General features: G+C 30.7%; 37 protein-coding genes, 8 tRNA genes, 5 rRNA genes, 1 other RNA gene and 4 pseudogenes (1 of these 55 running past the window's edge). 36 read left to right on the forward strand and 19 right to left on the reverse strand.

Annotated elements, in window-relative coordinates:
- The 15 genes from dnaA to addA all read left to right on the forward strand — a co-directional run bounded on the left by dnaA (position 1) and on the right by addA (position 19,718).
- Positions 1-1,359 carry a chromosomal replication initiator protein DnaA gene (gene dnaA / locus RATSFB_RS00005; protein ID WP_014094027.1) on the forward strand — a complete coding sequence of 453 codons (1,359 nt, stop codon included), beginning with the start codon at positions 1-3 and terminating at the stop codon, positions 1,357-1,359.
- 229 nt (positions 1,360-1,588) lie between these two features.
- Positions 1,589-2,695, forward strand: coding sequence for a DNA polymerase III subunit beta (gene dnaN, locus RATSFB_RS00010; RefSeq protein ID WP_014094028.1), 1,107 nt, complete (start codon positions 1,589-1,591; stop codon positions 2,693-2,695).
- Between the two features lie 64 nt (positions 2,696-2,759).
- Positions 2,760-3,860 carry a DNA replication/repair protein RecF gene (gene recF, locus RATSFB_RS00015; RefSeq protein ID WP_014094029.1) on the forward strand — a complete coding sequence of 367 codons (1,101 nt, stop codon included), beginning with the start codon at positions 2,760-2,762 and terminating at the stop codon, positions 3,858-3,860.
- 1 nt (position 3,861) lies between these two features.
- On the forward strand, positions 3,862-4,119 hold the full coding sequence (gene remB, locus RATSFB_RS00020) for an extracellular matrix regulator RemB (protein WP_014094030.1): 258 nt from the start codon (positions 3,862-3,864) through the stop codon (positions 4,117-4,119).
- Positions 4,120-4,151: 32 nt separating this feature from the next.
- The gene (gyrB, locus tag RATSFB_RS00025; RefSeq protein ID WP_014094031.1) at positions 4,152-6,071 is read left to right on the forward strand and encodes a DNA topoisomerase (ATP-hydrolyzing) subunit B; all 1,920 of its coding nucleotides are present in this window, start codon (positions 4,152-4,154) and stop codon (positions 6,069-6,071) included.
- A gap of 19 nt (positions 6,072-6,090) precedes the next feature.
- On the forward strand, positions 6,091-8,517 hold the full coding sequence (gene gyrA, locus RATSFB_RS00030) for a DNA gyrase subunit A (protein WP_014094032.1): 2,427 nt from the start codon (positions 6,091-6,093) through the stop codon (positions 8,515-8,517).
- Positions 8,518-8,596: 79 nt separating this feature from the next.
- Positions 8,597-8,673: transfer RNA gene (locus tag RATSFB_RS00035), tRNA-Ile, on the forward strand.
- A 1-nt stretch (position 8,674) separates the two neighbouring features.
- Positions 8,675-8,750: transfer RNA gene (locus RATSFB_RS00040), tRNA-Ala, on the forward strand.
- Between the two features lie 80 nt (positions 8,751-8,830).
- Positions 8,831-9,337: an HD domain-containing protein gene (locus RATSFB_RS00045; RefSeq protein WP_014094033.1), complete on the forward strand. Its 507-nt coding sequence runs from the start codon at positions 8,831-8,833 to the stop codon at positions 9,335-9,337.
- A gap of 65 nt (positions 9,338-9,402) precedes the next feature.
- Positions 9,403-10,689 carry a serine--tRNA ligase gene (gene serS / locus RATSFB_RS00050; protein WP_014094034.1) on the forward strand — a complete coding sequence of 429 codons (1,287 nt, stop codon included), beginning with the start codon at positions 9,403-9,405 and terminating at the stop codon, positions 10,687-10,689.
- A gap of 29 nt (positions 10,690-10,718) precedes the next feature.
- Positions 10,719-12,320: a hypothetical protein gene (locus tag RATSFB_RS00055; protein WP_014094035.1), complete on the forward strand. Its 1,602-nt coding sequence runs from the start codon at positions 10,719-10,721 to the stop codon at positions 12,318-12,320.
- Positions 12,321-12,393: 73 nt separating this feature from the next.
- Positions 12,394-12,484: transfer RNA gene (locus RATSFB_RS00060), tRNA-Ser, on the forward strand.
- 11 nt (positions 12,485-12,495) lie between these two features.
- Positions 12,496-12,586 (forward strand) — tRNA-Ser (locus tag RATSFB_RS00065).
- Between the two features lie 167 nt (positions 12,587-12,753).
- Entirely contained in the window at positions 12,754-16,134 is a 3,381-nt protein-coding gene (locus tag RATSFB_RS00070) for a PD-(D/E)XK nuclease family protein (protein WP_014094036.1), read from the forward strand.
- The gene (gene addA, locus RATSFB_RS00075; RefSeq protein ID WP_014094037.1) at positions 16,134-19,718 is read left to right on the forward strand and encodes a helicase-exonuclease AddAB subunit AddA; all 3,585 of its coding nucleotides are present in this window, start codon (positions 16,134-16,136) and stop codon (positions 19,716-19,718) included. Before RATSFB_RS00070 ends, addA begins: the two co-directional genes overlap by 1 nt.
- Here addA and RATSFB_RS00080 read toward each other — a convergent pair.
- The gene (locus tag RATSFB_RS00080; protein ID WP_014094038.1) at positions 19,708-20,880 is read right to left on the reverse strand and encodes a CCA tRNA nucleotidyltransferase; all 1,173 of its coding nucleotides are present in this window, start codon (positions 20,878-20,880) and stop codon (positions 19,708-19,710) included. The two genes, addA and RATSFB_RS00080, sit on opposite strands and share 11 nt — an antisense overlap.
- An 82-nt stretch (positions 20,881-20,962) precedes the next feature.
- On the opposite strand from RATSFB_RS00080, the gene RATSFB_RS00085 reads away from it, so the two are divergent.
- The 4 genes from RATSFB_RS00085 (at position 20,963) to RATSFB_RS00100 (ending at position 23,477) form a co-directional block, all read left to right on the forward strand.
- Positions 20,963-21,931, forward strand: a complete 969-nt coding sequence (locus tag RATSFB_RS00085) for a 3'-5' exoribonuclease YhaM family protein (RefSeq protein WP_014094039.1) — start codon at positions 20,963-20,965, stop codon at positions 21,929-21,931.
- 3 nt (positions 21,932-21,934) lie between these two features.
- Positions 21,935-22,774 carry a DUF1189 family protein gene (locus tag RATSFB_RS00090; RefSeq protein ID WP_014094040.1) on the forward strand — a complete coding sequence of 280 codons (840 nt, stop codon included), beginning with the start codon at positions 21,935-21,937 and terminating at the stop codon, positions 22,772-22,774.
- A 55-nt stretch (positions 22,775-22,829) separates the two neighbouring features.
- Positions 22,830-22,906: transfer RNA gene (locus RATSFB_RS00095), tRNA-Arg, on the forward strand.
- A gap of 145 nt (positions 22,907-23,051) precedes the next feature.
- Entirely contained in the window at positions 23,052-23,477 is a 426-nt protein-coding gene (locus tag RATSFB_RS00100) for a VOC family protein (protein ID WP_014094041.1), read from the forward strand.
- Positions 23,478-25,006: 1,529 nt separating this feature from the next.
- Here the strand turns inward: RATSFB_RS00100 and RATSFB_RS00115 are convergent.
- The 3 genes and pseudogenes from RATSFB_RS00115 to RATSFB_RS07420 form a co-directional block, all read right to left on the reverse strand.
- Positions 25,007-26,140 (reverse strand): pectin acetylesterase-family hydrolase, encoded by a 1,134-nt coding sequence (locus tag RATSFB_RS00115; RefSeq protein WP_014094042.1) that lies wholly within the window; start codon positions 26,138-26,140, stop codon positions 25,007-25,009.
- 11 nt (positions 26,141-26,151) lie between these two features.
- Positions 26,152-26,844: pseudogene (locus tag RATSFB_RS00120) on the reverse strand (prolyl oligopeptidase family serine peptidase); the annotation flags it as partial.
- A gap of 18 nt (positions 26,845-26,862) precedes the next feature.
- Positions 26,863-27,138 carry a hypothetical protein gene (locus RATSFB_RS07420; protein WP_014094044.1) on the reverse strand — a complete coding sequence of 92 codons (276 nt, stop codon included), beginning with the start codon at positions 27,136-27,138 and terminating at the stop codon, positions 26,863-26,865.
- Between the two features lie 261 nt (positions 27,139-27,399).
- Between RATSFB_RS07420 and RATSFB_RS00125 the strand changes: the two genes are divergently transcribed.
- A complete protein-coding gene (locus tag RATSFB_RS00125) occupies positions 27,400-27,933 on the forward strand; it encodes a TetR/AcrR family transcriptional regulator (protein WP_014094045.1) in 534 nt (177 codons plus the stop codon).
- 1,268 nt (positions 27,934-29,201) lie between these two features.
- On the opposite strand, the pseudogene RATSFB_RS07540 reads toward RATSFB_RS00125, so the two are convergent.
- The 4 genes and pseudogenes from RATSFB_RS07540 to RATSFB_RS00140 all read right to left on the reverse strand — a co-directional run.
- Positions 29,202-29,363: pseudogene (locus RATSFB_RS07540) on the reverse strand (DUF2800 domain-containing protein); the annotation flags it as partial.
- A gap of 341 nt (positions 29,364-29,704) precedes the next feature.
- Positions 29,705-30,019, reverse strand: coding sequence for a methylated-DNA--[protein]-cysteine S-methyltransferase (locus RATSFB_RS07545; RefSeq protein WP_014094046.1), 315 nt, complete (start codon positions 30,017-30,019; stop codon positions 29,705-29,707).
- Between the two features lie 12 nt (positions 30,020-30,031).
- Positions 30,032-30,208, reverse strand: a pseudogene (locus tag RATSFB_RS07550) (methylated-DNA--[protein]-cysteine S-methyltransferase); the annotation flags it as partial.
- A gap of 593 nt (positions 30,209-30,801) precedes the next feature.
- Positions 30,802-31,506: a DNA-3-methyladenine glycosylase family protein gene (locus RATSFB_RS00140; RefSeq protein WP_435867656.1), complete on the reverse strand. Its 705-nt coding sequence runs from the start codon at positions 31,504-31,506 to the stop codon at positions 30,802-30,804.
- A 782-nt stretch (positions 31,507-32,288) separates the two neighbouring features.
- Here RATSFB_RS00140 and RATSFB_RS00145 point away from each other — a divergent pair.
- A pseudogene (locus RATSFB_RS00145) lies at positions 32,289-33,449 on the forward strand (type I restriction enzyme endonuclease domain-containing protein); the annotation flags it as partial.
- A 32-nt stretch (positions 33,450-33,481) separates the two neighbouring features.
- On the opposite strand, the gene RATSFB_RS00150 reads toward RATSFB_RS00145, so the two are convergent.
- From RATSFB_RS00150 to proS, 7 genes are read right to left on the reverse strand one after another with little or no spacing between them, the layout of a single operon-like run.
- Positions 33,482-34,018, reverse strand: a complete 537-nt coding sequence (locus RATSFB_RS00150; protein ID WP_014094049.1) for a chromate transporter — start codon at positions 34,016-34,018, stop codon at positions 33,482-33,484.
- The gene (locus RATSFB_RS00155; RefSeq protein WP_014094050.1) at positions 34,019-34,564 is read right to left on the reverse strand and encodes a chromate transporter; all 546 of its coding nucleotides are present in this window, start codon (positions 34,562-34,564) and stop codon (positions 34,019-34,021) included.
- Positions 34,565-34,576: 12 nt separating this feature from the next.
- Positions 34,577-35,701: a DHHW family protein gene (locus RATSFB_RS00160; RefSeq protein ID WP_014094051.1), complete on the reverse strand. Its 1,125-nt coding sequence runs from the start codon at positions 35,699-35,701 to the stop codon at positions 34,577-34,579.
- Positions 35,702-35,706: 5 nt separating this feature from the next.
- Positions 35,707-37,077: an MBOAT family O-acyltransferase gene (locus RATSFB_RS00165; protein ID WP_014094052.1), complete on the reverse strand. Its 1,371-nt coding sequence runs from the start codon at positions 37,075-37,077 to the stop codon at positions 35,707-35,709.
- A gap of 18 nt (positions 37,078-37,095) precedes the next feature.
- A complete protein-coding gene (locus RATSFB_RS00170) occupies positions 37,096-38,154 on the reverse strand; it encodes a DUF4358 domain-containing protein (RefSeq protein WP_014094053.1) in 1,059 nt (352 codons plus the stop codon).
- 50 nt (positions 38,155-38,204) lie between these two features.
- The gene (locus RATSFB_RS00175) at positions 38,205-38,690 is read right to left on the reverse strand and encodes a DUF4358 domain-containing protein (RefSeq protein ID WP_014094054.1); all 486 of its coding nucleotides are present in this window, start codon (positions 38,688-38,690) and stop codon (positions 38,205-38,207) included.
- 13 nt (positions 38,691-38,703) lie between these two features.
- Positions 38,704-40,143 (reverse strand): proline--tRNA ligase, encoded by a 1,440-nt coding sequence (proS, locus tag RATSFB_RS00180; RefSeq protein WP_014094055.1) that lies wholly within the window; start codon positions 40,141-40,143, stop codon positions 38,704-38,706.
- A 108-nt stretch (positions 40,144-40,251) separates the two neighbouring features.
- Here proS and RATSFB_RS00185 point away from each other — a divergent pair, with 108 nt between their 5' ends.
- The 3 genes from RATSFB_RS00185 (at position 40,252) to RATSFB_RS00195 (ending at position 42,368) form a co-directional block, all read left to right on the forward strand.
- The gene (locus RATSFB_RS00185) at positions 40,252-40,851 is read left to right on the forward strand and encodes an ATP/GTP-binding protein (RefSeq protein WP_014094056.1); all 600 of its coding nucleotides are present in this window, start codon (positions 40,252-40,254) and stop codon (positions 40,849-40,851) included.
- A gap of 66 nt (positions 40,852-40,917) precedes the next feature.
- Positions 40,918-40,992 (forward strand) — tRNA-Arg (locus RATSFB_RS00190).
- A 119-nt stretch (positions 40,993-41,111) separates the two neighbouring features.
- Positions 41,112-42,368 carry a hemolysin family protein gene (locus tag RATSFB_RS00195; RefSeq protein ID WP_014094057.1) on the forward strand — a complete coding sequence of 419 codons (1,257 nt, stop codon included), beginning with the start codon at positions 41,112-41,114 and terminating at the stop codon, positions 42,366-42,368.
- A 14-nt stretch (positions 42,369-42,382) separates the two neighbouring features.
- Here RATSFB_RS00195 and RATSFB_RS00200 read toward each other — a convergent pair whose 3' ends face one another.
- Positions 42,383-42,820 (reverse strand): nucleoside deaminase, encoded by a 438-nt coding sequence (locus RATSFB_RS00200; protein WP_014094058.1) that lies wholly within the window; start codon positions 42,818-42,820, stop codon positions 42,383-42,385.
- A gap of 100 nt (positions 42,821-42,920) precedes the next feature.
- On the opposite strand from RATSFB_RS00200, the gene RATSFB_RS00205 reads away from it, so the two are divergent.
- The 9 genes from RATSFB_RS00205 to RATSFB_RS00240 all read left to right on the forward strand — a co-directional run bounded on the left by RATSFB_RS00205 (position 42,921) and on the right by RATSFB_RS00240 (position 50,882).
- Positions 42,921-43,010: transfer RNA gene (locus RATSFB_RS00205), tRNA-Ser, on the forward strand.
- A 4-nt stretch (positions 43,011-43,014) separates the two neighbouring features.
- An RNA gene (gene ffs / locus RATSFB_RS07185) (signal recognition particle sRNA large type) lies at positions 43,015-43,279 on the forward strand.
- Positions 43,280-43,362: 83 nt separating this feature from the next.
- Entirely contained in the window at positions 43,363-44,844 is a 1,482-nt protein-coding gene (gene dnaX, locus RATSFB_RS00210) for a DNA polymerase III subunit gamma/tau (protein WP_014094059.1), read from the forward strand.
- Between the two features lie 46 nt (positions 44,845-44,890).
- Positions 44,891-45,226 carry a YbaB/EbfC family nucleoid-associated protein gene (locus tag RATSFB_RS00215; protein WP_014094060.1) on the forward strand — a complete coding sequence of 112 codons (336 nt, stop codon included), beginning with the start codon at positions 44,891-44,893 and terminating at the stop codon, positions 45,224-45,226.
- A gap of 59 nt (positions 45,227-45,285) precedes the next feature.
- Positions 45,286-45,885, forward strand: a complete 600-nt coding sequence (gene recR / locus RATSFB_RS00220) for a recombination mediator RecR (RefSeq protein ID WP_014094061.1) — start codon at positions 45,286-45,288, stop codon at positions 45,883-45,885.
- Between the two features lie 150 nt (positions 45,886-46,035).
- Positions 46,036-47,554: ribosomal RNA gene (locus RATSFB_RS00225) — 16S ribosomal RNA — on the forward strand.
- A 184-nt stretch (positions 47,555-47,738) separates the two neighbouring features.
- Positions 47,739-50,632, forward strand: a 23S ribosomal RNA gene (locus RATSFB_RS00230).
- A 57-nt stretch (positions 50,633-50,689) separates the two neighbouring features.
- Positions 50,690-50,806 (forward strand): 5S ribosomal RNA (rrf, locus tag RATSFB_RS00235).
- Together the 16S, 23S and 5S rRNA genes with 1 tRNA gene alongside form the textbook arrangement of a ribosomal RNA operon.
- Positions 50,807-50,882 (forward strand) — tRNA-Lys (locus tag RATSFB_RS00240).
- Positions 50,883-50,920: 38 nt separating this feature from the next.
- Here the strand turns inward: RATSFB_RS00240 and RATSFB_RS00245 are convergent.
- From RATSFB_RS00245 to RATSFB_RS00255, 3 genes are read right to left on the reverse strand one after another with little or no spacing between them, the layout of a single operon-like run.
- On the reverse strand, positions 50,921-51,262 hold the full coding sequence (locus tag RATSFB_RS00245; protein ID WP_014094062.1) for a hypothetical protein: 342 nt from the start codon (positions 51,260-51,262) through the stop codon (positions 50,921-50,923).
- Positions 51,263-52,513 carry a DUF1576 domain-containing protein gene (locus RATSFB_RS00250; protein ID WP_014094063.1) on the reverse strand — a complete coding sequence of 417 codons (1,251 nt, stop codon included), beginning with the start codon at positions 52,511-52,513 and terminating at the stop codon, positions 51,263-51,265.
- Positions 52,514-52,515: 2 nt separating this feature from the next.
- A complete protein-coding gene (locus RATSFB_RS00255; RefSeq protein WP_014094064.1) occupies positions 52,516-53,220 on the reverse strand; it encodes a 5'-methylthioadenosine/adenosylhomocysteine nucleosidase in 705 nt (234 codons plus the stop codon).
- A 121-nt stretch (positions 53,221-53,341) separates the two neighbouring features.
- Here RATSFB_RS00255 and RATSFB_RS00260 point away from each other — a divergent pair, with 121 nt between their 5' ends.
- From RATSFB_RS00260 to RATSFB_RS00270, 3 genes are all read left to right on the forward strand, one after another.
- Positions 53,342-54,106, forward strand: a complete 765-nt coding sequence (locus RATSFB_RS00260) for a tRNA threonylcarbamoyladenosine dehydratase (protein WP_014094065.1) — start codon at positions 53,342-53,344, stop codon at positions 54,104-54,106.
- A 150-nt stretch (positions 54,107-54,256) separates the two neighbouring features.
- Positions 54,257-55,775 (forward strand): 16S ribosomal RNA (locus RATSFB_RS00265).
- A 184-nt stretch (positions 55,776-55,959) separates the two neighbouring features.
- Positions 55,960-57,671: ribosomal RNA gene (locus RATSFB_RS00270) — 23S ribosomal RNA — on the forward strand; it runs 1,182 nt beyond the window's last position.

Consider the following 57,671-nt stretch of genomic DNA (forward strand, 5'->3'; position numbering starts at 1 on the left):
TTGGAATTTAGTTATACAGAGTTATGGGATGACATTTTGTTAGAATTGAAAAAAAATTTATCGGATATCAGCTTCAATACATGGTTCTCAGATATAGAAATTTTAAATATTTACAACTCTACCATAATTCTTGGATGTAATAACTCTTTAATTTTAGAAACTATTAATCTCAGATATATCGATTCATTAACTTCAATAATATTCAATATAACAAAGCATTCATATAAAGTTAAATGCATATTGAAAGAATCATTTAAAAATGAATATTCCAAAAATCTGACTAAAACTATTGTATTGAAAAATAATAATGATATTTTAAATACTTCTTTAAATTCTAATTTAAATTCTAAATATACATTTGAAACTTTTGTTGTTGGAAATAGTAATAGATTTGCTCATGCTGCATCTTTAGCTGTTGCAGAATCCCCATCTAAAGCATATAACCCATTATTTATTTATGGCGGTGTAGGTTTGGGAAAAACGCATTTAATGCATGCTATAGGTCATTTAATCAATGAAAATAATTCTAAATTAAAAGTTGTTTATCTTACTTCAGAAAAATTTATTAATGAGTTAATTAGCTCAATAAAGGACGATAAAAACATAGAATTTAGGGATAAATATAGAACTGTTGACGTTTTACTTATTGATGATGTTCAATTTATTGCTGGAAAAGAACGTACACAAGAAGAATTTTTCCATACATTCAATGCTCTACATGAATCTAATAAGCAAATTATACTATCAAGCGATAGACCTCCAAAAGAAATAAAGACACTTGAAGAAAGACTACGTTCAAGATTTGAATGGGGACTAATTGCAGATATACAACCCCCTGATTATGAAACGAGAATAGCTATATTAAGGAAAAAATCTGATGTTGATAATTTGAATGTTCCAAATGAAGTACTTATCTATATAGCAACAAAAATTAAATCAAATATTCGTGAATTAGAAGGGGCCCTTTTAAGAGTAGTAGCCTACACTAATTTAACAAATACTCCTATTTCCCTTGAGTTAGCTAAAGAAGCCTTAAAAGACCTAATAAGTGTTAATAATTCAAAAATAATTACAATTGAATACATACAAGAAACAATATCTAACTACTTTGATTTAACTATCGATATAATTAAATCTCAAAGAAGAACCCAAAATATAGCTTTTCCCAGACAAATTGCTATGTATTTATGTAGAAAACTTACAGATTCATCTTTACCTAAAATAGGCGAAAAATTTGGTGGTAGAGACCATACTACAGTCATACATGCTTATGAAAAAATATTAAATAAAATAGAGTCTGATCCAGAGTTTAATAATTTAATTAATGAATTATCAAATAAAATTACTAATAATAAATAATAGTTTTCAACTAATGTTTATAACTTATTTTTTATTAATTCAACTAACAAAACTTTTACTATTATACATTAGGTTTTTCATATTCTTTACACTAATTATTAACAAGACTATTTTTTCTACGTGTAACTATTTTTATATAAAAAATTTGGTTTCAACAAAATTAACAACCCTTATTACTATTACTACTATAATTTTTTAATTTTATTTAATTATTAAGGATGGTTTAATTATGAAATTTTTTTGCAATAAATCAGAATTGGTTGAAAAAATAAATATTGTTCAAAAAGCTATAACAAATAAAATCAATTCCTCTGTTTTAGGTAGTATATTTATGCATATAGATGATAATAATTTAACAATGATTGGCGTAGATACAGATTTATCAATTGAAACAAAGGTTAATGCTAAGGTAGTCGAACAAGGTAAATTATTTTTAGATTCAAAATTGTTTGGTGAAATAATAAAAAGACTTCCTTCGGATAAAATTGAAATCAAAAACAATGAGTTAAATAAAAAAAATATAATTATTTCATCAGGTAATACTGAATTTAATTTATTGAATTTAGATTCAAAAGAATATCCTCAAATACCCCAAGTTGATTTTCAAAATAAAATATTATTAAAACAATCTATATTTAAGAATATGATAAAAAGCACAACTTTTTCTGCCTCGTTTGATGAATCTAAAGGTATAATTACAGGAGTTCTTATAAATATAAAGAATAATATTTTAACTTTTGTAGCCTTAGACGGATTTAGGCTTGCATTAAAAAGTGAAATTATAGATAATAATGAGGATATAAATATAATAATTCCAGCTAGGACGTTAAATGAATTAAATAAAATACTTAAAGAAACAGATGATTTAATTGAAATATATCTTACAAATAATTTCATAATGATAAATGTGAATAATGATAAAATAGTATTAAAATTACTCCAAGGAGACTTTATAAAATATGATTCAATAATACCTAGAGAATATAAATTATCTGTTATTGTTTCTAAATATGAATTAATTAATGGATTAGAAAGATCAACATTATTAACTAAAGATAAAAACAACAATTTAGTTAAAATGGAAATAAGAGAAGATAAATTAGTATTAAAGTCCCATTCTTCTTTTGGTCAACTAAAGGAGGAAATAGTAATAAAAAAAGATGGGATAGATTTAGATATAGCTTTTAATTCTAGATATCTTGTTGATGCGGTTAAATCAATCGAAGAGGATGAGATTGAAATTAAATTTAATAATAATATAACTCCTTGTATAATTAAGGGTAATAAAAGCGATAGTTCAAAGTATATGGTTTTACCTGTTAGATTTATTGTTTAATATAATTTGGATTTTAAGATCATTTAATTTATAAATGATCTTAAAATTTTATTTGGAGATAATAATGCGGTTTTGTGATATTAAATTGGAAAACTTTAGGAATTATAAGAATATAAGTATTAATTTACATGCAAATTTAAATATTTTAGTAGGTAATAATGGAGGGGGAAAAACAAATATATTAGAATCAATTTATTTTTTTTCATTGTTAAAATCCCATAGAACAACAAAATTAAATAATTTAATTAATTTTAAAGAACAGTATACGCAAATATTTGCTAATATTATAAAAGATGATGAAAAAAAATTAGTAGGACGTGTTAAATTTGATAAGTTAAAAGGGAAAAATATAAATATAAATAATTTAAATATTAGTAGATTAATAGATTTTATAGGGTATATAAAAGTTATTATGATAGCTCCGGAAGATATGAAAATAATTAAAGATTCACCTGCTATTAGAAGAAAATTTTTAGATATTAATATATCTCAAATTGATAGAACTTATTTAGAATGTATTATTAACTATAATAAAGTTTTAAAATTAAAAAATAATTTACTGAAAGAAAAAAATGTTAACGATAAGCTACTGGATGTATATGATGAACAAATAGCCTCATACAGTGAAATTATAATTAATAAAAGATTAGAATATATAGATAAGATAGACAAAATTTCCAAAAATATACATACTAATATATCTCTTAATAAAGAAAATATAATAATTACCTATAATTCTTTTATAGATTTGGAAATTTGTAGAAATAATAAAAATATAAAAGATATAATTATAAATATATTAAAAAAAGATAGGTCTATGGATAAAATTAGACAAAGTTCTAGTAAGGGTATACATAGAGATGATTTTATAGTTTTTATAAATGATAAAGAAGCTTCGAATTATTCATCGCAAGGTCAACAAAAAAGTGCAATTATATCTATAAAATTAGCTATTGTAAAAATAATAAAGGAAATTACAAAAGAATATCCTGTATTACTTTTAGATGATGTATTATCAGAACTTGATAGTGAAAGGAGGAATTTTTTAATAAATTTCCTTCCAAATGTTCAAACATTTATAACTTGTACTGAAATATATGAGGAAATTTTAAGACCCTGTAAGGTTTTTAATATACACAAAGGTGAAATTTTAGAGAGGTGTTAAATTGTATATTCAATTAGGAAATGAAGTAAGTGTTATAGATAAAGATATAGTTGGTATATTTAATATAGATACAACTTTTAAATCTAAAGATAGTAATGATTTCTTAAGAATATCTGATGAAGAGGGATTTGTACAAAAAACGTATGATTATTATATTAAATCTGTTGTAGTAACAGAGATAAATAATAAAAGTAAGATTTTTTTATCTTCAATTTCATCTCATACATTAATAAAAAGAATTAGTGGAGATAAAATTTAAATTTTTAATATAAACCGTTTGGAGGAATTTGATTGCAACAGAATAATTACAATCAATATGATGAAAATCAAATAGAGGTTTTAGAAGGGCTTGAAGCTGTTCGTAAAAGACCAGGTATGTACATAGGAAGCACTTCTAAAAAAGGACTTCATCATTTAGTATACGAAATAGTAGATAATAGTATTGATGAGGCTTTGGCTGGATTTTGTGATCAAATAAGTATAACGATAAATAAGGATAATTCAATACTCATAAGTGATAATGGGAGAGGTATACCTGTTGGAGAACATCCTAAATTAAAAAAATCAACATTAGAAGTTATTATGACAGTACTACATGCTGGTGGAAAGTTTAATGGAAATGGTTATAAAATTTCTGGAGGATTGCATGGTGTAGGAGCATCGGTTGTTAATGCTTTATCTGAAAAATGTTACGTGAAAGTTAAAAGAGGCGGTGATATATATTTTCAAGAGTATAGTAGAGGCAAACCTATAGATGATGTTAAAAAAGTTGGTAGAACAACAGAAAACGGGACTGAAACATTTTTTATTCCTGATAAAGAAATTTTTACAGAAACTGTAGAATATGATTTTGATGTTTTAAGTCAAAGGTTAAGAGAATTAGCTTTTTTAAATGCAGGAATAAGAATAAGTTTAATTGATTTAAGATTTGATAAATCTGAAAATTTTTTCTATATAGGCGGCGTAAAGGAATTTGTAAAACATATAAACAAAGGCAAGGAGTGTCTTTTTGATGATGTTATATATTTTGAACATTCAAAGAATGATTTGAACTTACAAATAGCTATGCAATATACTGATAGTTATAATGAAAATGTATTAACATATGTAAACAATATATTTACTCAGGAAGGAGGAACTCATCTTATAGGATTTAAAACTTCTTTAACAAGGTGTGTAAATGATTATGCTAAAAAGTTTAATTACATAAAAGAACATAATAAGGATGAAATAAAGAGTTTAATAGGTGAGGATATTAGAGAAGGACTTGTGTGTGTGTTGTCAGTAAAAATTCCTAATCCTCAATTTGAAGGACAAACAAAAACTAAACTTGGTAATAGTGAAGTTAGAAGTATTGTAGATAGTATATTTTTTAATTGTTTTTCAGAATTTTTAAATGAAAATCCAAATATCGGGAAAATTGTATGTGAGAAAGCTATTATCGCTGCTAAAGCAAGAGAAGCGGCTAAAAAGGCACGGGAAACTACTCGTAAATCTGTTTTAGATAGAACATCATTACCAGGAAAGCTTGCAGATTGTTCATCTAAAAATCCTGAAGAGTGTGAAATTTATATTGTTGAGGGTGATTCTGCGGGTGGATCAGCAAAACAAGGAAGAGATAGAAAATTTCAGGCTATACTTCCGCTGGCAGGTAAAATTATGAATGTTGAAAAGCAGAGAATTTTTAAGATATTATCATCTGAAACTATAAGATGTATGATAACTGCATTTGGATGTGGTATAGGTCAAGAGTTTGATGTAAACAAGATAAGATATAATCGTATAATTCTTATGACTGATGCTGATGTTGATGGATCACATATTAGAACTCTTTTATTAACATTTTTGTATAGATATATGCCTGAAGTTATAGAAAAGGGTTTTGTATACATAGCTAGACCTCCTTTATATAAGGTTACAGAAAGTAAAAAGGAATTTTATTGTTACACTGAAGAAGAATTGAATTTGAAATTAAAAGAAATAAATAAGAGCAATTTAATAATTCAAAGGTATAAAGGTTTAGGAGAAATGAATCCTTCTCAATTGTGGGAAACTACTATGAATCCGGAAACTAGAACGCTTTTAAGAGTGACGATTGAGCATGCTAGTTATGCAGATGAGATATTTTCTATATTAATGGGAGATAAAGTGGAACCTAGAAGAGAATTCATAAGAAATAATGCAAGAGATGTCAAGAATTTAGATATCTAGTTATGGGGAGGATCTATATATGTCAAATAATGAAGGAAGAATATTAAATATAGATATAAGTTCAGAAATGAAAAAATGTTATATGGAATATTCTATGAGTGTAATAATAGGAAGAGCACTCCCTGATATTAGAGATGGTTTAAAACCAGTACATAGAAGAATTTTATATTCAATGTATAGCTTATCATTATACCCAGACAAACCTTATAGGAAGAGCGCGAAGATTGTTGGAGATGTTTTGGCAAATTTCCACCCTCATGGTGATTCATCTGTTTATGATGCTTTAGTTAGAATGGCACAAGATTTTTCGATGAGGAATCCTTTGGTAAATGGACATGGTAATTTTGGATCAATTGATGGTGATTCTGCAGCGGCTATGCGTTACACAGAAGCTAAAATGAGTAAAATTACATTAGAAATGGTAAGGGATATAAATAAAGAAACGGTAGATTTTTTAGATAATTATGATGGATCTGAAAAAGAGCCAGCTACACTTCCAAGCAGAATACCTAATTTACTTATTAATGGATCATCTGGAATTGCTGTTGGTATGGCAACTAATATACCTCCTCATAATTTAGGGGAAGTTATAGATGCCATAATATGTTTAATTGATGATGGAGAAGATGTAAGCATAGATGAGTTAATGAAATATATAAAGGGTCCTGATTTTCCATTAGGTGGTATTATATTAGGGGTTAATGGTATAAGAGATGCGTATCAAACAGGAAAAGGTAAGATAACAATAAGATCAAAATCTGTAATTAAGGAAATAAACAATAGAAACTGTATAATAATTACAGAAATCCCATATCAGGTTAATAAATCAAGACTAATTGAATATATAGCTGAACTTATAAGAGATAAGAAAATTACAGGAATACATGATTTAAGAGATGAATCAGATAGGGAAGGTATAAGAATTGTAATTGAATTAAAAAGAGATGTTAATGCAAATATAATATTAAATCAATTATATAAATTAACAAAACTTCAAGATACATTTGGTGTTATTATGCTTGCTTTAGTTGATAACGAGCCTAAAATCTTAAATATTAAAGAAATTTTAGTTCATTATCTTAACTATCAAAAACAAGTTGTAACTAGAAGAACTCAATTTGATTATAAGAAAGCAGAGCATAGTAAACATATATTAGAAGGGTATAAAATCGCTCTAGATAATATCGATCAAATTATTAAATTAATAAGGGAATCCAGCAATAATGAAATAGCTAAGGAAGGTTTAATAAAGCAATTTGGATTTACAGAAATTCAAGCGGTATCTATATTAGAAATGAGGCTTAGAAGGTTAACAGCTCTAGAGAGAGATAAGATAGAGTTAGAGTTATCTGAGAAGATACAACTAATAAAAGAGTTGAAAGAAATACTTGATAATGAAAGATCTTTACTCAAACTCATAAAAAATGAACTCTTAGATATAAAGAAAATACACAATACTGACAGAAGAACCTATATAGATGAAATGTTTTATGAGGATGACATAGATAGGGATAATTTAATACATAAAGAGAATATAGTTGTTACATTAACTCACGATGGATATATTAAGAGGATGGCATCTAATACGTACTCCAGTCAAAAAAGAGGAGGCAGAGGTATGCAGGCTATGACAGTAAAAGAAAATGATTTTATAGAAAATATTTTCCATACAACGACACACCATAATTTGTTATTTTTTACAAATTTAGGTAGAGTATATAATATAAAAGCTTATGAAATACCTGATTCATCAAGGATAGCTAAAGGTATAAACATAGTAAATTTAATAAATTTAAATAGCAATGAAAAAGTTCAAGTTGTTTTATGTTTAGATAAATTAGATGATAATGGATATGTATTAATGGCTACTAAACTTGGGCTTATTAAGAAAACTAAGATTTCAGAATTTTCAAAAATAAGAAAAAATGGATTAATTGCAATAGGTATAAAAGATAATGATGAGTTATTAAATGTAAAGCAAACAAAAGGTGATGCTGATATAGTAATGGTTACTAGTTGTGGATATGCAATAGTATTTAATGAAAAAAATATACGTGCTATGGGAAGAGGTGCATCTGGGGTTAAAGCTATTACACTAAGAGAAGGAGATAGCCTTATTTCTATAGATATTGCAACAGAAGGAGAAGATTTGTTAATTACAAGTGAAAATGGATATGGTAAGAGAACAGCATTAAAAAATTACCCTGTACAAAATAGAGGGGGAAAAGGCATAAAAACTTATAAGATAACTGAAAAGACAGGTAAAGTATCTTGTGCATGTGTTGTAAATAAGAATAATGATGTTATGCTTATTAATTCAAATGGAGTTGGAATACGAATAAAGGTAAGTGATATTTCACAAATAGGCAGGAGTTCATTAGGTGTTAAACTTATGAGAACAACAAATAATGAAAAGATAACTACAATAGGCAAGATAAAAGAGTAAAAAATGAAAAAATAATTTAAAAAGTATTGACAACTTATATAAATAAACATATAATAAGAATGTAAGTTGTTCTTACTAAGGATCTTTAGCTCAGTTGGTTAGAGCAACCGGCTCATAACCGGTCGGTCCGGGGTTCGAGTCCCTGAAGATCCACCATGGGGGTATAGCTCAGTTGGGAGAGCACCTGCCTTGCACGCAGGGGGTCAAGGGTTCGAGTCCCTTTATCTCCACCATTTATAAACAGAAAAGAGTACGTATTGGATGCGTACTCTTTTCTGTTTATTTCTCAAATATCAAATATTAAGGGAAAACGATGGATAGAATAAAACAATTTTTATTTTATATATTTAGTTTGTTTTATAAAATAGATGAAGAATTTTTAAAAAATTATCTAGATAAAGAAGAGTTATATTATTTCAACAAACTCTTAAAAAGTGAAAAACAGCATTGTATAAAAGTTGCTAAAAAATGTTTAAAAGTGTATGATAAATTCGGTATATGTGATTATGAAGTTAGCTTAGTGATAAAGATGTGTTTACTTCATGATATCGGGAAAATATATTCAAGATTAAATTTGTTTTTAAAGCCTGTTATTGTTATTATTACAAATAATAGAAGAATAAGGAAACTGATATTTTTTATAGATAAAAAACGTATTTGCAAGTATTTAAAACATTCAAAATATAGCTATGATATTTTGAAAAAATTTAGATATTCAGATGATTTTTTATATTCTATCAGATATCATCATTCAGAAAAAATAATGAGGAATAATAAATACATTAATTTGTTAAAATATTGTGATTCTAATTATTGTTAATATTTAAATAAGTAATTTGATATTTTAAAACAAAAAAATTTTAAAATTTAGTAGAGGAGATTTTTATGTTAGATTTAAAATTTATTGTTTATAATAAAGATTTTGTAAAACAAAAATTGAGTAATAGAGGAGAGGATTTTTTAGTTGACACAATAGATGATCTTATTGAATTTTATAAGGAAAAGAATTCTTTTATACTTAAAGTAGAAGAATTAAAGAATAAGAGAAATGTTTCTTCAAAAAAAATAGCTGAATTAAAAAAGAATGGTGAGAATGTTGATGATATCTTTAAGGAAATGAAAAATTTAAGTGATAAAATCAAGGAATTAGATAAAAAAATACATATTTTAAATGAAAAAATAAATTATATAATGCTTAGAATTCCTAATTTACCTAGTGATGATGTACCAGAAGGTGATAGTGATCAAGACAATATTGAGGTCAGAAAATGGGGAGAACCAATTAAGCATGATTTTGAAATAAAAGCACATTGGGATATAGCTAAAAGTTTAGATATATTAGATTTTGAAAGAAGTGCTAAAGTTACAGGATCTAGATTTGTGTTTTATAAAGGATTGGGGGCAAGATTAGAGAGAGCACTTATAAATTATTTTTTAGATGTACAAACGATGAAACATGGGTATGTAGAGATTATTCCACCTTATATGGCAAATAAAGATAGTTTTACAGGTACGGGTCAATTACCAAAATTTGCAGATGATGCATTTTTAGTAGAGAATAAAGATTATTTTCTAATACCGACAGCAGAAATACCAGTTACGAATTATTATAGAGATGAAATAATTAGTTTAAGTGAGACAAAACCTGTACAGAAATTTGTAGCTTATAGTGCTTGTTTTAGATCTGAGGCTGGTTCAGCCGGTAGAGATACGAGAGGTTTGATAAGGTTACATCAATTTAATAAAGTTGAATTGGTTAAGTTTTGTCGTGAAGAAGATTCTTATAATGAATTAGAGAAGCTTGTTAATGATGCTGAGTTTTTATTGAAAGAGTTAAAGTTACCTTATAGAGTTGTTAAAGTATGCAAAGGTGATTTAGGGTTTTCACAGTCCTTTAAATATGATATAGAAGTTTGGATGCCAAGTTATAATAGATATGTTGAAATATCTAGCTGTAGTAATTTTGAGAGTTTTCAGAGCCGTAGGGGCAATATAAGGTATAGAGAAAACAACTCATCTAAAACTAAATTTGTGCATACGTTAAATGGGTCAGGATTAGCTGTTGGTAGGACATTTGCAGCGATACTTGAAAATTTCCAAACATCAGATTGTAGAGTTGTTATACCAGAAGTACTGAGGAAATACTTTAATGGATTAGAAATTATATCTTAATTGATGTTTGATTTCTAAGGAGGGTATTGATGACTAAAAATATTAAAAGAGGAATTGTTTTAATATTAATAGTGCTTATTTTTATAGGTATATGTAGTTTGGTTAATTTAAACAGTTTAACTAAGAAGGTATATGTATATAATAATGGATCAATAGATTTTGAGAGTAAAAAGTTCATAAGATTGTATGATGATGATTTTAATTATACTAAGTTAAGCAATAAGGATTATCCATATATAGGTTATTTAAATAAGAACAACTATTTTAAAGAGAATATAAATATTTCTGAAATTGATAATGGGAAAGTTATTTATGTTGATCCATTTCAAGAATATATAAATGTTGAGGATCCATATTTGTATGGAGGACTTTATGTTAATAGTAGTTATTATGATGAATTTATGTTAAATTTTGATTTTACGGAGTATTATAAAGAGTTATCTTTAGTAGATGAAGGTAAAAGTTTTAATTTATCCAATGAGGAATGTGAAATCATCAAAAATATAGTTTTAAATAATGTTTATAATGATAGAAATTATGATGGTATAAAGCAGTATTTATCAGAGTATTCTTATGATTTAAATATAAGGCATAAGGTATATACAGATATTTATTTAAAGTTGAGGATTTATAGAGATAAAAATGATAACTTAATTCTCAAATTTAATGATATGAATTATTATGTAAACGAATTTAAAAATAATGATGAGGTAAATCAAAATACGTCCTATTATACATATAGAGGTGATGATTACGGATATTTGTATAACAACATAACTACTCAAGAAGATTTAGAAAATTTTGCATTTCATGATTATATAATTGAAACTATGGATTCAAATGTTTATTCAAATTATGCTAGTTATGCACTTGACGTAATAAATGATGAAAAGTTATCTATTAAGGATAAATTGTCCTTGTTAAAACAAACTTTGTATATAAAGTATAAACCTACAAATAGAGAAGATTTTTCATTAAAGATTGATAGGATAAAGAATTTAAATATTATAGGTGATAATAGGAAGACATATAGGATAAATCATAAGTTTTTGTTTGATATATTTAATTATCCAGCTAATGTGTATTCACTAGCGTTTTATGAAGATGATGTTTTATATACCATTCCTGAAAGATATAAAGAGTTATATGAGAATTTTGTAAATATAATTATTAATGATCCTGAGGTTGATTATTTAAAAAAGAATGATATGATAGTCGAACTTCAAAATCATTTAGCGGTTGTTGATGAGAAACAATTAAGTTCATTAAGAGATAAGTATGGAGAAATTGAAATTTTAGAAGAAAGTGTTGATAGGATCAAATATACATCTGGGTATTATGGGTTTTTGTATGATGATATTGGGAATATAAATGATTTAAAAGATTTTGCCTTACATAAAGAGGTTCTTGATAATATATTTAATGATTATTTTAAAGATATTTATATAAATAGAATCAATGAAATAATAGATGATGATAGGAACTTGGATGAAAAATTAAAGAGTGTTGTTGAGTGTCAATTGAAATTTACTTTAATACCTATCACTAAACAAAAATATTATAGAGAAACATATAAAAATAATTATTTTAATCAGAGTTATATAAACAAGATTAAGAAAATATTATCTTAAAAAATTAACTATTATATTACGAAAAAGTATTGACACATATTTTTTAAAGTGATATAATAGTTATCGTAACGATGGAGAGATGGTCGAGTGGTTTAAGGCACCGGTCTTGAAAACCGGCGTGCGTTGATAGCGTACCGTGGGTTCGAATCCCACTCTCTCCGCCAATTAATTTTTTGGAGAAATACTCAAGTGGCTAAAGAGGCACCCCTGCTAAGGGTGTAGGCTAGGAAACTGGTGCGAGGGTTCGAATCCCTCTTTCTCCGCCAAAAAAAGGTGCTATTTAAATTAAAATAGCACCTTTTTTTGGTATTTTTAAGAAAGATTTTTGGAGTATTAAATTTATATATTTTTATAAAATGAATGTCTTTATGTAATGTTTTCATATAGGCATTTTATTTTTAACTTAAATTATATTAAATTGGGAGAGTAAGGTTTGAAGTTTAAATTTATATTTGGGAAAAAAGGGTATGGAAAGAGTGAGTACATATTAAATGAAATAAAGAATATTAATGATCGTAAAATTTTAATTATAGTACCTAGTCATAATACGTTTATGATGGAGAATAGGGTTCTTGAATATTTAGGGGAGAGTGCATTATCAAAAATTGAGATAATGGATTTTAAGAAACTTACTTTTAAGTTATTAAATATTTTTAAAGCAAAAACAAAAAATAAGATAACAAACATAGGAAAGTATTTATTAGTTAATTATTTAATCAGAAATAATTATAATCAATTTCTATATTTTAAGAAAAATAATAGCACCAATTTGTCAGATGAAATATTATCGATATTAGTAGATTTTAAAAATTTTAATATAGATAAGAATTCTATTAATGATATATTAAATAATTTGAATTCTGATATGGAACTATATAAAAAAATTAGGGATTTAGATTACATAAATGATTTATATAATGATTATTTAGATAAGAATTATTTGGATTCATTGGATGATATGAAGATAGTAAATGAGATAATAAAGGAAAGTGATGAGTTATTTAATTATTATGATATTTACATAGATGGATTTGATATATTTACATATTATCAATATGAATTTTTAAAGATAATTATGGATAGATCAAATAAAATAACTATTTCTCTTACATTAGATAAGTTTTCAAATAGTATTATTTACAATGAAATTTTTAAAATAAAGAATAGAATTCGTGAATTGCTTTTTGATAAAAATTGTTCTGATTATGAAGAAGTGTATTTAATAGATATAGATAAGAGTGAGGATCTTAAATATTTAGATAGAAATTATTTGAAATATGATGCTAAGGCTTATGATTATGAGGTTCGGAGTATATTTTTAAATAAATCACTTGATAATTTTTATGAGGTAGAAGAGCTTTGTAAAAAAATTAGATCTCTAGTTATAAATAAAGGATATAGATATAAAGAAATAGGTGTTGTATGTAGGGATATTGATTCATACGAGAATTTTATAAGAGTTTCTTTTGATGAATTTAATATTCCATATTTTATAGATAAAAAAAATGAGATAACATCAAACGTATTTAGTATTTTTTTGTTTTCTATATTTGAGATTTTTGAGAATAATTTTTCAAATAATGCTTTGTTTACATATATAAAGAGTGGTCTTTTAGATTTAAATGATGAGGAGATATTTTTAATAGAAAACTTTGTTCAAGAAAATGGAATATCAAAATATAAATGGAAATCTGATTTTATAGATGAAGATTGTGTAAGATATAGAATAGAAGATATGAATAAAGATCACATAGATATAAGTGATATAAATAATATACGAAAAAAAATTATAAATCCATTAATGAGTTTATTTAATAAAGTTAAGGATAAAAATAGTGTGAACTATTTTATTAAAGAATTTTATGGATTTTTAAAAGAGTTTGGCTTTTTAGATAAAGTATCACTTATATGTGAAACATTAAAATCAAGAAATGATTTTATTAATGCTAATGAATTAATTCAAATTGTAAATAATGTATTTGATATTTTAGATGAGATAAATGATATATTTAGAAATGAGGAAATGAGTTTTTCTGAATTTATGAATATATTAATAAATAGCATATCTAAGATTGAAATATCTCATGTTCCTATGCGTATGGATGAAATACTTATAGGTGATATTGAAAGATTAAAGATAGGTAATTATAAAGTGCTATTTGTTATAGGGTGTAATTCCATAAATTTTCCGAAGAGTTATAAAAAAGAGGATTTAATAAATGATTTAGAAAAAGATTACATAAAAAATTTGGGATTTGAATTTTCAATTACAAATATGGAGAAGAACTTATCTGAAAATTATTATATATATTCTCTTTTGAATATACCTAAAGATAAAATTTATATCAGTTATTCTATATCAAGCATAGATGGAACATCTATGACTCCATCAATTTTGATATCTAAGATTAAAAAGATATTTCCCAAAATAATTGAGGAAAATACGACGATCATAAAAAATGATTTTTCATTAGATAAAATGTATTCTATGAATAGTACATTATCTATTTTTATATCAGATTTTAAAAATTGTATTTCAAATGGTAAATTATCTAATATTCAGAGGGATTTATATAATTTTTATATAAATAATGAGGAATTTAAGTACTTTTTACGGTTTTTTTTGATGAGAATAAGAGGGGAAAATTATAATGATTTACTTGATTTGGATATATTGCATCATATATATAAAAATTCAAAATTTTCTATATCATCTATAGAAGTTTATTCTAAGTGTCCATTTAAGTATTTTTTAGATTATATAATAAAAATTAAAACAAAAAGGTTATTTTCATTTGAAACTTATGATTATGGAAATATAGTTCATTTTTTAATGGAAAATATATGTAAAAACATAATTAAATCTTGTGATTTTTCAAATTTATCCAAAGATGAAATTGATAAATTTATAGTTGAATATTTTAACAATGTAATTTTTTCTAATAAAAATAAGAGTTATATTTTAAATAACAATTTTAAATTTAAAGCTTTTGCACAAAAAATAAGAAAAATTGTAAGTGATGCTGTATTTTTTACGGGTAGGCATTTAAGTAATACAGAGTTTTTTCATAAGTATTATGAATTTGAATTTGGAAAAACCAATTCTAAAATAGAATTGGTTTTAAATGATGGAAGAAAAGCTTCATTCGTTGGGAAAATTGATCGTATTGATTTTTGCAAGAGTAATAATGAGGTATTTATAAATATTATCGATTATAAATCAAGTATTTATGATATAGATTATGGAAAGATATATAATAATTTAAATATACAAACAATTGCATATATGAATTGTATTATAAGGCTATATAGGGAAAATTATAATATTAATTTAAGTCCGTGTGCTATTTTTTATTTTACTATAAGTAAGCCTGTTATAAAAAATAAGAAGGGTATAGATTTAATAAAAGAGATTGGGAAGTATTATAGGTATAGTGGTTTTTTAATTGATGATATTGAAAAAATTAATCTTATTGATAGGAATGTTTTGAATGGAAATGGGAGCATTGTATCTGTAAAAATAAATAAGAATGGGGAAATAGCTAAGCATAATTCTTCAGATAGTATTTTAACTGAAAATGAATTTAATGATATGTTGGAATTTGTGCATAATTCTATTAAAGATAAGATCTTGAAAATTTATGATGGAAATATAGAAGTATGCCCTGTATTAGATGATATGGAGCAATCTAAGTGTAGTTATTGTAATTATATTGGAATATGTAAGTTTACAAAACATGAAAATAAATTTAAGATTGTTAATGAATTAGATAAAAGTTCATTTTTAAATTTAATACGAAAGGGAAGTAATTAGTGAATTTTAGTAAAAATCAGAAAAATGTTATTGAGTTAATTAATGGAGATTTGCTCGTGGCAGCATCAGCAGGATCAGGTAAAACAGCGGTTTTAGTTCAAAGGATAATAAATTTAATATTAAATTACAATGTATCTATGAATGAAATTTTAGTAATTACATTTACAAATGCTGCAGCAGCTGAAATGAAGGATAGGATTGTAAAAGCTTTAGAAGAGAGTATAAATGATGAAAATAAATACATATTAGAAGCACAACTAATGATGATAAATAATTGTAATATTCAAACTTTTCACTCTTTTTGTTTAGATATTTTAAAAAATAATTATTACAAATTAAATTTGGGGTCAAATTTTAAAATAGTTAAAGATAGTCAAAGAAAGATGATGATCGAAAATGCACTTGATGATACATTTGATTTTTATTATGAAAATGAGGACAAGGAGTTTTTAAATATTGTAAATATATATGGTGGAAAATATTCAGACTCAAAACTTAGAGAGATAATTATATCTATTTATAAATTTATACAAAATATGGTTGATTGTGATGAATTTATTAAAAGAAGTATAAGCGTGTATGAACTAAAAAATAATGAAGATGTATTTTCAAGTGAAATAGGTAAGGTGCTACGTTCAAGGTTAATAGAAAAAAGTATATTTTATAAAGAACAATTAAGCGATTTTATGATAGGAATACCGAGTGATGAAAAAATTTATAACGTTATAGAGAATGATATATCTATAATTGATTCACTTTTAGATAAAATAAATTCTTGCTATGAAGATGTATACAATTATATTCATAATATTAAATTTTTGAGACTTCCTAAATTAAGTGAGTATTATAAGGAAATAAGGGGAGGATTAAAAGATTTTATAGAGTCATTAAAGAAAAGTATATTTATTGTGGATGAGGATGCTTTAAAATTACAAATAAGTGATGTGAAAAATATAGTCATCAAGTTATTTGAAGTTGTGTGTGATTTTAGGGATAAGTTTTTATCTAAAAAATTATCTAAAGATTTTATAGATTTCAATGATATGGAGCATTTAACGATTAAACTTTTAAATGACTCAACTATATGTAATTATTATAAAAATAAATTTAAGTATATTTTTATAGATGAATATCAAGATACGAATTACATACAAGAATACATAATTAATAAAATAAAAAGTGATCATAATGTATTTATGGTAGGAGATATCAAGCAAAGTATTTATGGATTTAGGGGTGCAAAGGTAGATTTGTTTAATAAAAAATATACTAATTTCAAAAAGGTAGATGATATAACTTATATAGATACAAATGAAAACAAGATATTATTGTATGATAATTATAGAAGTAGGAATGAAGTAATTAATTTTATTAATTTTATATTTAAAAATATTATGGTAAAAGGTATAAGCAATATAGAGTATACACCTGAGGAGTACCTAAATTGTTCGAGTAATTATGAAACTATAAAAAATGAGAATGAAAATTTTGAAGGAGAGGTTACTCTTTCAATTATAGTAAATGATGATGAAGATTCAGAAAAAAATGTAGAAGCAGATGAGATAGAGTGCAATTTAATTATTGATTATATAAATAAGCTTATTAATTCTGAAGATAAGGTATATAAAATTTATGATAAAAACATTAATACATATAGAAAAGTTGAGTATAGAGATATTGTAATTTTGATAAGGAATATAAATGGTTCTTATATATCAAAATTATTACATGAAAAGCTTAAGGAATGTGATATACCTTCATATTTTGATGGAGGAAGTCAATTTTTTGATCGTATTGAAGTGATAACAGTAATGAGTTTACTTAAAATCATTAATAATCCAATTGATGATGTTGATATACTTACAGTTCTTAAGAGTGAGATATTTAATTTTTCAAATAATGATTTGGTTTATATAAGGTATATAAATAATAACGATTATTTATATAACAATATTAAATATATTTTAAGTTTAAATTTTGGACATGAAGATAAGGTGTTTTTAAATGATGGATTTTCAATAACTTATGATAAATTTAAAACTCTTTATGATAAGTGTATGTTTTTTTTAAACAAGATAAATGAATATAGAGAGAAGTCTTTGTTTATGAAAATTGATGAGTTTATTTGGTTTATATATAAAGATAGCAAGTATTATTTTTTGTTATCTAGTATGGAAGATGGATTAGATAAGCAAGCTAATTTAAGAATTATATTTAATAAAGCAAAAGAATTTAGATCATCAAGCTTTTCTGGATTATTTAATTTTATAGAGTATTTGAATTATTCAAATAAGGTTGGGGATGATACGCTTGTTCCTAAAAATATATCTGAAAATGAGAATGTTGTACGTATAATGAGTGTTCATAAAAGTAAGGGACTTGAATTTCCTATTGTAATACTTTGTAATACATCAGGGAGGTTTAATTTTAAAGATTTAATGTCATCTATGATATTGCATGATGATTTTGGAATTGGATTAAATCATATGGATTATAATTTGAATTTAGAAACAGAATTATTTATGAAAAATATCATGAAAGAAGATCATAAATACAAAATTATTTCAGAAGAACTTAGAATATTGTATGTAGCTTTGACAAGAGCTAAGGAAAAATTATTTATAACAGGTACATATAATTCAGATAAGGATTTTAAAAGGGTAGAGGATATTCATAAATGCAGGAGTTATTTGGATTTTTTGTGCAATTCACTTATGAAACATAAAGATGGAGAGGTTATTTTAAATTATCCTTGTAATGTATTATCTTATAACGATTTAAATGAGAGGAAATTTAAAATTAATATATACAATAGAACAAACTTTACTAAGCACAAGAAGAATGAAAATGTAGATAAAAATATAAAATTAGAGGATATTATAAATGAGGATTCATCTAGTTATGATTACATAAATGATATTTTTAATTTTAAGTATGATTATGATGATGCAATTAATATGCCAATTAATTTATCTGTATCTGAGATATTATCATATGATGAGGAAGGGCGATTGAATATAAATTTTAAGGTTCCTAAATTTATTGATGATATCAAGAATGAAGAGGTATATACATCTTTGGACATAGGAAATTTATATCATTTTTTTATGCAAAACATATCTTTAAAATCAAATATAGATTATGAGTATTTAGAGAGTGAAGTAAATCGTATGCTTGATTCTGAAATGATTTCTTTTGAAGATGTTAAGTATTTAAATATACATAAAGTATTGAAATTTTTTGAAAGTAATTTGGGAAAAAGAGTTATAGAGTGTTTTAATAAAAATAGAGAAAATGTTTATAGAGAATTTGAATTTTTGATGAATCATAGGATAGATAAAATAAATGAAAATAATGATTTAAGAATTCAAGGCATAATTGATTTGTTTTTCTTTGATGGGGATAAAATAGTTTTAGTTGATTATAAAACAGATAAAAATATATTTAATGATAACAAAGTTATTCCAAATAGATATAAGGAACAACTTTATTATTATAAAATTGCACTTAATAAAATATTTAATGTAGATGTTTCTGAAAGTTATATTTATTCTTTTGAGAACAATAAGGCTTTCAAGGTTTAAAATTGTTTATTAAATGTTTTAGAGTTTTATATTTATTTAAGCTTGGTTTAATATGAAGAAGTGTTATTAGGTAGTTATTGTACTTAATAACATCTTTTTTGTTTTTTACAAAGTTTTGGGTATTTATAGCTATATGTTTAAATTTTAATGGTTCATATCCCCAAAGTAATTTATAGAATTTTTTGGATATATTTTTATCTATGTAGTTAGATAGAATGAGGATTATGTTTAGAGATGTTTTGTAACTTTCTTTTTGAACCATTTTTTTGATAAAGATTTTATCGTTTTTAAAAATTTTTATATAGCTGTGTATTTTTTTTACCTCATTTAAGTTCTTTTTGTTTATGGTAAAATTATTTTTTAACACATGAAATATAAGATTATCTTGTATATTTGAATGAAAGTACAATATACAAAATAATTTTATATGAAAATCATTTAATGAAGATATTAATGAGTATATATCAAATAATTTTATATTTTCATTTATAATAAGTGAGAAGAAATTAAGTGAGTTAAGTAAGTGAATAGATTTTATAAAGTTTGAATCATTTAATATTTTTTTAAATTCTTCAAGTATTTTCTGATTAGATAATTTTGTAATTAGGTTAAAGTCATGTTTAAGAGCAAGTAGAGTTTTAAATTCTATATTAAAATTTAGTTTTGATTTAAATCTAATGCACCTTAGCATTCTTAGAGGATCTTCTTTAAACCTTACATTATGATCCCCAATTAATCTAATTAGTTTATTTTTTATGTCATGTATTCCAGAATTTGGATCTATTAGTTTATTTCCATCATAGTAAATTGAATTGATTGTAAAATCACGCCTTAATGAATCAATTTGAGGAGAGTCTATAAATTCTATATGATTTGCATGCCTAAAATCCAAATAATCTTTTTCAATTCTAAGTGTTGTTATTTCAAACCAATCTCCTTTAAAGTAAATTTTTATACATCCAAATCGTTCCCCTATATCTATATGTTTTTTAAATATTGATTTTATATGTTTTGGGTGGGCATTTGTGCATAAATCAACTTCACAAACTTTTATATTTACTAAATAATTTCTTATAGCACCCCCTACAACGTAACATTTAAAATTATTTTTACTAAATATATTAATTAGTTCCTTTACTTTGTAATTAAAAAATTTTTTCATAATATTATATTAATTTTTAAAACCTTCCATTTTTATATAAAATACTTTAATATAATAATATTATAAAAAATCGAGGTGTTAAATGAAAGATCATATAAATATAAAGGATTTTAAATTAGGGCAGAGAATTCAGGGAGTATACCTTATTAGAAGTATAAATGTAAAACTTACAAATTCTAGTAACAAAAAGTATTTAGATATTAATTTTTCAGATAAAACAGGGAATATTAATGCTAAACTTTGGGATTTGAAAGATGATTATAATAATGAATTTAAAGAAAATAGTTTAGTTAGAGTAAAAGGATGTGTTTTAAGTTGGCAAGGTGTTATGCAACTTAAAATTGAGAATTTATCAAATGATTTTGAAAGAGAAGATGTGAATATTGATGACTATGTACAATGTGCTCCTATGGATTCAAACTATATGTTTGATGAACTTTATAATTTAATATCTTTATTTAAACAAAAGGAAATAAAACTTGTTTTATTATCCGTACTCGATATAAAAAAGGATAAACTTTTATATTATCCAGCAGCTAAAAGTAATCATCATTCAATAAAAGGAGGACTTTTATATCACATATTAAGTATGATAAAACTCGGTGAGGGTATGTGCTCACTTTATCCTTTTGTTAACAAAGAGTTATTGTTTGCAGGAATAGTACTTCATGATATTGAAAAAACTGAGGAGATGGATTCAAATGAATTAGGAATAGTTAGTACATATACAGCAGAGGGTCAAATGCTTTCACATTTAATACAGGGAATAACACTTGTAGATAGGGTTTGTAATAATTTAAATATATCTAGTGAGGTTAGAATGTTACTTCAGCATATGATATTGTCACATCATTATGAACCTGAATATGGAAGTCCTATAAAACCTATGATAATTGAAGCAGAACTTTTGCATTATATAGATGTCATAGATGCAAGGATGTATGATATGAAAAAGATTATAGATAATATAAATGAGGGAGATTTTTCAGATAGGATATTCTCTTTAAATAGTCGGAGGATATATAAACCTAGGAAATTATTAGAGGAGTAGATTATGAAAAAAGAAGATAGTTTTTTAAGTACTCTGTATATTTCTACGTTTGATTTTAAGAAGTATACAGTATTTTTGGGTATGAAACCTTCTAAAGTGGTTTTAAATAGAATTATATTTGTGTTATGCATAAGCATATTTTATTTTATATCTTTTCATAAAAATATAAAGCAGGTTGAGGAATTTAATGCAACTAAGCAATCGATATTTGAGGATATTAGTTATGCAAATGGAAGTTTAAATATAAAAAATTCGCCTGTGACTTTTAAATCAAGTGTATTTAAGGATAATAGTTTTCTTTTAGTTGGGGATACAAGAGATGAATTTAATATAAATAATGTTAGTGATTATAGTTATCATAGGGATGCTATAGTTTTAACAAAAGATTATATGATAGTTAAAAGCAGACTTCGAGAAACTACATTTAAATATTCAGACTTTGAAGCGTTAGGTATAATACCAAAAGATATGGCTATAAATAAAGATATGTTTTTTAGTTTGATTGATATTGGAACAAAAATCTTAAAGTATATATCATACGTAATTTTTCCTCTAAGTAAGATTTTTGATTATTTTTTGTATGGATTTATTATTTCATTATTTGCGTTTTTATGTGGATATATAATAAGGTTTAGAGCAAGTTTTGGAAGTATTTATAAAATGATTTTATTTGCCCAAACACTACCTTATTTGATTATTTCTATCTTTGATATAATTAGTGAAATAAATGGAATTAAAGTTATATTTCCACTACATATTTTAGAGATATTAACTTTGTTTATATTTTTAAGGAGTACATACTTAATAAAGAAAGATGCTTTAACAAAGTATCTCAAAAAATAATAATAAATAATTTAATTGAAAAACATAATAAGTTTTGATATAATCAAATTATTGTGCACAGGTAGCTCAGTTGGATAGAGTAGCTGGCTACGAACCAGTTGGTCGGGGGTTCGAATCCTCTCCTGTGTGCCATAGTATACCATCTATTGATGAAGTTATTTTATCAGTAGGTGGTTTTTTAATATATAAATGTTAAGGAGATATTTAAATTGTCAAAATGATAGCTCAGAAAATATAGTATTAAAATTATATTTTAAAATTTTAGGAGGATAAAATTATGGTAAAACCTTTTATAACGTTTAAAGGAAATGCAAATGAGGCTATTAACTTCTATGAGGAGGTATTTAATGGCACAGATAAGAAGGTAATGTATTACGGAGATATGCCAAGTGATCCTGAGTTTAAAATAGATGAGAATAAAAAGAATTGGGTGCTTCATGGAACGCTTAATATTTGTGGATCAGAGATTATGTTTTCTGATACAGATGAGAGTTTACATAATGAAAATACTTTTAACCCTTCTTGTATGATTTCTATTGCTGTTGATTTTAAAAGTGAAGATGAGATACGTTCAGCTTATGAAAAGCTTAAAGAGGGTGGATATGTTATGATGGAGCTTTCTCCTCAATTTTTTGCAGGACTCTATGCTTGGGTTTCTGACAAATTTGGGGTAACTTGGCAAATGACATATAGTACTCATTAATGATATTTGTAGGAAGATATGTCTAAAAAGAGGGGTAAAAATAATACAGCTTATACAGTCGAAAATGGCGAGATCGATGATTGTCTTATGTTCACTCTCGACATAGCACTGCGCAATCTTGCTATCGTTGACTTTCGTTTTTTACGTCAGATAATCTATGGTGTAGGTTTTTTGCAGAGGGTCATCGACTTTGTACTTATCGTTTGGAATTATCTGCTTGATCGTCGTGGTGTTACACTTTGGCTTGTTTACCGGTGACGCCAATCGGATGATGGACACTGGAATGTCAAGTACATGGTTATTTGCCGATAGAAAACAGAAAATATCGTATTATTTTGCCGTTAATGAAATCTCCTGACCATTGCTTATAATTTTTCTGCGGCAAGGTTTATTTCAAGTCCGGGAAATGATATTATCGGCTCATCTCGAAGTTCTAACTTTTCCAAATCAGGGTGGCGTGACCAAAAAAGATAAAATATCTTCAAATGCCGAACTGTCACGCTCTGTTAACTTTAATATAATGATTCGTCTGATAGTACCACCTCCTTGATGATTACCATTTTTAGAATCTAATCCTATGCTTATTCCTCGATATTGATTTGCTGATCCTAATAGAGTTTGTTACTCATAATTTCAGGACTTTCCCCAATAAAGGCTTTTGCTGCTTCTTCATCGCCCTGAAGCTGCCACATAAACCATGCGGTCAAGCCACCCGCTTATACATCATATCACCATGTGTCATGCCAACTCTTCTAGCCATAACTTTGGGTGAAGTAATTTTATTGTACATCTTATTAATTTCAGCTATTGGGATAACAATTTTGGTTTCAAAATCACCGCTGGTTCCGGCAAGCATTAGAATAGGACAATTTGTCTTCGCGGAATCGTAGGGATAGTCTGTTGTATGTTCAGCGGTTTTTTCGCTTATAGGAGAAAGCAGCATAGCAGTTTTGAATGACTTTCTTCAAACATAGTAATCGCACGCAGAGTTGCAGCAACGCCCTGAGAAAATCCTGTAATGCATATATTCTCTACATCAATTTTGTCGTAGAAAATACTGTCCTTGTTTTCATTTTCTCCGAGAATATAGTTCAGCGTTTTGATTGTCGTTTCGCCCTTGTCTGTCCCTTTGTCCTGCGTTCCTACAACAATAAATCACCAAGAAGCTAATTGGCTCAAATTCAGGATCATACTTTGTTGCTTTGAATCCTGTACCGTTTATCACAAGTATAATCGGATATTAGTTATCGGTTGTTTCAAGCTCACTCGGATAATAAATTGTGTATTTTTTGATTGGATCTTCTGCTTTCACAGTTTCCTTCGAGGTTTCATATGTACCGTTTTGTAGATACTTTTTTTCTATTTCCTTGCCTGTTTCTATTTTCTCATTATAGCATTTATGTATAATCGGGGCATTATCCGCCCAAAGATATCAAACTACAATGAGCGCAATCAAAACTAATATAATGATAAAGATCACTTTTAGAATTTTGGGTAATGTTTTTATTGTTTACTTTTTTCTGAATTTGTCAGTATTGTTTATTAACCAAATCAAGACCGTAGTCCACCAGTTTGCCGTTTATTGCGTCGTTAAGCCATCCGGCGATAGACTGTTTTTGTTCCTCAAACGGCAGCCATACGGCAGGAGTTGCGATAATGGTATGTGCTGTCATATTTCTCGGATCGTCATACCATGCAACGCCATCCCAAATGAACAGGCTTACACCGATTTCCTTAAATTGTGGAATGATGTCTTTTAGTATATGCTGATAAATGTCCGCTTCTTTTTCCGATACATCCATTACACCCGTGTCGAGATAATTCTGCACCTTTGCCAAATCGCCATCTCTAGTGGAGCTATCGAATAGAATATGGATACCATCACCGTATTTTTCATGCAGGGCAGTAAGACAGTCCAGCGTGAGATTATTGCCTGTCAGCTTATCCGAGATTTCTTTCGGAGTTTTCCAAACATCGGTTGCGACAGTGTGCCAATCGTCATATAGCAAGAGGGATGCATCTACTAAAACATTTTTGCTTACCGAATTCGGAAAGTAGTTTGTAAAAATATCGTCAGAAAGAAGCGCCGCTCCAAATCCTCCGGCACTATATCCAGTAACAACGACTGTATCGGGATTATCAATACCAGCAAGCTCCGTTATTTTCTTCATTGATTCTGTATAATTTACATAACCGTTGTGGTAAAGAATCTTCTCTTTGCCGTTTTTATCAGTATAATGAAATTCGCCTGTTCCAGCATGGAAATCCCCCGTTGCATAGGGAAATAGGATAATGCTCCAGTTTTCAAACGGACTGTTCTCCACATCAGAAGCAAGACCGCCCATGTTCATTGTGACATTTGCCAGTATATCCGGCCATACCATTTTTGTGTTGTAATTGTCATTTTTAGCTGTTTCCTCGTTAATGCTGACACCGCCTCCGGCAAAATAGATCATTACTTTATTCTCGCTACCTTTTTTGAAAAGGGCGTGATAGCCGTTTCCTTCGGAATCCTTCATCTCATTGGTTTCAACACGATACCATTTTCCCTCGGCAGGGTTTTTCTTCAAATTCGGGTATCGCAGTACGAGGAAATACACGAGCAATACGATGGCAATAAGAACCAATAAAATGATTCTAATTATTTTTAATGCTTTTTTCATAACTTTTTCTCCTATTTTACAGGCATATACTTGTCGAGGTATTCTTCAACTGTCTTCATATATTCTTTCATAACGTCATTGTCATTTTGAACACCGTGTCTCGAATGAGTTGCTTCAAAGAGCTTGTAATCAACACCGTTATCTTTAAGTGCTTTCACCAAATGACGCACGCCTTTCCACGGCTGCACCCTGTCATGCGTACCGTAGAGCAGGAGACTTGGACAGGAATTTTCATTAACAAAACGGAAAGCAGAAATTGATTTTATCAGTTCCTGATAAGAACCGTCTTTTATCATGTCGGGAGTGAGTTCCACTCCACCCATGACGCTGAATAAACCCGATGCTGCTCTTCTTGAATCGTCCATATCCTGATCAAGTCCGTATATTCCCCAATCCTCTGCATAGAAGCTGGATGGACCAACCATTTCAAACATCAGCTTGACGGGAACGGGAGACTGTGTAGCGTCTCTGTATGCGTAAAGCATAGCAAGACAGCCTCCGGAAGAACCACTGGATATTGTCATTTCCGTAATGTTATAGCCAAGCTTCTTTGCTTCTTCAATGACAACAGGCATAGCTGCTTTGATTTCACTCGACTGTGTAAGAATGCTTTTATTGTTTTCGTCGGTACGGAGCGTGTAATTTATGCCGCAGGTTACATAGTCCTTACTGCACAGCCACGCAAGCATTTCCTTATCATCGGCTTTATCTCCTGTTGTAAATCAGCCTGCGTGAAGATAGACAACCAAGCCGTAGCTTTCTTTTGTGTTATCCTTTGGAAGATAAAGGTCAAATTTATTTGCTCCACCGTTGCCATAGGAAATATCGGTTTTCAGTATTCCAAGCTCGTCGCTCCATTGAACGCTGTAATTTTTTGCCCATGACGGTTTAATCGCAACTTTTGATATCATGCCGCCCACAAAAGCCAAAATAAATACCAAAATTCCGATTCCAATTGGCACGGCTCTCACCTTCTTTTCTTTCTTTATTTTGTTCATAAGAAATTACCTCCGAACATCGTTCCGCCGAGTAAAAGGTTCATAACGACTCTGACTGCAAGTCTGTCGAGAACAAACGCTACAACGGCAATAAATATTAGAATAATCCATTTTTTCTGGGTTAGTTTCATTTCTGTAAATTCCTTTCTGCCATTACATATTGATTTTTTGTTTACAGCGTGCTATCATAATGATGATACACTTGTTTTGGTGATGTTATTGTATCATCGGATTTTATTAACGTCAATGGGAGGTGATAAAATGAGACAAACTCCAAAAAATGTATCACCGTTCAGCAATCAAGCGAGAAACGCTTATGTTATAGAGCATATTACGGACTCACTATTGAAGTTATTGCGGGACAAGCATATAGGTGATATATCCATTAGCGAACTATGCGACCTTGCCGGTATCGGTAGAGCTTCGTTTTATCGGAATTTTGAAAGCAAAGAGGACATTTTGCGGGGATATATCAATAAAATATTCAAAGAATGGATGAACGAAGCAGATGGAAAAGAAAACAGACCGTTAAGCGAATTGCTCGGCTTACTGTTTGTACATTTTGAAAAACATAGAAATTTTTACAGTTTATTAAATGAAAGAAATCTTGTGCACCTTTTGAAAGATGTTATTATCGGATTATGCGGACCGAAACCCGAACATTCAAAGGTGGAAGCATACGCAAAGGCATATGTAGCATATACGTTGTACGGATGGATTGAAGTGTGGTTTCAAAGGGGAATGCATGAATCAGCGGAAGAAATCATAGAAATGTTTAAGGGTCAGGGATTATAATGTAAATGTACTTTACGAAAACTATTATTGAATACCTTTTGATTTTTCCTCAAGTGTGTTCAGGTCTTCAAAAGTAGAGGGTTCAAATCTATATGGGGAGGGTTTGCGCACCTTTCCACTTTCCAGGAACTACAGATTTACAAATTTGGTATTTTTTGTATGAAAGCTGAATAGTAGCTTACCTGTGCCGTGAGGGAATGGTGCAGTTGCTCGGTCTCCATTGAAACGCGGGCAGAGGCAGCGACCTTTTTTTGCTGGTAGTTGCAGGATTTATGATTCGATTTTCCTTATTTTTCCCATAAAATCATATCCTTTTCGCTATAATATATCATTCTAAAATAGACACATAGTAAGTCTTACGGGAATAATAATGTTGAGAATTTCGTCTCGTATTTTGCCCGCAGTTTTGTATCAATCTACTCAGTTATGGGTTATTTTTCACAGAGGTTTTTCGCTATCGTGATGGCGATGGGATACTTCTTTTTTTGCTTCAAATTAATGTTTGCTCATTGCTATCACCGTCTTTGAACCTATCTGAAATATAGCAGGTATGGCAGTAGTATTTTCGGTGGATGTTGCCGTATGCTGAGAACAGCTTTTCGTATTCGATGCAGGTGCATGAGTAGATAGCTTTGCGAGTGATTTTTTCCGGGAACGCGTTCCACCACTTGTAGCGACACTCATTGGAGTAGAATTTTTTTTCTTTCCTGACGTACACCTGCGTTATTGCTTTCCCATATTCTAGGCAGAATGAGGGGGAGAGGATAGGAATATCGGTGTGCTTCCCAATGCTGCTCTCGATATGTTGTTCCGTTTGCAGTAAGACTTGACCGTGTTCTTTGACAGGTCGAGTGTCTGTTTGATCTTGGTATATCTGAAGTTTTGTGAGCGTAAAGCCGTGATTTCGGGTTTTTGCTAAATGTCCATAAGAGTAAACTTCACTTCATGTCTTCTGTCAGAGGGAAAAGGCGGTTTTCATACCCCTTACGTTGAAAAGTGTACGAAACTGCCGAAAGATTAGTCTTTCATATGGAAATCGTAGATATAGCTGTCCGTTCAGAAATTGAGTCCCGGTGTTCAGTCGGGAACCTATCTATTTGTTCATACAGAATGTTAAGTGATATCTTTGGATCAGCCTCGATTATAAGCTCGTCATGTATGTGCATGACGATGGAGCAGCATCGCAGCGTATTTATGTAATTGAAGAGTATGTTCGCGGGAAATAGCCTGGACGATGTTCTCCATGAACTTGGGAGTGTAGGATTCGATTATGTGAGCTTGTCGTCCGAAACGATTATGCAGTCGAAAGTGCTGAACGAAATGGGAACATAGATAGTAAAGTTAAACCTTGTTTTAATGAATACCTGTGCGTCAGAGTAGGTTTGTTGTTCCTGTGTCATCTGCTCCAGGACGTAATCTTTGTAGGAGTCTGTTAGTTCCTCGCTCTCTCATAAAAACGGTAGTTCTTTAGCAAAGCCCCTTATGAACACCATTTTGTCAAGATCGCTTCTTATTGATTTCGACTTTTTAATGGCAAGCATGGATTCCGTCGCATCAAGGCAAACCACTATACGTATGTACGGTGCAAAACTGCGGGAGATGGCACAGGTGCCTGCCACAACTTCCAGCATGGTCATATCTTTGTCAGAGGAATAGTATGAACGATCATTTTAAGATAATTCTCATTTTGTAAAGTTGACGACCTTGATATCAAACCCTTCTGCTTGTGTTTCAAATGATTTGTTTATTATCTCAAGATTCTCAGGTTTCTTCATAATGCCGTATCTTTCTTCGGAATAAAGAAATTCGTTATATTGACTTTTTCCATTGTAAGGAGTCGCATTTTCTTATCGATTCCTCCAGCGTACCCCGTAAGTCTGCCGTTTGTGCTAACCACTCTATGGTAGGGGATAATCAGTAAGATGGAATTGTGACTAACCGCACTACCAACCGCCTGTGCGGACATACGGGAGAGTCCTTTTTGTTTCGCTATTTTCTCTGCAATCTCTCCATAGGTGATTGTTTTGCCGAATGGTATTGTCAGAATGATCTCCCATACTGCTTTCCTAAATTCTGTAGTTTTCATGCGAAGTGGTGGCGTAAAATCAGTAGTATTTCCGGGAAAATAGATATCCAGCCATTTATTTGTTTCCCTAAAAATGGGCAGGAGTTTTTCATTGTGATCTTTCCTAAGCGTATTGGCAAAATACTTCTGCTCGTCAAACCATAGCCCGATTAGTGCATTGCCGTCGCTTGCAAGTGTAATACTGCCAAGCGGCGAATTATGGTGATGTGTATATTCTAGGTCATTCCTTCAGTATTCATTGGAATCAGCGTAAGTCTTGGATATGTCTGTATCCGTTTATATACGGATAGTAGAGCATACGGTGATCCAATAGCTTTTGAACAGATTTTTTCGTTTTTCTTTTTGGATCATGTGATGCTCCACGACATTGCGTCATATGGGAATTGCCTACTCGTCTGTATAGACGAGTAGGCAGCAGTTTTCCTTCCTCATTTAGCCGTGAATCGTTTCGTACAAATAAAGTCCTCAAATACGGCAAGTAGAGGTTTTAAACTGCGGCCAAGTCAAGATACCTTTTCATACCTTACCTTTGTTGGTTTTATCCCAAGCAGCACAATCATTCCGCTCATTATTCGTGTTCTTCTTTCCATTTTTCAGTCTTGTATCGTTTGTAAGGTCGGTATCCATCACGCAGCGCATCATCCAAATTGTCGTAAAATTATATGTTCTTATGCAGTGGTTTCGTATGGAAGCTTGGCAGATACACTATCCCTGTGGTACGAAGGTCTACATAGAATAGCCCGTTACAGTATGTATCTCTTTCCTGTATAGCCTTGATTTTTTCATTTCGTGTTATTTTTTACTCCTTTTGTTAATTTCTTTGTGGGAGCAGGATCGGTAAATCCTGGAACAGTACCGCCTGCAACGGCCCAAAAGTATAGACTTGCTACGCTACCATAAGGAGAGAGGCGTTTCCTGTATTTTTCAAACTGCTTCCTGTCAATCTCACGATGCTGATAAACCATTCTCATACCACGCAGAATCGCTAAATCACCGAAGCTTAGGATATTTGGTCTTTGCAGACAGAATATTAGAATCATCTCCGCTGTCCATACTCCTATGCCTTTTAAATTCACAAGTGCATCTATTGCTTCTGTATCAGACATCTTTTTTACGGCAGCTAGGTCAAATTTGCCTATAGTAACTTTTTCGGAAAAGTCCTTGATATACTCCGCCTTGCGGAAAGTCATTCCCAGAGATTGTAGTTCTGCTATATTTGCACTGTTGATTGTTTCCGGCGTTACTTTGCCAAGATAATCATTCATTCGCTGCCATATAGTCCGATGTGCCTTTGTGGAAATCTGCTGCCCTATAATGTGATGTACGACAGAGGAGAACAGATCGGAATCTACCTCCCGGTCAATATGCCCCACATGATCGATGACCCATGCGAGTTTCTTATCCTTAGATTTAAGATATTCTACAGCTTCATCGCCATACTCAAAATACATCTTTTCACCGCTCACCGCCTTTATAAATCGCCTCATCTATACTATAATTATATCGCGAAACACTGGTATTTTCTATTAGAATGCTGTAGAATTTTAACAATATATTTCAAACACTAACATTCAGGATGCGATCACCTTGGAAAAACGGAATGTATATATCAATTTGGTTAATTTGAACCTGCATACCTACTTCTCGTACCTTGTTCTCAATGTTGAAAATGACACTTCTTATCTGTTGAATCCGGGTTTACGTGTCATGCATTGGTATGAAGACCTATATTTTATCTATGTGATAGAATGAACGATATGTGTGAAGACGTTGGGAACAGAGGAAATTGGCTCTGTGGTAGATGGGATATACATCAACAAGAATGTCGTGCATCTGGTTGAAAATATCAGTGCTTGCAAGTATAAGAGTTTTCTTTTCCCGGAATACTTTGTTTATTATTACCTGATAGCACCGACAAGTTGCACTTACATACGTCATAACGTGAAACAGTGGAATCTCACTGATGATGCTATACGGCTCTATGGGCTGATGTAGGGATGCTTTCCGAGTTCTCTATGAAATGGTGGAACTTGAAAAAGAAAAATAGGACAGCAAATATACCTATGCCGTTCTTTCAAATTTATCATAACCGTGACTCGTTATGTTTCGAGACTTATCACTTTTTGAAAATACTCCAATGCTCTGGCAATTAGTATGAGGTCATTTTTGAAATTTATCGAGGAGTACTATGATGAGGAGATTTCCTTGGAAGCACTCGCTGCAAGGTCGAATGTTAGCAAATCTGAGGATCTGCATTGATTCAAACCCATACCATTATAAACATATGAGCGGTCATAATTTAATGCAGGCTATAGCTAGAGTTAATAGAGTTTATAAAAATAAAGAGGGCGGACTTATAGTTGATTATATTGGAATTGCAGGAGCTTTGAAAAAGGCGATGAGCGATTACACAAAGAGAGATAAGGCAAATTATGGGGAGAGTGATATCTCAAAAATTGCTTATCCAAAGTTTATAGAAAAACTTGAGGTATGTCGTGCTCTTTTGCATGGGTTTGATTATTCCTCATTTATGGTGAAATCATCAACAGATCTTACGCGTGCAAAACTTATAAGTGGAGGCGTTAACTTTCTATCAGATCCATCAAGAAAGGAAGATAAAAAATTCTATATAAAAGAGTCGCTTCTTTTGCGTCAATCTGTTTCACTTTGTCGCTCTATTTTAACTAAGGATCAAAGACTTGAATCTGCATATTTTGAAGCACTTCGTACGCTACTTACACGTATAACAGGAGAAAATAAACCTCTTTCTTTAAAAGAGATAAATAAGCATATTAATGACTTATTAAAAGAAAGTATAAAAAGTGATGGTATCATAAATTTATTTTCTGATATTGATATTGGGGTTTCTATATTTGATGAAAAATTCTTAGAAGAAGTTTCAAATATGAAAGAGAAGAATTTGGCAGTTGAAATGTTAAAGAAACTTTTAAATGAACAGATTTCAGTATATAAAAGGAATAATATTGTTAAATCACAAAAATTTTCAGAAATGTTAAATAAGGCCATGAGGTTATATATAAATGGAATGATCACAAATGAAGAGGTAATAGAAGAGCTATTAAAGATGGCACGAGATATATCACGTTCCTCAGAAGAGGCAGAATCACTTGGACTTAGTGATGAGGAGATGGCATTTTATGATGCACTAACTCGACCAGAGGCTATAAAAGATTTTTACACAAATGAAGAGCTTGTAGCACTCACTCGTATTCTTACAGACAGCTTAAGAAGAAGTAGAACTATAGATTGGCAGAAAAAGGATACTGCGAGAGCAAAAATGCGTAGAATGATTAGAAGGCTTTTAAAAGATTATGATTATCCACCAAATGGTTTAGAGGATGCAGTGACAACAGTACTATCTCAATGCGAAATTTGGGCAGATTTTGGAGAAGAAAGTTATAGAGTTTAAAAAAAGCATCTCAAAATTTACTGAGATGCTTTTTATTTTAAGAATATAACTCCGAGAATTCCTGATAATAAAATTATTTTTAGAGGAGAGAGTTTAAATTTTAAATTAAATAGAAATAGAGCTAAAAATAATATTAAATTTATTACATTCACTCCAGATGACGAAAAAAGAGATTTACTTGATATATTTATAACAGAATAAATTAAAAGTGAAAGTATTACAGGTCTTATATTTTTAAGAGTATTTTCAAGATATGGATTATTTTTAAATTTATTTATGAATTTTACAACCAAAATAATTATTATAAAAGATGGAAGTACAACACCGAGTGTTGAGAAAATTGCTCCTATTATTCCTGAATTCCTAAATCCAATAAATGTACTTATGTTAATTGCAAAAGGTCCTGGGGTTGATTCTGATATTGCAATAAACTCAAGGAGTTCATTACTAGTTGCCCACGAATATTTAAGTATGTATTCTTTAATAAGTGGTATCATTGCGTATCCACCACCGAATGTAAAAAGTCCAATTTTAAAGAATACAGAAAGAAGCATGAGATTTATTCCCATTTAAAATTTCCTCCTAAACGTAAGAATTAAAACGTTTATAACTATAGATATAATTAGAATTGTAATTGAGCTTATTGAAGTGAAGGAGCAGAGTATTAGGACCATAAGTACTATAGGATAATAGTACTTATTTTTTTGAGATTTCTTATTCATTTTTAAAACTGTAAATAAGAGCATAACTATAACTCCTATTTTTATACCACTAAGAAAACTAGATATAATTTGAAAGTTTTTAAAAAAATCTAAGAAAAATGATATTAAAAGTATGATTATAAAAGATGGAAGAACTATCCCGAGCGTTGATATAATTGCACCGATAAATCCACAAAGCTTATAACCAATGAACGTTGCACAGTTTATGGATACAGGTCCTGGTGTACATTCAGATATTGAGAATATATCAAGGAGTTCATCTTGAGTTATAAACTTGTTTTTTTCAGTCATCTCTTTTTCAATAAATGGTAGCATAGAATATCCACCACCAAATGTTAAAAGTCCAATTTTAAAAAAAGTTGTGAAAAGAGTATATAAAGTTTTGTATTTCAAAGTATCCCTCCATTAATTTTGTTTTATAAATATTAAGTTTTTATCCTCACAAAAGTTTTTTATATTGTAATAAATTAACACTTCTTCTAAATTATTTTCATCAAGATAATTAATGATATTCTTACTATAAAATCTTAAATCTATAACATGTATTTCTTCAAAGTGATTTACTAAAAAAGGTATGAATGAATTAGCGTAAGAGTCTTTTATTATACATAATTTTTTGTTGTTTTTGGTGGATGTATTAATTTTAATCAATGGATGATTATTATCAAGAAATATATTATAGTGATTCCTTGGATTATCTAAATACGAAAATTCATAGAGAGAATTTGATTTCTTAGTTAAATAATCAACCATTACCTCATCTTGTTTCTTATTATGAAAAAGATATACTTCATCTGGTGTAATGGTATTTAAGTTAATTTTAGAAAACAATGATCCAAGGAATTTATCAGATACCTTTTGAATTGAGAAATCCTCTTTATTAAGAGGAAAAATATTATTTTGTTCAGCGAACTCTAAATATGAATAATAAGCCCCAAGTGTTGTGTAGTGATGATCTGTTTTGTAATAAATGTACTCATCTTTATGTGCATTAAGTATATCAGTTGGATCTATAAATTTAACGCTAGAATTCAACTCATTTTTTAAATATTTAAAAAGTTTAACTTGGTCTATGTTTAAAGAGTATGGAGGTAGATAATCTTTTAATATTTCTGAAGAAGTTGGTATGAGCATCAAACTAACTTTATAATTTTTGGATAAATTATTTATGAGATTTAAATTATTATTTACAACTTTCAAATCTAAATCTCTAAAGCTTTCTATTAAGTATCCATTTTTTGAGATATATACATCATTTATATCTCTTCTACCTATTAAGAGTTCAAATGATGATTTCAGAGTTATAAATTCATCACGGAAAGGGAAGTGATCTTCGAGGTATGATGAGAGTTTATTATTAAATTCACCTGATATAAGTGATTCGATTGATAATTTAGGAAATTTGGATAAATACCTATTTTCTATAAATGAAAATGTTTTGTCTTTGAATAAAACATGCAAAATAGGTATAACAAAAATTATAATTAAGAAAGCAATATTAGGTAAATAATTCTTTTTAATTTGCGACACCTCCATTAGAATCTAAAATATAGAAATGGATTAAATGAGGAATTAACTATAAAAGAGATACTAACTAAAAAACCTATGATGATAAATACTCTTGAGAATATATGAGGTATTTTTAATTTAATATTTTTCATTATAGGGGTTGAAAATAGTATTGATATACCGAAATAAATAATAAAGTTTGAAAAATAATACATAAACGTTCTATCTATAAAATTGTTTAAAGAGAGCATCTTCAAAACGAATTCTTTTAAATAATTAAAATCCTCAAACACAAAAATGCACCATCCAAATAAAACCACTAGTATTAGATACATTCTTGAGAGTATTTTACTATTTTCAAGAAATTTAAGAAGGAATAGCTTTTCAATAACTATAAATATAAAAAAGTAAATTCCCCATAATATAAAGTTAAAGTTAGCACCATGCCAAAGTCCAGTAAACATCCAAACTATAAATAAATTAAAATATTTGTTTCTCCTATTTCCTCCTAGAGGAATATATAAATAATTTCTAAACCATGATCCTAAAGAAATATGCCATCTCCTCCAGAATTCAGTTACGCTTTTTGATGTATATGGATAGTTGAAGTTTTCGTTGAATTTAAATCCAAACATAGCTCCGAGTCCTATAGCCATATCTGAATATCCGCTGAAATCAAAGTATATTTGAAAGAAATATGAAAAAATACACATCCAAGATGTTAGAGTTGACATATTAGATGGAGATAATTTCATTAACGTGTCAAATAAGTATCCCATATTGTTTGCGATGATAACTTTTTTGCAAATACCCTCCATGAATCTAGTTACTCCATAATTAAATAGAGAAATAGTTTCACGATTTTTATTGTTTATATCCTCTTCAACGCTTTTATAAGTAACTATTGGACCAGCTATGAGTTGAGGAAATAGCGATACATATGCTCCAAATGATATGAAGTTTTTTTGTACGTTTATTTTATTTAAGAACACATCTATTGTGTATGAAAGAGTTTGAAATGTGTAAAATGATATTCCTATAGGAAGAGATGGAGGAGAAAAATTTATATTAATATTAAACATTGAATTTAAAGATGTAATGATAAGATTGGAATATTTAAAGAATCCAAGCATACACAAATTAATTAAAATAGATATTATAAGAAATGTAATTTTTAAATGGTTAAATCGTCTATATTTATCTATTAATAATCCTATTGTGTAATCTAAAATGGTTGAGAAAATCATGAGGAAAATGTATAACGGCTCTCCAAATGCATAGAATAAAAGACTTGCTATGAATAGAACAGCAAGTCTGATTGATTTTGGAGATATGTAATAAACAAATAGTGTAATTGGTAAGAAAAAAAATATAAATATTAAACTAGAGAATACCATTAAACACCCAATCCTTTATTATTTTTCTAATAAATTTAATATGTCACCGCTATTTTTTGAAAAACAAAATAGTGTGTAATCATCTATATCTAAAAAAAGTACATTGTCTTCAATTTTAAATTCATCATTATTATAACCCTTAAGTGAATTTAAAATACTCGATAATCTTAAATTAAGTTTATCTGATAATTCTTCATCTGATAAATTTTTATGTTTAAACATAAAAATTTCAAAATAGTTTGAGTTTAACTCTTTAGAGTGTATAAGTACATAATCTTCTATTTCATCTTTATTTATACCATAATTTGAAAAAATAAAGGAATCATTAGTGTATGTGTATGGAGGAAGTTCTATATTATTTAATATTTTATCTAATATGAGTTTCGAAGCATTTTGATCTTGTCCTTGAATAGGCTTAAATTCATTAATATTTTTAGATGAATTATATAAAGCTTTTTCATATATTGCATTTATTTCATCTTCTCTAGTTAAAAATTTATTATCTGTATCGGTATTTTCATCTTTATTAGATGTATCCTCAAAATTTGGTGTATTTTCTGAAGGATTTAAAACATCTTCATTATTTATCTCATCTTTTAAGGTGCCCTCCAAATAATTTGAAAAATCGTTTAATAAGTTATTGTATTCATTTTCTAAGTTTAAGTAATCACTCTCAATTGCATTTATGTATTCCCCATATTTATTAGTTAAATACTTTTCATTTTCAGATAAATAATTCATGTATTCATTTGATATATCTTCAGTAATTTTTTGAACTTCGCTTAGTGTGAAAACTTGCTCTGATATTTCTAAGTTTTCTGATGATTCATCAAATTCTACGTTACCAATAACAGGATATGATGATATTCCAATTGTGTAATCATATGATCCAAGAGATTGAAGTTTATTTTTATCTAGTTTTATTATATTTTCATCTGAACCTATACTCCGTTTAGATATTTGTAAATTATCATTTGTATTTTCTTCTGTGGGTGTATTTTTAACTGCTCTATTACAAGATGTTAAACTAATTAATGCTAATGATGACATAATTACAGCTGATTTTTTATTTATCATAATTAATTCTCCATGAAATTAAGGAGTAATTTACTTTCCCTTAATTTATTCTAAAAAATATTATTTAAATTATTTCCAAATGTTTTTATATCTCTATGTAATGCAAATATAACGTAATTTCCTATGGTGTTTAAGTAAGGATTTTTTATTAACTCATATTCTGATTGTTTAACATTTTTAAATTCAATTTCAAGCATTTCAAGTCTTCTTTGTATTCCAAGTATAACCTCATTTACGTTTGATATATCTTTTAGATGGAATATAGAAATTTCAACTCCTGAAGTATTTTCTTGAGGAATATTTGAGATATAGTCAACTAAAATATTTGGGTCTATTGCATATATATCTAAAAGTTCATCATCATTTAAACTTTTAAATCTAGGAAGGGTTAAACCTTTAGTTGATATATTAAAAATTTCATTAGAAGATATATTTAAATCAGTTGAATTTTCATTATCTACATTTAAATAATCAGTATTACAAGATGTAAAAAACAAAAATGAAAATATGAGAGAAAAAAATTTAAGTAATTTCATATGTTGTCAGCTCCTAATAAGATTTACCAAATAAAACCATTTTGTCAGTTGGTTTATTACAGTAAATACATTTGTTATGTATTTTTGTTTGATTGAAAGGTATACATCTAGATGTTATCCCTACTTCATTTTTTATATTTGTTTCGCACTCTTGATCGTCACATAACATAACTTTGGTGAATCCAGTTTGGGATTTATAAATTTCTTTTAATTCATCCATCGTTTTAGCCTCATATGTTTTTTGATCTCTCGATTTAAGAGCTTTGTTATATAATCCTTCATGAATTTTATTTAAATACTCTTTTACAACCTCATTTAAATTTGATTCAAGAGATATTAAAATTTTTTCACTGTTGTCGCGTCTATATAAAGTTATTGAATTTTTATCAAGATCTCTTGCGCCAATTTCAAGTCTTATAGGTATGCCTTTCATATCGTATTGATTAAATTTCCATCCAGCAGATTTGTTTGATTCATCAATTGAACATATAAAGTTATCTTTAAGAGAATTATATATTTCCCTCGATTTTTTCATAACATTTTCATCTTTGGTATTTATAGGAACAACTATAAGCTGTATGGGAGCGATTCTTGGAGGCATACAGAGTCCTTTATTATCACCATGAACCATAATAATAGCTCCAATTAATCTTGTGGATATTCCCCATGAAGTTTGATATACATATTGATGATTACCATTTTTATCTGTAAATTTAATGTCAAATGCTTTTGAAAATATATCTGAGAAGTTATGAGTCGTACCACTTTGAAGTGCCTTCCCATCATGCATCATACTTTCGATTGTATAAGTTTGTTTTGCTCCAGCAAATTTCTCCATATCTGTTTTTTTACCCTTAATTACTGGAATTGCCAATATATTTTTACAAAAATCTTCGTATATATCAAGAATTTTTAGTACCTCTTCTATGGCTTCTTCTTCGGTTGCGTGAGCTGTGTGACCTTCTTGCCATAAAAATTCAGTTGTCCTTAAAAATGGTCTTGTTGACTTTTCCCACCTAACAACAGAACACCATTGATTATAAAGTTTTGGTAAATCTTTATAAGATTCAATAATATTTGAATAGTGTTCACAAAATAAAGTTTCTGATGTTGGTCTAACACACATTCTTTCATTTAACTTTTCACTACCACCATGAGTTATCCAAGCAGCTTCTGGAGCAAATCCTTCGACATGATCACTTTCTTTTTGAAGTAAAGATTCTGATATAAACATTGGTAAATAAACATTTTCATGACCTGTTTTCTTAAATTGTTTATCGAGATAACTTTGTATATTTTCCCAAATCTTAAAACCATAAGGTCGAATTATCATACAACCTCGTATACTTGAATATTCAGCCAACTCTGCTTTTCTAACTATGTCTGTATACCATTTAGCAAAATCTATATCCATAGATGTAATTTCCTTAACTATTTTTTTCTCATTACTCATTATGTAGACACCCTATCCTTATTGAAAAAATTTTATTTATTATTATAACATTAATGTAGATTTTATGGAATATTTATAATTTGTGTAATAATTAGTGTATGAGGTATTATGAGTGAAGTTGAAATAATAATGGGATTTAATGGAAGTGGAAAAACATTATTTTTAAATTCATATTTAGAAATGAAAAATATAAAAAAAGGTGAAAAGATACTTATTTTATGTTTGGATAGAGGAAATACAAATTTTAACTATAACACAAATATAGATATTAAGGTTAAATTTATAGATTATTATTCTCAAATTGATGATAACAAACTTTTATATTTGATAGAGATGCAAAAACCACATTTTATATTTATTGAAGCTGATTATATATCGATAAAGCATTTAAATATGGTTCTTGAAAGTAGGATATTGAAAGATAAGATATTTATTAGATCTAGGATAAATATCTTAAATATAAAACATATTAAAAATATCTTTAAGAATAAAATATGTAGACCTTATAGTAATATAATTATAATTAATAATTTTGATGGCGATGAATTGAAAATCAGTGATTTGTACATGTTGAGAGAATTAAATAGGAATGCTTTTGTATTTTGTGTAAAGTATTTTGAGGATTTATATGAGAAGTTTAGGGATTATAAACTTCTCAGAAATGATTTTTATGAAAATATATTTAAATATATTAGGTACTTGATGTAAATCAAATTTTATATTTGACAATAGTTATAAAATTTAATAAAATAATAGTTGAAATAGTGTATATTTGCTCTCATAGTTTAATGGATAGAATAGCTCCCTCCTAAGGAGTAGATGCAGGTTCGATTCCTGCTGAGAGTGCCAAAGAGTGTCATTTGATATGGCACTCTTTTATTTAATTGTGTTATATCATTGTTTTAAAAAATAAAGATTATAATTTTAACGAAAATTATTAAATTAAAATTATTTAGGAGTGGTTATTTTTGGAATCAAGTGGTTGGCTTGTAGTATTTTTAGTATTTTTGGTTTTACTATCAGCTCTTTTTTCAGCAGCTGAAACAGCTATTATATCTATTAATAAAATAAGAATTAAACAATTTGTAGAAGATGGAATAAAAGGTGCTAGAGAAATTCAAGAATGGGTAGAAGATCCGAGTAAGATTTTAAGTACAATACTTATTTGCAATAATGTAGTTAATATATTAGCATCTTCAATTTCAACTATTATATTTATGGACGTATTAAGTGAATTTGGAATAGGATTTGCAACGTTTGTTTCTACATTAGTTTTAACGATTATATTATTGATTTTTGGAGAGATTACACCAAAAACTATAGCTGTATTAAAGGCTGAAAAGTTAGCGCTAGTATTATGGAAACCATTAAAAATAGTACTTTTGTTGCTTAATCCAATTGTATTTATATTTTCAAAGATATCCAAAATAATAATGATTATTTTTGGTATTAAAAAAGAAGAGGGGCAAATTAATATAACAGAAGAAGATATTAAAAGTATGGTTAATTTTAGCCAAGAAGAAGGAGTACTTGAGGTAGAGGAAAAGAAACTTATATATAATGTGTTTGAGTTTGGGGATTTGAAAGCAAAGGATGTTATGATACCTAGAGTTGATATGGTTACACTTTCTATAGATTCAACTTATGAGGAAATTGTATCTACATTTAAGACTGAACGTTTTTCAAGAGTTCCTGTATTTAAAGATAATATAGATAACATTATTGGGCTTATTAATATAAAAGATTTGTTTTTCATAGAGAAAGATGAGGATTTTAAAATAGATAAATATATAAGAAATATATATTCGAGCTATGAATACAAAAAGATACGAGATTTGTTTAATGAAATGAAAAAAAATAGAAATCATATGAGTGTTATAATAGATGAGTATGGTGGAACTGTTGGAATTGTAACTATTGAGGACTTAATAGAAGAAATAGTTGGAGATATAGAAGATGAGTACGACGAGATAATAGATAAGGAGATTCAAGTTATAAATGATAAAGAGTATTTAATAGTCGGTACTCTTAAAATAGATACACTTGAGGATATGTTAGGTATAGAGATAGAATCGGAATTCGAAACAATTGGAGGATATATAATTGAAAAATTAGGTAAATTCCCGGAGAATGGTGAATTTGTTGATATTAATGGTATATCATTTGTTGTTGAAAATATTGGGAAAAATAGGATAAAGAGATTGAGAGTTAAGATTACTGATTAAAGCTATAATACAAATTATAGCTTTTTTCGTTTTTTGATAAAAAATCTATTTATAATAAATTCGCATCTAGAATCATTTAACCATTTAATATTTAAGTCTTTGGGGTAAAAATAATAATTTTTGGAAAAAAATCCATTAAATGGATTTGGCGATCCTATAAATATATTCTTTATTCTACTTTCTATTATAGCACCTGCACACATGGCACAAGGCTCTAAAGAAATGAATATAGAACAATTGTTTAGGTATAATGAATTTAAATTTTTGCATGATTGTATAATTGATAGAATTTCTGCGTGATTTATCGGTATATTCGTTGAATGTTTGGTGTTGTGGGACTTACTTATTATTTTATTATCTTTTACAATTAAACATCCAATTGGTACTTCATTAAGCTTATATGCCTTATATGCTTCTTTAAGCATTTCTCTAGTAAAGTATTCTACATTCATGATAAACCCCTTTTATTTTAAAAATGTATAGTTATAATAATTTTAATATTATTTTATTGCAAATAAAAAATATATAATATATAATTTTACTTAATAGCATGGAAAGATGCTCGAGTGGTTTAAGAGGCATGCCTGGAACGCATGTATAGGAGAAATTCTATCGAGGGTTCGAATCCCTCTCTTTCCGCCAATTGTTGTGCTAGATGGGGAACTAGCGGTGCCCTTTATCTGCAATCCGCTACAGCAGAGTTGAAGGCTCCCCTCGGTTATGTATTTAAAGGTTTGAGTTAAATCGGATTCGTTGAGAATTAAACTCTACGCATTAAGAGATCTATGAACTCCGCCAGGATTGGAAAATAGCAACGGTAAATAGATTTTCTTAAGTGATGTAGAACAATTTAATTTGAGTTGATGATTTATCTATCGCTTTGGGTATATTTATCAAAGGGAGATGCACAACATACTAAATAAAGTATATTATATTTTTGATAAAGCATCCTATTGTATTAATAGGGTGCTTTAAAATAAAGGGATGATTTTATATGGATAATAAATCTCTGTACACCAAATATAGACCTATGAAATTTGGGGATATATGTGGTCAGGAAGATATATCTAATATATTAAAAAATCAGATTAAATTACATAAATTTTCTCATGCGTATTTATTCTCAGGTACAAGAGGGACGGGTAAAACAACTTGCGCAAGAGTTTTTGCGAAAGCTATAAATTGTACAAATAGTATTAATGGTGAACCTTGTTATCAATGTAGTTCATGCAATCGTACATATGATGCTTTAAACATAATTGAATTAGATGCAGCTTCTAATAATAGTGTAGATCAGATTAGAACGTTAGTTGAGGAATTGAGGTATTCAAACTTCGTAGATGGGTATAAGGTTTACATATTAGATGAGGTTCACATGCTTTCAATAAGTGCATTTAATGCTCTACTTAAAAGTTTAGAGGAACCTCCGTCGAATGTTGTATTTATTTTATCTACAACTGAAGTAAAGAGGATACCTAAAACAATTATATCTAGATGTCAGAAGTTTGAATTTAAAAGTATAGATGAAGCCAATTTAACAAATAGGTTAAAATATATAACGGAAAGTGAAAATATAGAGATTGATTTTGAATCTATCTTATTAATAGCTAGATTAGCTGATGGTTCTATGAGGGATGCTATAAGTATTTTGGGAAGACTTGTAGTGTCTGATGAGTATATTACGCTTGAATATTCTAGAAGAATTTTGGGTGTAACCTCAAGTGAGATGATATTTGATATAATAGAAAATATAAGGTTGAATAAATTAAATGAAAGCATATCGATAATATCAAAAATATTTGAGAATAACCTTAATATTAAAAATTTTATTAATGATTTTAGAAATATACTAAGAGATGTTATGTTTCTCAAGATAAATAAGGAGAATTTTAATATATTGATTGAGAAGAATACATTAAATATTAAAAGAATTTTAGATGTTTCAAAAATCATAGATTTTGATTATGTTCACATGCTCTTAAATGAAATAAATAATATAAATAATATGAAGGATTTAAGTGATGTTGAATATAGGGTTTATTTAGAATTACTTATAATAAAACTTATAAAAAATGATAAAGCCCCCAAATCACATAATGAAATTTTTAATACAATACATGAAAATCAGGAAAACAATATTGATGATAAAATTAATAAAAATATAGAATTTGATAAATGGGATGAATTTTTAAAGTATCTTAAATTAAACAAATACATGGTTATGTATTCGCTTTTAACAAACGGAAAATTAAACAAAATAATGAATGATAAAATTGTTTTTGAGTGTAATACGGAGGGAATATTAAATAGACTAAGAAAAAATGATACATTGATTGCAATCAAGAAAAATTTACGTGATTTTTTTAAAAGAGATATGGAATTTGAATTAATATATTCAAATAAAATTGATGATGATAACATTCATCATAAACTTAAAGGGTATTTTGGAGATGAAATAGAAATACAAAACAAATAGAATTTATTGTTTATTATTTTGAAAAATTAGAAAGGAATGATTTAAAATGAAGGGATTTCCAGGTGGTTTCGGAGGGGGAAATATGAATAATTTACTCAAACAAGCCCAAAAATTACAAAAAAATATGGAAGAAACAAAGAAGCAACTAGAAGAGATGAATTTTGAATCTACATCTGGAGGTGGAGTTGTTTCTGTAAAAATGAATGGAAAAAAAGAAATAGTTAGTATAAAATTAAAACCTGAAATAGTTGATCCGGATGATATCGAAATGCTACAAGATTTAATAATAAGCTGCATAAATGATACGTATAAAAAGGTTGAAGAAGAAACTAATAAAGAAATGTCTAAATTAACTGGTGGATTCAATATACCGGGATTTTAATTAAGTTAGGTGAGTTTGTACACTCGCCTTATTTTTATTTTTAAATACGGAGGAAAAAGATGATAGAATATCCAGAATACATACAAAAAGTCATTGGAGAGTTTTCGAAATTACCGGGGGTAGGATATAAAACAGCGGTAAGATTAACCATGTATATGTTAAATAAGGAAATGAAGGATGTTTTAGACTTTTGTGATTCTATAAAAAAATGTAAAGAGGATTTAAAATATTGTAAAAAATGTAACAATTTTTCTGAAAATGATATTTGCTCGATCTGTGAAGATGTAGGTAGAGATAGGCGAGTTATTTGTATTGTACAAGATGTAAAAGATATTTATGCTTTTGAAAAAACGAGGAATTATAGAGGTTTGTATTATGTGTTGCATGGTTTAATATCTCCGATTAAAGGAGTTAGCGTGGAAGACCTTAAAATAGATTTACTTGTTAAGAGAGTAGAAGAAGAGAAAATAAATGAGGTAATTTTGGCAACAAGCCCAACTCTTGAAGGAGAAGCAACTAGTATTTACATATCTAAATTATTTCCAAAAGAACAAAAGTTGACTAGATTGGCGTATGGAGTGCCTTTGGGAAGTGATTTAGAATATGTTGATGAAATTACTTTAAGCAGAGCTTTAGATTTTAGACAAAGTATTCAATAAAAAAATAAAAAAAGTATTGACATAGGGGAGGTAAGTTTGGTACTATGAGTTAGTTGGCTGGTAGAAGCCGAGAGATATTAGATAGATCATTGACAATTGAATAGGGAAGAGGAAACGAGAAAGTCAACGTTAATTTTGAGAGAATGAGAGAAGGATAAGAGTTTGATCCTGGCTCAGGACGAACGCTGGCGGCGTGCCTAACACATGCAAGTTGAGCGGAGGTAGATGGAGCTTGCTCTATGTACCTTAGCAGCGAACGGGTGAGTAACACGTAGATAATCTGTCCTATATTGGGGGATAGCCCGATGAAAGTTGGATTAATACCGCATACAGCTATATAGTTGCATGATTATATAGTGAAAGATTTATTGATATAGGAGGAGTCTGCGGCACATTAGCTAGTAGGTGAGGTAAGAGCTTACCTAGGCGACGATGTGTAGCCGGTCTGAGAGGATGAACGGCCACAATGGAACTGAGACACGGTCCATACTCCTACGGGAGGCAGCAGTGGGGAATATTGCACAATGGGGGAAACCCTGATGCAGCAACGCCGCGTGAGTGAAGAAGGTTTTCGGATTGTAAAGCTCTGTTAGCAGGGAAGAGGAAGGACGGTACCTGCAGAGGAAGCCACGGCTAACTACGTGCCAGCAGCCGCGGTAATACGTAGGTGGCAAGCGTTGTTCGGAATAACTGGGCGTAAAGGATGCGTAGGCGGTTAAATAAGTTATATGTTAAATATATAGGCTTAACCTGTAGAAAGCATATAAAACTGTTTAACTAGAGTGCAGGAGAGGTAAGTGGAATTCCTAGTGTAGCGGTGAAATGCGTAGAGATTAGGAAGAACACCAGTGGCGAAGGCGACTTACTGGACTGTAACTGACGCTGAGGCATGAGAGCATGGGGAGCAAACAGGATTAGATACCCTGGTAGTCCATGCTGTAAACGATGGGTACTAGGTGTGGGTTGTGAATAACAATCCGTGCCGTCGCAAACGCAATAAGTACCCCGCCTGAGGAGTACGATCGCAAGATTAAAACTCAAAGGAATTGACGGGGACCCGCACAAGCAGCGGAGCATGTGGTTTAATTCGAAGCAACGCGAAGAACCTTACCTAAACTTGACATACCTTGAATTACCTTGTAATGAGGGAAGCTCGCAAGAGCAAGGATACAGGTGGTGCATGGTTGTCGTCAGCTCGTGTCGTGAGATGTTGGGTTAAGTCCCGCAACGAGCGCAACCCTTGTTGTTAATTGCTAACAGGTTAAGCTGAGCACTTTAGCGAGACAGCCTAGGTTAACTAGGAGGAAGGTGGGGATGACGTCAAATCATCATGCCCCTTACGTTTAGGGCTACACACGTGCTACAATGGTGAGAACAAAGAGAAGCAAGCTAGCGATAGTGAGCAAAACTTATAAAACTCATCTCAGTTCGGATTGCAGGCTGAAACTCGCCTGTATGAAGATGGAGTTGCTAGTAATCGCGAATCAGAATGTCGCGGTGAATACGTTCCCGGGTCTTGTACACACCGCCCGTCACACCATGAGAGTTGGCAACACCCGAAACCTGTGGGCTAACCGAAAGGAGGCAGCAGTCTAAGGTGGGGTCAGTGATTGGGGTGAAGTCGTAACAAGGTAGCCGTAGGAGAACCTGCGGCTGGATCACCTCCTTTCTAAGGAAATGAAAGAGAGAACTTTTTCCTATTCAATTGTGAGTGACCTAATAATATAGAGGTTACTTAATAAAAGAAATAAAGATCTTTGAAAATTGTATATAAATAGTAAATAATGCGAAAGGTAGCAAGTTAAATTATTAGCAATAGTAATTTAAGAGCTGGAAAAAATATATAACAAATAGGTCAAGCTACTAAGAGCGCACAGAGGATGACTTGGCATCAGGAGCTGATGAAGGACGTGATAAGCTGCGATAAGCTACGGGTAGACGCAAATAGTTATTGATCCGTAGATTTCCGAATGGGGGAACCCACATAGTGAGAGACTATGTATCTAGTAATGAATAAATAGTTATTAGAGGGTAGACGCAGGGAACTGAAACATCTAAGTACCTGTAGGAAGAGAAAGAAATATCGATTCCCTAAGTAGCGGCGAGCGAAAGGGGAAGAGCCCAAACCCAAGGAAACTTGGGGGTTGAGGGAGTCTATAATTGAGAGAGTAAGTTAGATGAATATAGATGGAAATCTAAGCCAAAGAGTGTAAAAGCCACGTAATTTAAAACTGAAATTGAGAGGGACTTACCCAGAGTACCACGAGACACGAGAAACCTTGTGGGAAGCAGGGTGGACCACCACCCAAGGCTAAATACTACCTGATGACCGATAGTGGAGTAGTACCGTGAGGGAAAGGTGAAAAGAACCCCGGAAGGGGAGTGAAATAGAACCTGAAACTGTGTGCTTACAACCGCTCAGAGCACGTAATATGTGTGATGAGGTGCTTTTTGTAGAACGAGCCAACGAGTTACGATGTGTAGCGAGATTAAGGTCTTAAGGACTGGAGTCGAAGAGAAATCGAGTGTTAATAGCGCGAATAGTTGCATGTTGTAGACCCGAAACCGGGTGACCTATCCATGATCAGGTTGAAGCGAAGGTAAAACTTCGTGGAGGACCGAACCACGTTGGTGTTGAAAAACCATGGGATGAATTGTGGATAGCGGAGAAATTCCAATCGAACTCGGAGATAGCTGGTTCTCCCCGAAATAGCTTTAGGGCTAGCGTTAATTTATAGAATATAGGAGGTAGAGCACTAAATGGGCTAGGGGCCGTAAGGTTACCGAACCTTATTAAACTCCGAATGCCTATATTTGTTTATTAGCAGTCAGTCTAAGAGTGATAAGATTCTTGGACAAAAGGGAAAAAGCCCAGATCACCAGCTAAGGTCCCAAAGTATGAGTTAAGTGGTAAAGGATGTGGAGATTCTAAGACAACTAGGATGTTGGCTTAGAAGCAGCCATTCATTTAAAGAGTGCGTAATAGCTCACTAGTCGAGAGTTTCTGCGCCGAAGATAAACGGGGCTAAAACTCATCACCGAAGCTGTGGAATGGAAACATTGGTAGGGGAGCGTTGTATAAGAGCTGAAGCTAAAGCGAGAGCAATAGTGGATTTTATACAAGAGAGAATGTTGGCATAAGTAGCGAGAATTAGGTGAGAATCCTAATGGTCGAAAGCCTAAGGTTTCCTGGGGAAGGTTCGTCCGCCCAGGGTAAGTCGGGACCTAAGCTGAGGTCGAAAGGCGTAAGTGATGGACAATCGGTAGAGATTCCGATACCACTAATTATTGATTGATCGATGGAGGGAAGCAGAAGGATAGGATAGCCAACAGATGGAGGTTGGTCTAAGAGAAGAGATAGCATATAGAGGAAAATCCATATATGTGTTTAAGTTGATTCTTTATGGGGAGACGAATGAGTCGAAGTATCTGATTTCACACTGACGAGAAAAACTTCTAGGTAGATAATTAGTGCCCGTACCACAAACCGACACAGGTAGGCGAGGTGAGAATCCAAAGACCAGCGGAAGAATTGCAGTTAAGGAACTCGGCAAATTGACCCCGTAAGTTAGCGAGAAGGGGTGCCATAGAGATATGGTCGCAGAGAATAGGCCCAAGCAACTGTTTATCAAAAACACAGGTCTCTGCAAAAGCGAAAGCTTAAGTATAGGGGCTGACGCCTGCCCGGTGCTGGAAGGTTAAGGGGAGCTGTTATCGTAAGAGAAGCGGTGAACTTAAGCCCCAGTAAACGGCGGCCGTAACTATAACGGTCCTAAGGTAGCGAAATTCCTTGTCAGGTAAGTTCTGACCCGCACGAATGGCGTAATGACTTGGGCACTGTCTCAACTGCAAATCCGGCGAAATTGTAGTGCAAGTGAAGATGCTTGCTACCCGCGATTGGACGGAAAGACCCCGTAGAGCTTTACTGTAGTTTAGCATTGAGTTTTGGTAATATTTGTACAGGATAGGTGGGAGACTGGGAATCTAGATCGCCAGATTTAGAGGAGTCGATGTTGGGATACCACCCTGATATTACTGAAATTCTAACTGGAATCCATGAACTGGGTACAGGACACTGTTAGATGGGCAGTTTGACTGGGGCGGTCGCCTCCAAAAGAGTAACGGAGGCGTTCAAAGGTTTCTTCAGAAGGGATGGAAATCCTTCGTAGAGCGTAAAGGCATAAAGAAGCTTGACTGCGACACCTACAAGTGGAGCAGGTACGAAAGTAGGACTTAGTGATCCGGTGGTACCTCGTGGGAGGGCCATCGCTCAACGGATAAAAGCTACCTCGGGGATAACAGGCTGATCTCCCCCAAGAGTTCACATCGACGGGGAGGTTTGGCACCTCGATGTCGGCTCGTCGCATCCTGGGGCTGAAGTAGGTCCCAAGGGTTGGGCTGTTCGCCCATTAAAGCGGCACGCGAGCTGGGTTCAGAACGTCGTGAGACAGTTCGGTCCCTATCCGTCGCGGGCGCAGGAGATTTGAGAGGAGCTGTCCTTAGTACGAGAGGACCGGGATGGACTAACCAATGGTGAACCAGTTGTTCCGCCAGGAGCACGGCTGGGTAGCTAAGTTAGGAAGGGATAAACGCTGAAGGCATCTAAGCGTGAAGCCCACCTCAAGATAAGATCTCCCATAGCGTAAGCTAGTAAGACCCCTTGAAGAACACAAGGTTGATAGGTAAAAGGTGTAAGTATGGTAACATATTTAGCTGATTTATACTAATAGGTCGAGGGCTTGACCAAATACTTAGCAAGTTATTATTTATATACAATTTTGAGAGATTAAAATATTTCTCAGTATCTGGTGATTATAACGTGTAGGTAACACCCCTATCCATACCGAACAGGAAGGTTAAGCTACACTGTGCTGATGGTACTTTAGGGTTACCCCTATGGAAGAGTAAGTCATTGCCAGTTGGTTCGTTAGCTCAGGTGGTAGAGCACATGACTTTTAATCATGGTGTCCGGGGTTCGAGTCCCCGACGAATCACCAATTTCTAAATAAAGAAGAGGTAGTAATTTGCCTCTTCTTTATTTGTTTCTATATAATTTTATTCTGAGTATGTTATTTTCTAAATTAATGTTAACATAATCTGTCATAGAACCTATTAGTGATAATTCGCAATCTATATCAGATTCTCCAGTTAGATTCCAATAATATTCTTCCATTTCTGAACATCTTGGTATATTTAAAAGCTCAATAATTGTTTTAAAGTTAGATTTATCTATATTTATTTCTTCGGCTTCTAAAGTTATTATTGTTGTATGTTCCTTGTTTTTGATATTAAGGTTTATGTTTTTTGCTCCATATTTATAAGATAACAATATGAGTTCTTCAGCTATCCTACTATTTCGTTGTCCTGAGTGTTTCATTTAAATATCTCCTTTTTTAAAACCATCTATTATTGGAATTAATATTACTGCAAGTATACCTGCTATAAATCCATTATTATATAAGTTAATTCCACCACTTAAATGTCCGATATATTTCATTAAAATTAAATGTAAGCATCCTGCTATAAAACCTATTATAGCTCCGAATTTACCGGATATTGGAGCAAGAGCGGTTGAGCCTAGACTTGTTAGTAAAATTGTAGGTGTATTTAATTGTATATTACTTATATAAGCCGTAAAAGACACTCCAAGAGTTAATGGGATTGTATTTAAAGGATGTTTTCCGATTGATCCAAAGCCAATTATACAGAATAATAGGGCTATTGTGGGTCCATTTAAATCTCCATTTACTATGAGTATATAAGATAGAAATATGATACCGAGTATACCCATATTTAAATAAGAGGAATTTCCGTACATTAAGTAAAAATCTGTTATAGTCCTTCCAGAGTGTTTTAATATGTTAGGAAACTTTGAATAATAAGATTTTTTAATTCCAAGTAATAGTAAAAATATTATTAAGCTAATTATTAAAAACAATAAAATATTTTTGTATTCGATACTCCATAGTAAGTTTGGTTTGATTTCTATTTTAAAATAATTGAGTATTGATATAATCAATATGGTTATCAATCCATTTGCAAAACCTACGTTATATAAATTGTATCCTTGATGCATTTTTAGTGTGAACTTAGCTAGTGGAGGAATTATCATACCTACAAATATAGAAATTGATATAGATATTAATAAAGTTATATAGGAATTAAGATTTAATATTTTAAAAATTTCACTAGATATTGGAGAAACGGATGTAGATAGAGTTGCGATAAGAATATAGTTTGAAAAACTTTCTCTTTGAATTTTAGAATAAAAATATACACCTATTATTGTAGGCCAAATATTTATAAAATTTTTACCAACCATAGCAAATCCAAGAGTTAACCATAATGACATTATCATTGATCCTGTTTCTTTTGTTTTATTAATTTTATATAACAATAAAATTAATAGTGAGGTTATAGAAGCATTTAATAAGGTAGCACCAATACCACTTACATACATATAGTCAGTAAGAAGTATGCTACGAGTTGTAATTATATTTTTTATCCCTATAAAAAGATCTTTATATGGTGTTATGAAAATTCCTATAGATCCTATAAATAAAAAAATAATTAGATGTACAGTATATACATCTAGTTTTCTTTTATATAGATTTAAATCAAAATTCATATTTATATTTGAATGATTAGGTTTTTTAAAATTAAATATGAGTTTTTAGATGCGTCGTTTAAAAATTTATAGAATTCATGTCCAGCAATATTTCCACCATTATCTGATATTGATCTTATAATTATATAAGGGATATTGTTTAGATAACATGTTTGAGCTATTGCTCCACTTTCCATTTCACAAGCAAGTGCATTAAAATCATTTTTTAGTTTATTTGATATTTTATCATCAGATATAAATTGATCTCCTGTTATAATTCTGCCTACATGGAATTTAAAATCAATACCAGTATTTGAAATATTTTCACACACAGACTTTGATAAATTTATTAGAGAATTATCACATTTAAATGAATAAGTACCAATATTTGGTATTTCACCTAATCTATATCCAAAATTACAAACATTAAAATCGTGTTGTATTAAATCGTTTGCTATAACAACATCTTTAAATTTAACATTTTCATCAATGCCTCCAGCAACACCGCTATTTATAATGTGTGTACACTTGAATTCAGAAATTAAAACTTGAGTACATATAGCTGAATTTACTTTACCAATTCCACAAACAACACCTACTATATCTTTTCCATAAAGTTTCCCTGAAATAAATTCTAAGTTTATTTTGTTAGTTATTGATGCATTGTTTATATCGTTTGATATGAGTTCAAACTCTTCTTTCATAGCACATATTATTCCTATTTTCATTATCATTCTCCTTTATTATTTTTAAATAAATTATAATAAAATATAGATGATATATACAAGAAAAATATATTTTGTGATAGAATATGTAAGTGGAATTTAAGTTTATAGGAGTGATTATTCTATGATTCAACATGCTTTATCAAGAATGGAATTGATTATAGGTACTGAAGCATTAAAAAGTTTAAGGGGTAAAAAAGTTGTTGTATTAGGACTTGGCGGAGTTGGATCTTATAGTGTTGAAGCTTTAGCAAGAGCAGGCGTAGGCAATATTGTTATAGTTGATGACGATACAGTATGTTTAACTAATTTAAATAGACAACTTCATGCTGTTTATAAAACAATTGGTAAGTTTAAGACTATGGTTATGAAGGAAAGGGTTGAAAGTATAAGTAAAAAAATTAATGTTATTGAAATTATAAAAACAGTTACTAAAGATAATATAGCAGAAATTATAGATAGTGATGTTGATTATGTTATAGATGCTTTGGATACAATAACGGCTAAAATCGCATTAGCAGAATATTGTGAAAAAAATAATATTAATTTAATTAGTTGTATGGGTACAGGAAATAAATTAGATCCTACTCAGTTTAAAATTACTGATATATATCAAACTAAGAATTGTCCTTTGTGTAAGGTTATGAGATATGAACTTAGAAAAAGAGGAGTGAAAAAATTAAAAGTAGTGTTTTCGGAAGAGAAGCCTAAAAAACCTAAAATGAGTGAAGTGGCTAATTGTATTACGGGGTGTGTATGTAATTATGATAATGGTAGAAGCTGTACAAATAAAAGGCAAATACCTGGAAGTATTTCATTTGTACCACCAGTAGCAGGATTTATATTAGCAGGAGAGGTTATTAATACATTTTTAGACAAAAAACAATAAAAAAATAAAAAAAGTATTGACATAGGGGAGGTAAGTTTGGTACTATGAGTTAGTTGGCTGGTAGAAGCCGAGAGATATTAGATAGATCATTGACAATTGAATAGGGAAGAGGAAACGAGAAAGTCAACGTTAATTTTGAGAGAATGAGAGAAGGATAAGAGTTTGATCCTGGCTCAGGACGAACGCTGGCGGCGTGCCTAACACATGCAAGTTGAGCGGAGGTAGATGGAGCTTGCTCTATGTACCTTAGCAGCGAACGGGTGAGTAACACGTAGATAATCTGTCCTATATTGGGGGATAGCCCGATGAAAGTTGGATTAATACCGCATACAGCTATATAGTTGCATGATTATATAGTGAAAGATTTATTGATATAGGAGGAGTCTGCGGCACATTAGCTAGTAGGTGAGGTAAGAGCTTACCTAGGCGACGATGTGTAGCCGGTCTGAGAGGATGAACGGCCACAATGGAACTGAGACACGGTCCATACTCCTACGGGAGGCAGCAGTGGGGAATATTGCACAATGGGGGAAACCCTGATGCAGCAACGCCGCGTGAGTGAAGAAGGTTTTCGGATTGTAAAGCTCTGTTAGCAGGGAAGAGGAAGGACGGTACCTGCAGAGGAAGCCACGGCTAACTACGTGCCAGCAGCCGCGGTAATACGTAGGTGGCAAGCGTTGTTCGGAATAACTGGGCGTAAAGGATGCGTAGGCGGTTAAATAAGTTATATGTTAAATATATAGGCTTAACCTGTAGAAAGCATATAAAACTGTTTAACTAGAGTGCAGGAGAGGTAAGTGGAATTCCTAGTGTAGCGGTGAAATGCGTAGAGATTAGGAAGAACACCAGTGGCGAAGGCGACTTACTGGACTGTAACTGACGCTGAGGCATGAGAGCATGGGGAGCAAACAGGATTAGATACCCTGGTAGTCCATGCTGTAAACGATGGGTACTAGGTGTGGGTTGTGAATAACAATCCGTGCCGTCGCAAACGCAATAAGTACCCCGCCTGAGGAGTACGATCGCAAGATTAAAACTCAAAGGAATTGACGGGGACCCGCACAAGCAGCGGAGCATGTGGTTTAATTCGAAGCAACGCGAAGAACCTTACCTAAACTTGACATACCTTGAATTACCTTGTAATGAGGGAAGCTCGCAAGAGCAAGGATACAGGTGGTGCATGGTTGTCGTCAGCTCGTGTCGTGAGATGTTGGGTTAAGTCCCGCAACGAGCGCAACCCTTGTTGTTAATTGCTAACAGGTTAAGCTGAGCACTTTAGCGAGACAGCCTAGGTTAACTAGGAGGAAGGTGGGGATGACGTCAAATCATCATGCCCCTTACGTTTAGGGCTACACACGTGCTACAATGGTGAGAACAAAGAGAAGCAAGCTAGCGATAGTGAGCAAAACTTATAAAACTCATCTCAGTTCGGATTGCAGGCTGAAACTCGCCTGTATGAAGATGGAGTTGCTAGTAATCGCGAATCAGAATGTCGCGGTGAATACGTTCCCGGGTCTTGTACACACCGCCCGTCACACCATGAGAGTTGGCAACACCCGAAACCTGTGGGCTAACCGAAAGGAGGCAGCAGTCTAAGGTGGGGTCAGTGATTGGGGTGAAGTCGTAACAAGGTAGCCGTAGGAGAACCTGCGGCTGGATCACCTCCTTTCTAAGGAAATGAAAGAGAGAACTTTTTCCTATTCAATTGTGAGTGACCTAATAATATAGAGGTTACTTAATAAAAGAAATAAAGATCTTTGAAAATTGTATATAAATAGTAAATAATGCGAAAGGTAGCAAGTTAAATTATTAGCAATAGTAATTTAAGAGCTGGAAAAAATATATAACAAATAGGTCAAGCTACTAAGAGCGCACAGAGGATGACTTGGCATCAGGAGCTGATGAAGGACGTGATAAGCTGCGATAAGCTACGGGTAGACGCAAATAGTTATTGATCCGTAGATTTCCGAATGGGGGAACCCACATAGTGAGAGACTATGTATCTAGTAATGAATAAATAGTTATTAGAGGGTAGACGCAGGGAACTGAAACATCTAAGTACCTGTAGGAAGAGAAAGAAATATCGATTCCCTAAGTAGCGGCGAGCGAAAGGGGAAGAGCCCAAACCCAAGGAAACTTGGGGGTTGAGGGAGTCTATAATTGAGAGAGTAAGTTAGATGAATATAGATGGAAATCTAAGCCAAAGAGTGTAAAAGCCACGTAATTTAAAACTGAAATTGAGAGGGACTTACCCAGAGTACCACGAGACACGAGAAACCTTGTGGGAAGCAGGGTGGACCACCACCCAAGGCTAAATACTACCTGATGACCGATAGTGGAGTAGTACCGTGAGGGAAAGGTGAAAAGAACCCCGGAAGGGGAGTGAAATAGAACCTGAAACTGTGTGCTTACAACCGCTCAGAGCACGTAATATGTGTGATGAGGTGCTTTTTGTAGAACGAGCCAACGAGTTACGATGTGTAGCGAGATTAAGGTCTTAAGGACTGGAGTCGAAGAGAAATCGAGTGTTAATAGCGCGAATAGTTGCATGTTGTAGACCCGAAACCGGGTGACCTATCCATGATCAGGTTGAAGCGAAGGTAAAACTTCGTGGAGGACCGAACCACGTTGGTGTTGAAAAACCATGGGATGAATTGTGGATAGCGGAGAAATTCCAATCGAACTCGGAGATAGCTGGTTCTCCCCGAAATAGCTTTAGGGCTAGCGTTAATTTATAGAATATAGGAGGTAGAGCACTAAATGGGCTAGGGGCCGTAAGGTTACCGAACCTTATTAAACTCCGAATGCCTATATTTGTTTATTAGCAGTCAGTCTAAGAGTGATAAGATTCTTGGACAAAAGGGAAAAAGCCCAGATCACCAGCTAAGGTCCCAAAGTATGAGTTAAGTGGTAAAGGATGTGGAGATTCTAAGACAACTAGGATGTTGGCTTAGAAGCAGCCATTCATTTAAAGAGTGCGTAATAGCTCACTAGTCGAGAGTTTCTGCGCCGAAGATAAACGGGGCTAAAACTCATCACCGAAGCTGTGGAATGGAAACATTGGTAGGGGAGCGTTGTATAAGAGCTGAAGCTAAAGCGAGAGCAATAGTGGATTTTATACAAGAGAGAATGTTGGCATAAGTAGCGAGAATTAGGTGAGAATCCTAATGGTCGAAAGCCTAAGGTTTCCTGGGGAAGGTTCGTCCGCCCAGGGTAAGTCGGGACCTAAGCTGAGGTCGAAAGGCGTAAGTGATGGACAATCGGTAGAGATTCCGATACCACTAATTATTGATTGATCGATGGAGGGAAGCAGAAGGATAGGATAGCCAACAGATGGAGGTTGGTCTAAGAGAAGAGATAGCATATAGAGGAAAATCCATATATGTGTTTAAGTTGATTCTTTATGGGGAGACGAATGAGTCGAAGTATCTGATTTCACACTGACGAGAAAAACTTCTAGGTAGATAATTAGTGCCCGTACCACAAACCGACACAGGTAGGCGAGGTGAGAATCCAAAGACCAGCGGAAGAATTGCAGTTAAGGAACTCGGCAAATTGACCCCGT

Origin of the sequence: Candidatus Arthromitus sp. SFB-rat-Yit (genome assembly GCF_000283555.1) — a bacterium.
Lineage (GTDB): Bacteria > Bacillota > Clostridia > Clostridiales > Clostridiaceae > Dwaynesavagella.

Coding starts and splice junctions, on each gene's coding strand:
- dnaN (WP_014094028.1), top strand. CDS start 1,589: ATGAAATTTTTTTGCAATAAATCAGAATTGGTTGAAAAAATAAATATT.
- recF (WP_014094029.1), top strand. CDS start 2,760: ATGCGGTTTTGTGATATTAAATTGGAAAACTTTAGGAATTATAAGAAT.
- gyrA (WP_014094032.1), top strand. CDS start 6,091: ATGTCAAATAATGAAGGAAGAATATTAAATATAGATATAAGTTCAGAA.
- RATSFB_RS00045 (WP_014094033.1), top strand. CDS start 8,831: ATGGATAGAATAAAACAATTTTTATTTTATATATTTAGTTTGTTTTAT.
- serS (WP_014094034.1), top strand. CDS start 9,403: ATGTTAGATTTAAAATTTATTGTTTATAATAAAGATTTTGTAAAACAA.
- RATSFB_RS00055 (WP_014094035.1), top strand. CDS start 10,719: ATGACTAAAAATATTAAAAGAGGAATTGTTTTAATATTAATAGTGCTT.
- RATSFB_RS00080 (WP_014094038.1), bottom strand. CDS start 20,880: ATGAAAAAATTTTTTAATTACAAAGTAAAGGAACTAATTAATATATTT.
- RATSFB_RS00085 (WP_014094039.1), top strand. CDS start 20,963: ATGAAAGATCATATAAATATAAAGGATTTTAAATTAGGGCAGAGAATT.
- RATSFB_RS00090 (WP_014094040.1), top strand. CDS start 21,935: ATGAAAAAAGAAGATAGTTTTTTAAGTACTCTGTATATTTCTACGTTT.
- RATSFB_RS00100 (WP_014094041.1), top strand. CDS start 23,052: ATGGTAAAACCTTTTATAACGTTTAAAGGAAATGCAAATGAGGCTATT.
- RATSFB_RS00115 (WP_014094042.1), bottom strand. CDS start 26,140: ATGAAAAAAGCATTAAAAATAATTAGAATCATTTTATTGGTTCTTATT.
- RATSFB_RS07420 (WP_014094044.1), bottom strand. CDS start 27,138: ATGAACAAAATAAAGAAAGAAAAGAAGGTGAGAGCCGTGCCAATTGGA.
- RATSFB_RS00125 (WP_014094045.1), top strand. CDS start 27,400: ATGAGACAAACTCCAAAAAATGTATCACCGTTCAGCAATCAAGCGAGA.
- RATSFB_RS07545 (WP_014094046.1), bottom strand. CDS start 30,019: ATGAAAACTACAGAATTTAGGAAAGCAGTATGGGAGATCATTCTGACA.
- RATSFB_RS00140 (WP_435867656.1), bottom strand. CDS start 31,506: ATGAGGCGATTTATAAAGGCGGTGAGCGGTGAAAAGATGTATTTTGAG.
- RATSFB_RS00150 (WP_014094049.1), bottom strand. CDS start 34,018: ATGGGAATAAATCTCATGCTTCTTTCTGTATTCTTTAAAATTGGACTT.
- RATSFB_RS00165 (WP_014094052.1), bottom strand. CDS start 37,077: ATGGTATTCTCTAGTTTAATATTTATATTTTTTTTCTTACCAATTACA.
- RATSFB_RS00170 (WP_014094053.1), bottom strand. CDS start 38,154: ATGATAAATAAAAAATCAGCTGTAATTATGTCATCATTAGCATTAATT.
- RATSFB_RS00175 (WP_014094054.1), bottom strand. CDS start 38,690: ATGAAATTACTTAAATTTTTTTCTCTCATATTTTCATTTTTGTTTTTT.
- proS (WP_014094055.1), bottom strand. CDS start 40,143: ATGAGTAATGAGAAAAAAATAGTTAAGGAAATTACATCTATGGATATA.
- RATSFB_RS00185 (WP_014094056.1), top strand. CDS start 40,252: ATGAGTGAAGTTGAAATAATAATGGGATTTAATGGAAGTGGAAAAACA.
- RATSFB_RS00200 (WP_014094058.1), bottom strand. CDS start 42,820: ATGAATGTAGAATACTTTACTAGAGAAATGCTTAAAGAAGCATATAAG.
- dnaX (WP_014094059.1), top strand. CDS start 43,363: ATGGATAATAAATCTCTGTACACCAAATATAGACCTATGAAATTTGGG.
- RATSFB_RS00215 (WP_014094060.1), top strand. CDS start 44,891: ATGAAGGGATTTCCAGGTGGTTTCGGAGGGGGAAATATGAATAATTTA.
- recR (WP_014094061.1), top strand. CDS start 45,286: ATGATAGAATATCCAGAATACATACAAAAAGTCATTGGAGAGTTTTCG.
- RATSFB_RS00245 (WP_014094062.1), bottom strand. CDS start 51,262: ATGAAACACTCAGGACAACGAAATAGTAGGATAGCTGAAGAACTCATA.
- RATSFB_RS00250 (WP_014094063.1), bottom strand. CDS start 52,513: ATGAATTTTGATTTAAATCTATATAAAAGAAAACTAGATGTATATACT.
- RATSFB_RS00255 (WP_014094064.1), bottom strand. CDS start 53,220: ATGAAAATAGGAATAATATGTGCTATGAAAGAAGAGTTTGAACTCATA.
- RATSFB_RS00260 (WP_014094065.1), top strand. CDS start 53,342: ATGATTCAACATGCTTTATCAAGAATGGAATTGATTATAGGTACTGAA.